General features: G+C 64.2%; 59 protein-coding genes (1 of these 59 cut by a window edge). 11 read left to right on the top strand and 48 right to left on the bottom strand.

What is annotated here, in order from left to right; all coding sequences use genetic code 11:
* Both FXV83_RS08760 and FXV83_RS08765 read left to right on the top strand, forming a co-directional pair.
* A protein-coding gene (locus FXV83_RS08760; RefSeq protein ID WP_148738786.1) for an FAD-dependent oxidoreductase crosses the window boundary here: on the top strand, positions 1 to 1,627 show its 3' portion. It extends 107 nt beyond the left edge of the window; only the last 1,627 of its 1,734 coding nucleotides appear in the window; its start codon lies off the left edge, out of view; the stop codon is at positions 1,625 to 1,627.
* Positions 1,628 to 1,646: 19 nt separating this feature from the next.
* On the top strand, positions 1,647 to 2,441 hold the full coding sequence (locus tag FXV83_RS08765) for an IclR family transcriptional regulator (protein ID WP_148738787.1): 795 nt from the start codon (positions 1,647 to 1,649) through the stop codon (positions 2,439 to 2,441).
* A 144-nt stretch (positions 2,442 to 2,585) separates the two neighbouring features.
* On the opposite strand, the gene FXV83_RS08770 is transcribed toward FXV83_RS08765, so the two are convergent.
* From FXV83_RS08770 to FXV83_RS08810, 9 genes are all read right to left on the bottom strand, one after another.
* A complete protein-coding gene (locus FXV83_RS08770) occupies positions 2,586 to 3,329 on the bottom strand; it encodes an aspartate/glutamate racemase family protein (protein WP_148738788.1) in 744 nt (247 codons plus the stop codon).
* A gap of 9 nt (positions 3,330 to 3,338) precedes the next feature.
* Positions 3,339 to 4,604, bottom strand: a complete 1,266-nt coding sequence (locus FXV83_RS08775; RefSeq protein WP_148738789.1) for an NAD(P)/FAD-dependent oxidoreductase — start codon at positions 4,602 to 4,604, stop codon at positions 3,339 to 3,341.
* 3 nt (positions 4,605 to 4,607) lie between these two features.
* On the bottom strand, positions 4,608 to 6,269 hold the full coding sequence (locus FXV83_RS08780) for a thiamine pyrophosphate-binding protein (RefSeq protein ID WP_148738790.1): 1,662 nt from the start codon (positions 6,267 to 6,269) through the stop codon (positions 4,608 to 4,610).
* Between the two features lie 354 nt (positions 6,270 to 6,623).
* Positions 6,624 to 7,811 (bottom strand): mannonate dehydratase, encoded by a 1,188-nt coding sequence (gene uxuA, locus FXV83_RS08785; protein WP_187435775.1) that lies wholly within the window; start codon positions 7,809 to 7,811, stop codon positions 6,624 to 6,626.
* Between the two features lie 117 nt (positions 7,812 to 7,928).
* A complete protein-coding gene (locus tag FXV83_RS08790) occupies positions 7,929 to 8,978 on the bottom strand; it encodes an L-idonate 5-dehydrogenase (RefSeq protein ID WP_148738792.1) in 1,050 nt (349 codons plus the stop codon).
* Positions 8,975 to 10,381: a TRAP transporter large permease gene (locus tag FXV83_RS08795; RefSeq protein WP_148738793.1), complete on the bottom strand. Its 1,407-nt coding sequence runs from the start codon at positions 10,379 to 10,381 to the stop codon at positions 8,975 to 8,977. Before FXV83_RS08795 ends, FXV83_RS08790 begins: the two co-directional genes overlap by 4 nt.
* Positions 10,382 to 10,385: 4 nt before the next feature.
* On the bottom strand, positions 10,386 to 10,964 hold the full coding sequence (locus tag FXV83_RS08800) for a TRAP transporter small permease (protein ID WP_148738794.1): 579 nt from the start codon (positions 10,962 to 10,964) through the stop codon (positions 10,386 to 10,388).
* A gap of 251 nt (positions 10,965 to 11,215) precedes the next feature.
* A complete protein-coding gene (locus FXV83_RS08805; protein WP_187435776.1) occupies positions 11,216 to 12,175 on the bottom strand; it encodes a sialic acid TRAP transporter substrate-binding protein SiaP in 960 nt (319 codons plus the stop codon).
* A gap of 90 nt (positions 12,176 to 12,265) precedes the next feature.
* Positions 12,266 to 13,093, bottom strand: coding sequence for a FadR/GntR family transcriptional regulator (locus FXV83_RS08810; RefSeq protein WP_148738796.1), 828 nt, complete (start codon positions 13,091 to 13,093; stop codon positions 12,266 to 12,268).
* 146 nt (positions 13,094 to 13,239) lie between these two features.
* Here FXV83_RS08810 and FXV83_RS08815 point away from each other — a divergent pair, with 146 nt between their 5' ends.
* Entirely contained in the window at positions 13,240 to 14,724 is a 1,485-nt protein-coding gene (locus FXV83_RS08815) for a mannitol dehydrogenase family protein (protein ID WP_187435763.1), read from the top strand.
* Between the two features lie 88 nt (positions 14,725 to 14,812).
* Positions 14,813 to 15,220 (top strand): nuclear transport factor 2 family protein, encoded by a 408-nt coding sequence (locus FXV83_RS08820; RefSeq protein WP_148738798.1) that lies wholly within the window; start codon positions 14,813 to 14,815, stop codon positions 15,218 to 15,220.
* Between the two features lie 67 nt (positions 15,221 to 15,287).
* On the opposite strand, the gene FXV83_RS08825 is transcribed toward FXV83_RS08820, so the two are convergent.
* Positions 15,288 to 16,013 (bottom strand): HAD family hydrolase, encoded by a 726-nt coding sequence (locus tag FXV83_RS08825; protein ID WP_148738799.1) that lies wholly within the window; start codon positions 16,011 to 16,013, stop codon positions 15,288 to 15,290.
* Positions 16,014 to 16,170: 157 nt separating this feature from the next.
* On the opposite strand from FXV83_RS08825, the gene FXV83_RS08830 reads away from it, so the two are divergent.
* Positions 16,171 to 17,013, top strand: a complete 843-nt coding sequence (locus FXV83_RS08830) for an SDR family oxidoreductase (protein ID WP_148738800.1) — start codon at positions 16,171 to 16,173, stop codon at positions 17,011 to 17,013.
* A 498-nt stretch (positions 17,014 to 17,511) separates the two neighbouring features.
* On the top strand, positions 17,512 to 18,090 hold the full coding sequence (locus FXV83_RS08840) for a MarR family winged helix-turn-helix transcriptional regulator (RefSeq protein WP_148738801.1): 579 nt from the start codon (positions 17,512 to 17,514) through the stop codon (positions 18,088 to 18,090).
* A 13-nt stretch (positions 18,091 to 18,103) separates the two neighbouring features.
* Here FXV83_RS08840 and FXV83_RS08845 read toward each other — a convergent pair whose 3' ends face one another.
* The gene (locus FXV83_RS08845) at positions 18,104 to 19,054 is read right to left on the bottom strand and encodes a hypothetical protein (RefSeq protein WP_148738802.1); all 951 of its coding nucleotides are present in this window, start codon (positions 19,052 to 19,054) and stop codon (positions 18,104 to 18,106) included.
* 815 nt (positions 19,055 to 19,869) lie between these two features.
* Here FXV83_RS08845 and FXV83_RS08855 point away from each other — a divergent pair.
* Positions 19,870 to 20,640, top strand: a complete 771-nt coding sequence (locus tag FXV83_RS08855; protein WP_187435764.1) for a response regulator transcription factor — start codon at positions 19,870 to 19,872, stop codon at positions 20,638 to 20,640.
* 125 nt (positions 20,641 to 20,765) lie between these two features.
* Here FXV83_RS08855 and FXV83_RS08860 read toward each other — a convergent pair whose 3' ends face one another.
* From FXV83_RS08860 to motA, 37 genes are all read right to left on the bottom strand, one after another.
* On the bottom strand, positions 20,766 to 21,224 hold the full coding sequence (locus tag FXV83_RS08860) for a hypothetical protein (protein WP_148738804.1): 459 nt from the start codon (positions 21,222 to 21,224) through the stop codon (positions 20,766 to 20,768).
* Positions 21,221 to 21,730, bottom strand: coding sequence for a flagellar biosynthesis protein FlgN (locus tag FXV83_RS08865; RefSeq protein ID WP_148738805.1), 510 nt, complete (start codon positions 21,728 to 21,730; stop codon positions 21,221 to 21,223). Before FXV83_RS08865 ends, FXV83_RS08860 begins: the two co-directional genes overlap by 4 nt.
* Positions 21,731 to 21,744: 14 nt before the next feature.
* A complete protein-coding gene (locus FXV83_RS08870) occupies positions 21,745 to 22,254 on the bottom strand; it encodes a rod-binding protein (RefSeq protein ID WP_187435765.1) in 510 nt (169 codons plus the stop codon).
* Positions 22,251 to 22,670: a hypothetical protein gene (locus FXV83_RS08875; RefSeq protein WP_148738870.1), complete on the bottom strand. Its 420-nt coding sequence runs from the start codon at positions 22,668 to 22,670 to the stop codon at positions 22,251 to 22,253. Before FXV83_RS08875 ends, FXV83_RS08870 begins: the two co-directional genes overlap by 4 nt.
* 6 nt (positions 22,671 to 22,676) lie before the next feature.
* On the bottom strand, positions 22,677 to 23,429 hold the full coding sequence (fliR, locus tag FXV83_RS08880; protein WP_148738806.1) for a flagellar biosynthesis protein FliR: 753 nt from the start codon (positions 23,427 to 23,429) through the stop codon (positions 22,677 to 22,679).
* Complete coding sequence (gene flhA / locus FXV83_RS08885) at positions 23,426 to 25,507, bottom strand: flagellar biosynthesis protein FlhA (protein WP_148738807.1); 2,082 nt, start codon at positions 25,505 to 25,507, stop codon at positions 23,426 to 23,428. The genes fliR and flhA overlap by 4 nt, the downstream gene beginning before the upstream one ends.
* Before the next feature lie 78 nt (positions 25,508 to 25,585).
* Complete coding sequence (fliQ, locus tag FXV83_RS08890) at positions 25,586 to 25,852, bottom strand: flagellar biosynthesis protein FliQ (RefSeq protein WP_148738808.1); 267 nt, start codon at positions 25,850 to 25,852, stop codon at positions 25,586 to 25,588.
* A gap of 2 nt (positions 25,853 to 25,854) precedes the next feature.
* Positions 25,855 to 26,268 carry a flagellar hook assembly protein FlgD gene (flgD, locus tag FXV83_RS08895; protein WP_148738809.1) on the bottom strand — a complete coding sequence of 138 codons (414 nt, stop codon included), beginning with the start codon at positions 26,266 to 26,268 and terminating at the stop codon, positions 25,855 to 25,857.
* Positions 26,269 to 26,282: 14 nt separating this feature from the next.
* Positions 26,283 to 26,693: a flagellar biosynthesis repressor FlbT gene (flbT, locus tag FXV83_RS08900; RefSeq protein WP_148738810.1), complete on the bottom strand. Its 411-nt coding sequence runs from the start codon at positions 26,691 to 26,693 to the stop codon at positions 26,283 to 26,285.
* On the bottom strand, positions 26,693 to 27,037 hold the full coding sequence (flaF, locus tag FXV83_RS08905) for a flagellar biosynthesis regulator FlaF (protein ID WP_187435766.1): 345 nt from the start codon (positions 27,035 to 27,037) through the stop codon (positions 26,693 to 26,695). Before flaF ends, flbT begins: the two co-directional genes overlap by 1 nt.
* 57 nt (positions 27,038 to 27,094) lie before the next feature.
* Complete coding sequence (locus tag FXV83_RS08910) at positions 27,095 to 28,141, bottom strand: flagellar hook-associated family protein (protein ID WP_148738811.1); 1,047 nt, start codon at positions 28,139 to 28,141, stop codon at positions 27,095 to 27,097.
* Between the two features lie 3 nt (positions 28,142 to 28,144).
* Positions 28,145 to 29,620, bottom strand: coding sequence for a flagellar hook-associated protein FlgK (gene flgK / locus FXV83_RS08915; protein ID WP_148738812.1), 1,476 nt, complete (start codon positions 29,618 to 29,620; stop codon positions 28,145 to 28,147).
* 34 nt (positions 29,621 to 29,654) lie between these two features.
* Entirely contained in the window at positions 29,655 to 30,893 is a 1,239-nt protein-coding gene (locus FXV83_RS08920) for a flagellar hook protein FlgE (protein ID WP_148738813.1), read from the bottom strand.
* Between the two features lie 82 nt (positions 30,894 to 30,975).
* Positions 30,976 to 31,557 (bottom strand): transglycosylase SLT domain-containing protein, encoded by a 582-nt coding sequence (locus FXV83_RS08925; protein WP_148738814.1) that lies wholly within the window; start codon positions 31,555 to 31,557, stop codon positions 30,976 to 30,978.
* Positions 31,508 to 32,806 (bottom strand): flagellar hook-length control protein FliK, encoded by a 1,299-nt coding sequence (fliK, locus tag FXV83_RS08930; protein ID WP_148738815.1) that lies wholly within the window; start codon positions 32,804 to 32,806, stop codon positions 31,508 to 31,510. Before fliK ends, FXV83_RS08925 begins: the two co-directional genes overlap by 50 nt.
* Positions 32,803 to 33,993, bottom strand: coding sequence for a chemotaxis protein (locus tag FXV83_RS08935; RefSeq protein ID WP_148738816.1), 1,191 nt, complete (start codon positions 33,991 to 33,993; stop codon positions 32,803 to 32,805). Before FXV83_RS08935 ends, fliK begins: the two co-directional genes overlap by 4 nt.
* A complete protein-coding gene (locus FXV83_RS08940; protein WP_148738817.1) occupies positions 33,990 to 35,351 on the bottom strand; it encodes a MotB family protein in 1,362 nt (453 codons plus the stop codon). The genes FXV83_RS08935 and FXV83_RS08940 overlap by 4 nt, the downstream gene beginning before the upstream one ends.
* A gap of 6 nt (positions 35,352 to 35,357) precedes the next feature.
* Positions 35,358 to 36,050 carry a hypothetical protein gene (locus FXV83_RS08945; protein ID WP_148738818.1) on the bottom strand — a complete coding sequence of 231 codons (693 nt, stop codon included), beginning with the start codon at positions 36,048 to 36,050 and terminating at the stop codon, positions 35,358 to 35,360.
* On the bottom strand, positions 36,047 to 37,672 hold the full coding sequence (gene fliF, locus FXV83_RS08950; RefSeq protein WP_187435767.1) for a flagellar basal-body MS-ring/collar protein FliF: 1,626 nt from the start codon (positions 37,670 to 37,672) through the stop codon (positions 36,047 to 36,049). The genes FXV83_RS08945 and fliF overlap by 4 nt, the downstream gene beginning before the upstream one ends.
* A 302-nt stretch (positions 37,673 to 37,974) precedes the next feature.
* Positions 37,975 to 38,886, bottom strand: coding sequence for a flagellin N-terminal helical domain-containing protein (locus FXV83_RS08955; protein WP_148738820.1), 912 nt, complete (start codon positions 38,884 to 38,886; stop codon positions 37,975 to 37,977).
* A 528-nt stretch (positions 38,887 to 39,414) separates the two neighbouring features.
* Positions 39,415 to 40,323: a flagellin N-terminal helical domain-containing protein gene (locus FXV83_RS08960; protein ID WP_148738821.1), complete on the bottom strand. Its 909-nt coding sequence runs from the start codon at positions 40,321 to 40,323 to the stop codon at positions 39,415 to 39,417.
* Between the two features lie 244 nt (positions 40,324 to 40,567).
* Positions 40,568 to 41,308, bottom strand: a complete 741-nt coding sequence (gene fliP, locus FXV83_RS08965; protein ID WP_148738822.1) for a flagellar type III secretion system pore protein FliP — start codon at positions 41,306 to 41,308, stop codon at positions 40,568 to 40,570.
* On the bottom strand, positions 41,305 to 41,748 hold the full coding sequence (locus FXV83_RS08970; protein ID WP_148738823.1) for a flagellar basal body-associated FliL family protein: 444 nt from the start codon (positions 41,746 to 41,748) through the stop codon (positions 41,305 to 41,307). The genes fliP and FXV83_RS08970 overlap by 4 nt, the downstream gene beginning before the upstream one ends.
* A 42-nt stretch (positions 41,749 to 41,790) precedes the next feature.
* A complete protein-coding gene (flgH, locus tag FXV83_RS08975; RefSeq protein WP_148738824.1) occupies positions 41,791 to 42,486 on the bottom strand; it encodes a flagellar basal body L-ring protein FlgH in 696 nt (231 codons plus the stop codon).
* Complete coding sequence (locus tag FXV83_RS08980) at positions 42,487 to 43,254, bottom strand: MotE family protein (RefSeq protein ID WP_148738825.1); 768 nt, start codon at positions 43,252 to 43,254, stop codon at positions 42,487 to 42,489.
* A gap of 67 nt (positions 43,255 to 43,321) precedes the next feature.
* Complete coding sequence (gene flgI, locus FXV83_RS08985) at positions 43,322 to 44,452, bottom strand: flagellar basal body P-ring protein FlgI (RefSeq protein ID WP_148738826.1); 1,131 nt, start codon at positions 44,450 to 44,452, stop codon at positions 43,322 to 43,324.
* Entirely contained in the window at positions 44,449 to 44,925 is a 477-nt protein-coding gene (flgA, locus tag FXV83_RS08990; RefSeq protein WP_187435768.1) for a flagellar basal body P-ring formation chaperone FlgA, read from the bottom strand. Before flgA ends, flgI begins: the two co-directional genes overlap by 4 nt.
* A 13-nt stretch (positions 44,926 to 44,938) precedes the next feature.
* Entirely contained in the window at positions 44,939 to 45,727 is a 789-nt protein-coding gene (gene flgG / locus FXV83_RS08995) for a flagellar basal-body rod protein FlgG (protein ID WP_148738828.1), read from the bottom strand.
* A gap of 17 nt (positions 45,728 to 45,744) precedes the next feature.
* Complete coding sequence (fliE, locus tag FXV83_RS09000) at positions 45,745 to 46,074, bottom strand: flagellar hook-basal body complex protein FliE (RefSeq protein WP_148738829.1); 330 nt, start codon at positions 46,072 to 46,074, stop codon at positions 45,745 to 45,747.
* Between the two features lie 2 nt (positions 46,075 to 46,076).
* Positions 46,077 to 46,493, bottom strand: coding sequence for a flagellar basal body rod protein FlgC (flgC, locus tag FXV83_RS09005; protein ID WP_148738830.1), 417 nt, complete (start codon positions 46,491 to 46,493; stop codon positions 46,077 to 46,079).
* 11 nt (positions 46,494 to 46,504) lie between these two features.
* Complete coding sequence (flgB, locus tag FXV83_RS09010) at positions 46,505 to 46,906, bottom strand: flagellar basal body rod protein FlgB (protein ID WP_148738831.1); 402 nt, start codon at positions 46,904 to 46,906, stop codon at positions 46,505 to 46,507.
* A 64-nt stretch (positions 46,907 to 46,970) separates the two neighbouring features.
* Positions 46,971 to 48,056, bottom strand: a complete 1,086-nt coding sequence (gene flhB, locus FXV83_RS09015; protein WP_148738832.1) for a flagellar biosynthesis protein FlhB — start codon at positions 48,054 to 48,056, stop codon at positions 46,971 to 46,973.
* Positions 48,057 to 48,069: 13 nt separating this feature from the next.
* Entirely contained in the window at positions 48,070 to 49,110 is a 1,041-nt protein-coding gene (locus FXV83_RS09020) for a flagellar motor switch protein FliG (protein ID WP_148738833.1), read from the bottom strand.
* A gap of 2 nt (positions 49,111 to 49,112) precedes the next feature.
* Positions 49,113 to 49,487, bottom strand: coding sequence for a flagellar motor switch protein FliN (gene fliN, locus FXV83_RS09025; RefSeq protein WP_148738834.1), 375 nt, complete (start codon positions 49,485 to 49,487; stop codon positions 49,113 to 49,115).
* Between the two features lie 114 nt (positions 49,488 to 49,601).
* Positions 49,602 to 49,916 (bottom strand): hypothetical protein, encoded by a 315-nt coding sequence (locus FXV83_RS09030; RefSeq protein ID WP_148738835.1) that lies wholly within the window; start codon positions 49,914 to 49,916, stop codon positions 49,602 to 49,604.
* On the bottom strand, positions 49,897 to 50,838 hold the full coding sequence (locus FXV83_RS09035) for a flagellar motor switch protein FliM (protein WP_148738836.1): 942 nt from the start codon (positions 50,836 to 50,838) through the stop codon (positions 49,897 to 49,899). Before FXV83_RS09035 ends, FXV83_RS09030 begins: the two co-directional genes overlap by 20 nt.
* The gene (motA, locus tag FXV83_RS09040; RefSeq protein ID WP_148738837.1) at positions 50,835 to 51,731 is read right to left on the bottom strand and encodes a flagellar motor stator protein MotA; all 897 of its coding nucleotides are present in this window, start codon (positions 51,729 to 51,731) and stop codon (positions 50,835 to 50,837) included. The genes FXV83_RS09035 and motA overlap by 4 nt, the downstream gene beginning before the upstream one ends.
* Positions 51,732 to 51,873: 142 nt before the next feature.
* On the opposite strand from motA, the gene FXV83_RS09045 reads away from it, so the two are divergent.
* From FXV83_RS09045 to FXV83_RS09060, 4 genes are read left to right on the top strand one after another with little or no spacing between them, the layout of a single operon-like run.
* The gene (locus FXV83_RS09045) at positions 51,874 to 52,662 is read left to right on the top strand and encodes a DUF1217 domain-containing protein (protein WP_187435769.1); all 789 of its coding nucleotides are present in this window, start codon (positions 51,874 to 51,876) and stop codon (positions 52,660 to 52,662) included.
* A 3-nt stretch (positions 52,663 to 52,665) separates the two neighbouring features.
* Positions 52,666 to 53,394, top strand: coding sequence for a flagellar basal-body rod protein FlgF (gene flgF / locus FXV83_RS09050; protein ID WP_148738839.1), 729 nt, complete (start codon positions 52,666 to 52,668; stop codon positions 53,392 to 53,394).
* A gap of 36 nt (positions 53,395 to 53,430) precedes the next feature.
* The gene (fliI, locus tag FXV83_RS09055; RefSeq protein ID WP_148738840.1) at positions 53,431 to 54,756 is read left to right on the top strand and encodes a flagellar protein export ATPase FliI; all 1,326 of its coding nucleotides are present in this window, start codon (positions 53,431 to 53,433) and stop codon (positions 54,754 to 54,756) included.
* Positions 54,757 to 54,770: 14 nt separating this feature from the next.
* A complete protein-coding gene (locus FXV83_RS09060; protein ID WP_148738841.1) occupies positions 54,771 to 55,100 on the top strand; it encodes a hypothetical protein in 330 nt (109 codons plus the stop codon).
* Positions 55,101 to 55,296: the final 196 nt, after the last annotated feature.

Consider the following 55,296-nt stretch of genomic DNA (forward strand, 5'->3'; position numbering starts at 1 on the left):
CCTCGACGTGCTGATCGTCGAGAAGGAGCCGCGCTTCGGCGGCACCACCGCGCGTTCCGGCGGCTGGCTCTGGATCCCCGGCACCGCGCTGGCGCGGGCCTACGGCATCGAGGAGACGCCGGAGCAGGCCCGTACCTATTTGCGGCATGAGGCCGGCAACAATTTCGATGCCGCGCGCGTCGATGCGTTCTTGAGCGCCGGTCCCGAGGCGGTCGATTTTTTCACCACCAAGACGGCGCTGCGCTTCGATATGCCGCTGGTGTTTCCGGACTATCACGCCGAAGCGCCCGGCGGCGCCCAGGGCGGCCGCTCCATGGTGACGCGCCCGTTCGATGGCCGCGAGCTCGGCGACCTCATCAAGACGCTCGGCATGCCGTTGCCCGAGCTCACCGTATTCGGCATGATGTTAGGCTCCGGCAAGGAGATCATCCATTTCATGCGCGTGACTAAGTCGGTGACTTCGGCGGCCTATGTCGCGAAACGACTGTCGCGCCATCTGATGGATGTGCTGCGCTATGGCCGCGGCATGACGCTGACCAATGGCAATGCGCTGGCGGGCCGCCTCGCCAAATCAGCGCAGGATTTGAAGATTCCGATGTGGCTGTCCTCGCCGGTGCGCGTGCTGACGGTCGAGAGCGGCGCCGTGACCGGCGCGATCGTCACCCGCGAAGGGCGCGACGTCCGCGTCCGCGCGCGGCACGGCGTCGTGCTGGCCTGCGGCGGTTTCCCGCATGACGTGGCACGGCGCCAGAAGATGTTTCCGCATGCGCCGACCGGCTGCGAGCACTACTCGCCCGGACCAACCGGCAACACTGGCGACGGCCTGCGCCTCGCGGAAAGCGCCGGCGGCCACGTCGAGGACCGCCTGCCGAATGCGGCGGCCTGGGTACCGGTGTCGCTGACCACGCGCAAGGACGGATCAAAGGGCGTGATGCCGCATTTCATCGACCGCGCCAAACCCGGCGTGATCGCGGTGATGCGCGACGGCAGGCGCTTCGCCAACGAAGGCAATTCCTACCACGATTTCGTCCAGGCCATGGTCAAGGCCGCCAAGCCCGGCGAGGAGATCGCCGCCTTCCTCGTCTGCGACCACAAGACACTGCGGAAATATGGCCTCGGCTGCGTGCCGCCCTTCCCGATGCCGCTCGGCCATCACTTACGCACCGGCTATCTCATGCGCGGCGATACGCTGGAGGCGCTTGCGGCAAAGGCCGGCATCGATGCCAGGACGTTCGTCGAAACTGTGGCGCAATTCAACGCCACGGCACCGCAGGGCTATGATGCCGCTTTCGGCAAAGGCTCAAAGGCCTATAACCGCTATCAGGGCGATGCGCTGCACGGCCCGAACCCTTGCGTCGCGCCGCTGGAGAGCGGCCCGTTCTACGCCATCAAGATGGTGGTCGGCGATCTCGGCACCTATGCCGGCATCGTCACCGACGAGAACGCGCGCGCGCTCGACGCCGAAGGCCGGGTGATTCCCGGCCTCTATGCCGCCGGCAACGACATGGCGAGCATCATGGGCGGCAATTATCCCGGCGCCGGCATCACGCTTGGGCCGGCGCTGACCTTCGGCTACATTGCCGGCCGTCATCTCGCCGACAGCGCCGCCAAGCGCGACGCGGCGTAACGCGGACCCCAGGAGGCGCATGAAGAGAGAAAGCCGCGGCATCCAGTCGATCGAGGTCGGCGGAGAACTGCTCCGCGCGCTCGCGAGATGCGGCGAGCCGATGATGCTGCGCGATCTCGCGCGCGAGGCTGGCATGGGCCCCGCCAAGGCGCATCCCTATCTCGCCAGCTTCTCGCGCATCGGGCTGATCGAGCAGGACGAGATCACCGGCCGCTACGAAATCGGGGCGCTGGCGCTGGAGCTCGGCCTGATCAGCCTGCGCCGCCTCTCCGGCGTGCGCATCGCGGGACCGAAGATCGCGGCGCTCGCAAGCCAGATCGGGCACGCAGTCTCCCTCGCGGTCTGGGGCACCCATGGACCGACCGTCGTGCAGCTCGAAGAGCCGGTCCAGCCCGTCCACATCGTGATGCGCGCCGGCTCGGTCATGGCGCTGCTGGAGACTGCGACCGGCCGCGCCTTTGCCGCCTTCCTGCCTGAGAAGACCATCAACGCCGCACTGGAAAGCGGCCTCGACCGCCACGGCGTCGGTTACAACCCGAAGCGGCCGATCAAGGGCGCGAAGCTCGCCGACATGCTCGCCGAGGTGCGCAAGCACGGTCTCGCCCGCGCGCTCGGTGATCCCCTGCCCGGCGTCAACGCGTTCTCCGCGCCGGTGTTTGACCACTCCGGCCATGTCGCCCTTGTCATCACCGCGATGGGACCGGAAGGCACGTTCGATGCGCGCTGGGACAGCCCGATCGCCCACGCCCTGCGCGATTGCGCCGGCGGCATCTCGAAGCGGCTCGGCCACGGGATGACGGTTGCAGCGGAGTGAGAATGCCAACCCCGGCGTCCGTCGTCCAAGAATCGCTTCGCTCAGGCCTTGCCGATACCGCGCGCCGCACCGGTGATGGCGGCGACTTTGCCGGATAGTTTCATGTCTGCCTCCAGTTGCTCAAATCGCTTCGAATTGTTGCGATCAGCCAAACACGCGCGGGCGCAGTCCGGCGTGAAACCAGGTGATCATGGAATAGATGTCGTACACGGGCAGCCCGACTTCGGCCTGCAACGCAGCCGCATAAGGCGGCATGTTGGTGCATTCGAGCACGATGGCGCCGACGTCCGGATGCCTGGCGACAAGCTCCTTGCCCGCCTCGACCACGTCGCGCTCGGCCTGCGCGATGTCCATATCGTCCTTCTCCGCCTTGATCAGGACGCGGAAAAACTCCTTGCCGTTCTCGGTGCCGACCAGCGGCGTGTCGAGCGGCACGCCGGCAGCTTCGAGATGGGCCGGCGTCAGGGTCGAGCCCGACACCGTGACGAGGCCGACGCGCTTGCCCGGCGGCAAGGTCGCCTGCACCCAGGGCACCTGCATCAGCGACGAGGTCGCAACCGGAACGCCGACGGCGGCCGCGATTTCCTTCTGGAACAGCGAGAGGAAGCCGCAATTGGTGGTGATCGCCTCGGCCCCTAGCCGCACCAGATCCTTAGCGGCATCGATGAAATCCGGCATCAGGCCGTCCGCGCCCTTCAGCACGACCTTCTCCGGCGTTGCCCCGCTCACCACGCGGTAGAGCACAGGAAACGGCCAGGTCGTGCCGTTGCCCATGTCGCCGGGAATGCGGGGAAAGCGCGCTTCAAGCATCAAGATGCCGAGCGGCGCCCCATAAATAGCCTTGCCGCCACGGGCGATACGGGAAGATGAATTGGCTGAAGTGGTCATGCTGCGGCCTCAGAGGAAACGGTCGGGTGCGAACGGCGCCAGCGGAATCTCCGGCGCCTTGCCGCTCAGAAGCTGCGCAACGAGGCGGCCGGTGCGGGCCGAGCCGACCAGGCCGATATGGCCATGGCCGAAGGCATAGACGATGTCGCGCGAGGCCCGCGCATAACCGATGCAAGGGCGCCCATCCGGCATGCTCGGCCGATGACCGAACCAGGTCTTGATGCGCGAGGCCGGAACATCCCTTGGCAGCTTCGGGAACATGCTGAAGAGATGATCGCGCAAAATCTCGGCACGCTTCCAGTTCGGCTCGGCCTCGAGGCCGGCGATCTCGACCGTGCCGGCGGCGCGCAGGCCCTTGTCGGTCCAGTTCACCACCATCTTGGCATCGGACGCCATTATCGAACTGCGCGGACCGGACTCCGGATTCTCGATCATGACGTGGTAGCCGCGCTCGGTCTCGAGCGGCAGCGGATCGCCGACGGAGGCCGTGAGCTGCTTCGATCGGGCGCCGGCCGCGACCACTGCGGCGTCGCAAGGAATCTCGCCGGTTTCAGTGAGAACAGCCACAAGCTTGTCGCCGGAGAGCTTGAAACCAGTTGCCCTGGCGCGGACGAGCTTCACGCCGCTCGCAAGCGCATGATTGGCGAGGGCCGCAACGTAAGCGCCGGGATCGCGGCAGCGCCCGGCTTCCTCCACCACCACGCCAAAGGTGTAACGCGGATGCAAATCCGGCTCGCGCTGACGCATTTCGTTGGCATCAAGCTCGAGCCACTTGACGCCGACGCGCTTGCGCAGGCGCCAGCCGAGGTCGCCGTCGAAATTGCCCCGCGACGGGAACACGTGCATCACGCCGTTGCGCTCGATCAGCTCGGGGACTCCGGCCTCCTCCGCGAGCTTCCTGTGCAGGAGCGGCGCGTCCTTCAAGAGGTCGCGTAGCGCAAACGCGGTCTTCTCGACACGCGCCTCGGTCCAGCCCGAGAGCAGATATTTGATCAGCCAGGGTAGCGCCTTCGGCAAATACGACCAGCGGATCGCGAGCGGGCCGAGCGGATCAATCAGATAGAACGGCACCTTCTTCCAGACGCCCGGCTCGGCCGGCGGGATTACAGAATGCGAGGAGAGCCAGCCAGCATTGCCATAGCTCGCCGCCTGTTCGCCGCCGGGCTCGCCCGGATCGATCAGCGTGACGCGATGGCCCTCGCGCAATGCCTCGATGGCGCTGATCACGCCGACCGCGCCGGCACCGATGATGGCGACGTGGCGGCTTTGCGACATCGCTTAAGCCTTCACCGCGGGCACGAAGTCCTTGCTGACCGACATCGCGCGCGGATCGATGATGCAGTGCAGGATCGACGGCTTGCCCGAGGCCAGCGCGCGCTCGAACGCCGGCGCAAATTCTTCGGTGCGCTCGACGCGCTCGCCATGGCCGCCGAAGGCTTTTGCGTACATCGCAAAATCCGGGTTCTTGAGCTGGGTGCCGACGACGCGGCCGGGATAGTCGCGCTCCTGGTGCATGCGGATGGTGCCGTATTGCGAATTGTCGACCACGATGACGACGAGCGGCGCGTCATACTGCACGGCGGTCGCGAACTCCTGGCCGTTCATCAGGAAGCAGCCATCGCCGGCAAAGGCGACGACGGTCCGATCCGGATATTGCCGTTTGGCGAGCACCGCAGCCGGCACGCCATAGCCCATCGAGCCCGAGGTCGGGGCGAGCTGGGCGGCAAAGCTGTGGAAGCGGTGATGGCGATGGATCCAGCCGGCATAATTGCCGGCGCCGTTGCAGACGATCGCATCCTTGGGCAGACGGTCGCGCAGCCAGGTCATGACCTGGCCATACTGGAACGCGCCCGGCAGCTCGCGCGCTCTCTCCGTCCAGGCCAGATAATTGGCATGCGCTTTGGCCGCCTCGCCCTTCCAGGCCGGCGCGGCCGAAGGCCTCAGCGCCTCGACAGCGGCGGCGAACGCGGCCGGCGTTGCCTGGATCGCCAGCGCCGGCTGATAGACGCGGCCGAGCTCTTCGGAGCCGGGGTGCACGTGGATCAGCTGCTGTTGCGGGGTGGGAATGTTCAGGAGCGTATATGACGACGAGGGCATTTCCGACATGCGGCCGCCGATGAGAAGAACGACATCGGCGCCCTCGATGCGCGCCTTCAGCCCCGGGCTCGGCCCGATGCCGAGATCGCCGGCATAATGCGAGTGATCGGCATCGATCAGCGAGGCCCGCCGGAACGAGGTCGCGACCGGCAGGTCGAAGCGCTCGGCGAAACGCGCGATGCTCCTGGTCGCTTCATCCGTCCAGCGCGAGCCGCCAAGAATGACCAGCGGCGCCTTCGCGCTCGCTAGCATCGCACCGACGCGTTCGATGTCGGCGGGCGCCGGCCAGCTCACCGCCGGCTCGATCCGCATGGCATCGGCAACGGCTGCGGTTTCCGTCAGCATGTTCTCCGGCAGCGAGATCACCACGGGGCCCGGACGGCCCTGCATCGCGACGCGGAAAGCGCGCGCGACCAGCTCCGGAATGCGGTCGGGGCGATCGATCTCGACCGCCCATTTCGCCATGGTGCCGAACACCGCCTTGTAGTCGAGCTCCTGGAACGCCTCGCGCTCGCGCATGCCGGTATCGACCTGGCCGACGAACAGGATCATCGGCGTCGAATCCTGCATGGCAATGTGGACGCCGTGGCTGGCGTTGGTGGCGCCGGGGCCGCGGGTGACGAAGCAGATTCCGGGCCTGCCCGTGAGCTTGCCGTAGGCCTCCGCCATCATCGCGGCGCCGCCCTCGGCCCGGCAGATCATGACGTCGATCGGGCTGTCGTGCAGCGCGTCGAGCGCGGCGAGATAGCTCTCGCCCGGCACGCAGGTGACGCGCTCGACGCCCTGGGCAACCAGCTGGTCGATCAGGATCTGGCCCCCGGTGCGGGTGTTGCGAATGGTCATGATGGCTCCCTGCAGGCTTTGGCGATGCGCATCACCGCCTCGCGCAACTTTTATCCTGAGGTGGCGTAGAATAGACCGTCAGGCGGTGCAAGGCTGAAACGGCCTACGGGCATGACAGCAGAGGCGGCTCTGCATTCTCGCCGCGCATCTTACCGAGGCTTGGCGCTTTGCTGTTTTGCCCGAGGGAGCACCATGGTCACCACGTACTCGCTGTCATCGCCCGGCTCCGACCGGGCGATCCAGTATTCGAGGTGGTTGTGATTTGAACCGAGACGCCACGGCGTACTGGATGCCCCGGTCAAGCCGGGGCATGACAGCGGTGTGTGGCCATCCCCTTGCGAGACAAGTAGCGGGCTATCGATGCTCGATCGCGCGGATGGCGCCGCGCAGCTCGGCGAGGCCGCGCAGGCGGCCGATCGCGGTGTAGCCGGGATTGGTGCGCTTGGTGGCAGCGAGATCGTCGAGCATGCGGTGGCCGTGATCGGGCCGGAACACGATCTGGCGGTCCGGCGAGCGCCGCGCGTTCTCCTTCAGCAGCGCTTTGAGCACCGCGACCATGTCGACGTCGCCGTCGAGATGGTCGGATTCGTAGAACGACAAGCCATCCGCCTCGCGCTTGGTCGCGCGCAAATGCGCGAACGCAATGCGCGGGCCGAAGCGTTCGGCCATCTCGGGCAGATTGTTGCCGGCGCGGACGCCGAGCGAGCCCGTGCACAGGCAGATGCCGTTGGCCTTCGACGGCACGGCATCGAACAGCGCCTGATAGTCGTCGGCAGTCGAGGCGATGCGCGGCAGGCCGAACAACGGGCGCGGCGGATCGTCCGGGTGCAGCGTCAGCGAGACGCCAAGCTGCTCGGCCACCGGCGCGACGCGCTCAAGGAACTCGGTGAGATGCCGGCGCAGGATGTCTGGCGTGATGTCGCGATACTGTTCGAGCCGGTCGCGGAATTGCGGGATGGTCATCGGCTCGGTGGTCGAGCCCGGCAGCGCGCTGGCGATGACCATGACGAGATAGTCGATGTCGGCCTGGCTCATCTTCTCAAAGAGTTTTTTCGCACGCGCCTGTTGCTCCGGCGAATACTCCTGAGCTGCGGCAGGGCGCTTGAGGATGTGCAGCTCGAACGCGGCAAAGCGGTCCTGGTCGAAGCGCATGGCGCGGGCGCCGCTCGGCAGCTCCCATTCGAGATCGGTGCGGCACCAGTCGACTACGGGCATGAAATTGTAGCAGATGATCTTGATGCCCGCCGCGGCCACCGCTTCGAGGCTCGCGATCCAGGTTTCGATCGAACGCGTGGCCTTGCCGCCGAGCCGCTTGACGTCGTCCGGAATCGGGATCGACTCCACCACCGACCAGGTCAAGGGCGAACGGCCGGGCTGACCGCGCTCGATGAAATTCTTGCGCTCCTCGACCGCCTGGCGCGTCCAGGCCTCGCCGATCGGTACCTGATGCAGCGCCGAGACGATGTCCGTCGCCCCGGCCTGCCTGACATCGTCGAGCGATACGGGATCATCGGGCCCGTACCAGCGCCATCCCTGCAACATCATCAAGAATCTCCAAGAGCGTTTTCGAGCGAAGTGGATACCGGTTCGCGAAAAGAAAACGCGTCAAAACAAGAATCTAGAGTCCCGTTCCGATTTCATCGGAACGGGACTCTAGGATCAGTTTGCAGTCAGCACGACCTTGACGCTCTGCGAGCGGTCGAGTGCCAGTCGCAGCGCGTCCGGCGCCATCGACAGCGGCCGCTCGGCGGTGACCAGCGACAACACATTGACGCTGCCGTCGGCGATCAGTTCCACCGCCGTCATGAACTCGAAGCCGAAACGGAACGAGCCGCGCAGGTCGATCTCCCTGGCCATGACGGCATTGGCCGGCACCGGAATCTGCCCGCCCGGCAGATTGCCGATCTGCACCACCGTGCCGCCGCGCCTGACGATACCGATGGCACTGGCAAGGCCCGCGGCAGTGCCCGAAACCTCGAATGCGACATCGTAGGGACGCGAAGCAGCTTGGGCTTTCAAGCCCTCCTCCCCGCCCGAAACATTCTCGAAGTGATCGGCGCCGAGCCGGCTCGCAAACGCGAGCGGCGCCGGTGCGATGTCGGCCACCGTGATGTCGGCGATGCCGGCGCGGCGTGCGGCGAGCATGGTCAACAGCCCGATCGGGCCGGCACCGAAGATGATGCCGCGCTTGCCCTCGATCTTGCCGGCGCGCGCGACCGCATGCAGGCAGACCGCGAGCGGCTCGGCGAGCGCCGCGGCCTGATAGGAGACGTGATCGGGAATCTTCACGCATTGCGCGGGGATCGCATCGAAATAGTTGGCAAAGCCGCCCTGCATGTGCGGCGTCTTCGAGGCCGAGCCCATGAAGTAGATGTTCTCGCAGAGGTTCGGCCGGCCCTCGCGGCAGGCGACGCAATGGCCGCACCAGCGCGACGGGTTGACGGCAACGCGATCACCGATCTTCAGGTTCGAGGCGGATCCAGAGATCTCCACGACCTCGCCGGAGATCTCGTGGCCGAGCACCAGCGGCGACTTCACGACGAAATCGCCGGTCCGGGCGTGACGGAAGTAGTGCATGTCCGAGCCGCAGATGCCGCCGGCGCCGAAGCGGACGCGCACCATGCCGGATGCGAGCTGGTCGAGCGGATGCTCGACCATGCGCAGATCTTCGGGGCCGAACAGGGTTGCAGCGAGAGCTGTGGATGTCATTTGGAGAGTCCCATGTATTTAGGCAGCCAGAGGGTCAGTTCGGGGATGTAGGTGATCGCGATCAGCGCGAGCATCAACGGCACCAGCCAGGGCAGGATCGCCACCGTGGTGCGCTCGACCGACAGCTTTGCCACGCGCGCCAGCACGAACAGCACCATTCCGAGCGGCGGGTGCAGCAGCCCGATCATCAGGTTCAGCGTCATGATCAGGCCGAAATGGACCGGATCGATGCCGAGCTTGAGCACGATCGGCAGCAGGATCGGCACCAGGATGGTGATCGCCGCCGTGGTGTCGATGAAGCAGCCGACGAACAGGATCAGGATATTGGCGAGCGCCAGAAACACCCATTTGTTGTGGGTGATGCTGAGCATCCAGTCCGAAAGCAACTGCGCGGCCTGCGACACCGTGAGGAGCCAGGCGAAGATCGAAGCGGCGGTGACGATGAACAGCACAGAGGCCGTGGTCTCGATGGTGTCGAAGGTCGCCTTGGCCACGGTCTTCAGCGTCATGGTGCGATAGCGCACGAGGCCAAGGAACAGCGACCAGATCACGGCGGCGACGGCGGCCTCCGTCGGCGTGAACCAGCCGAGCGTCATGCCGCCGATCAGGATCACCGGCGCCATCAGCGCCATCACCGCGGAGAAATCGAAGTACCAGTCGATCGCGAGCAGCGCGCCGAGGCCGATCACAACCGCCATGTTGGTCGACATACCGGCCAGCGTCATCAGCCAGATCGCGAGCGGGAAGCTCAGCACCACGACGATCTCGAGCCCGGCCGAGCCGAGCTGCGGCCAGGAGAACGGCGTGTCGCTGCCCCATTTGTTCTTGTGCGCGAAATAGGTAACGGTTGCCATCATCAGCAGGGTCAGGACGACACCGGGAATGACGCCGCCCAGGAACAGCGCGCCGATCGAGACGTTCGCCATCATGCCGTAGATCACGAAGGGCAGCGACGGCGGGATGATGGGCCCGAGCGTTGCCGAGGCCGCGGTGACTCCGACCGAGAACTCGGTGGAGTAGCCGTGATCCTTCATCGCCTTGATCTCGATGGTGCCAAGGCCGGCGGCGTCCGCGATCGCGGTGCCGGACATGCCGGAGAAGATCACCGAGCCGATGATGTTGACGTGACCGAGACCGCCGCGCATCCAGCCGACCAGCGCGACGGCAAATTTGTAGATGCGGCCGGTGACGCCAGCGATGTTCATGAGATTGCCGGCCAGGATGAAGAACGGCACGGCGAGCAGCGGAAAACTCTCGACGCCGGCGATCATGCGCTGCGCGAGCGTGACATCGGGCGTCACGCCGCTGACCAGGATGTAGAGCAGCGACGACGCAGCCATGGCGATTGCCACGGGCACGCCGAGCAGCATCAGGATGAGAAAGCCCCCAAGCAACAACAGCATGAAATTACCCTTCCGATCCGTCGTAGGCACCGGGACGTTCGAGGATCGAGTAGCCCTGCCGCCAGTTTTGCAGCGCCACCTGCACCGAGCGGGCGAACATCAGCACGAAGCCGAGCAGCACGGCGTAATAGACGTAGTTCTTGGCAAAATTGATCGTGGTCATCGACTCGTCGCCGATGATCTGGATGTAGACCCAGACCAGCTTGGTGGCGTAGCCGAAGAAGGCGATCCGGATCAGGTCGATCACGGTCGACAACGCCCGCGCCACCAGATGGGGCAGATAGCGATAGATCAGGTCGACCTGGATATGCCGCGACAGCCGCACGCACATCGACGAGCCGATGAAGACCACCCCGATCAGGCAGTAGGTCGCGATCTCCTCGGTCCAGGCGTAGCTGTCATTGAGTACGTAGCGGGTGAAGAACTGGAGGAAAACGGCGGACGCCATCACCCAGAAGATCGCGAGCGCCAGCCAGTCCTCGAAAGCGTAGATGCCGAGGTCCACCTTCGGCGTCGCCTCCTCCTCGAAGGTATGGGCGATCTCGTCCGCGGTAATCTGCCGGTGCAATTCGGCGGTCGACATGTGGTTACTCCTCGAATGGACTGGCCGTCATTCCGGGGCTCGCAAAGCGAGACCCGGAATGTCGAGCTAGTTTTACTGCGTCAAAGCCACTCTTCTCCTCATCCTGAGGAGCGCGGAACGCGCGTCTCGAAGGATGGCCCCGGGCGAGAGCCGGGCCTTCATGGTTCGCCCGGCGATGCGAAGCATCGTCCGGAGACGCGCTTCGCGCTCCTCACCATGAGGGTCTTATTACGCGGCAAGACCAGCGACTGCTATTTCACGTCCTGGATGCGCTCCCAGTCGGCCTTGCGATAACCGAAGGTCTCGAACGCGACGTTCTTCAGCACGGTGTCGCGGAACTCGTTCTTGTCGACCTCGGTCACGGTCAGTCCCTTGTCCTTGAAGAAGGCGACCAGCTTGGCCTCGTTCTGCTTGATTTCCCCGGTGGCCTTGGCGGCAGCCTCCTGCGCCACGTCCGTGAATATCTTCTTGTCCTCGTCGCTCAGCTTCTTCCAGAGCGCACCGGCGACCACCGTGTTGAGGTGATCGACGATATGGCCGGTCAGCACGATGTGCTTCTGCACCTCGTAGAACTTCTTGGCTTCGATCGTAGTCAGCGGGTTCTCCTGCGCCTCGACGGTGCCGTTCTGGAGCGCGAGGTAGACTTCGGCAAACGCGATCGGCGCGGTGTTGGCGCCGCAGGCACGCGGCATCGCCAGGTAGGCCGGCACGTCGGGCACCCGCATCTTGAGGCCCTTCATGTCGGCGCAACTCTTGATCGGCTTGTTCGAGGAGGTCTGGCGCACGCCGTAATAGGTCACCGCGATGATGTGGTGGCCGCTCTTGTCCTCGTAGCCCTTGGCGAGCTCCTTGAAGATGTCGCTTTTGGTATAGGCGAGCAGATGATCGGCGTTGCGGAACGTATAGGGATAGTAGGTCACGCCGATCGGCGGAAAGCTCTTGGCCGCAAAGCTCGAGCCGGAGATGATGATGTCGACCGAGCCGAGCGAGAGGCCCTGGTTGATGTCGGCCTCCTTGCCGAGCTGGGACGCCGGATAGACATCGATCGCATAGCGCCCGTTGGTGCGCTTGCCGATCTCCTGCGCGGCCCAGACCGAGGCGGTATGGAACGGCTCCGAGGTCTCATAGACATGCGCCCATTTGAGCTTGGTCTGAGCCATGCCGACATTGGTCGTCGCACACATCGCCACGGCCGAGACCGCGAGCACCATCGTCATTTTCTTCAACACTGACTTTTCCTCCATCTTTTAAGTCTGCTTCTTGTTCGCCCGACACCCAATGGGAATACGGACCGTCCAATGTCATCGCCGCCGTGCAGTCCCGCTCTTTCCGGTTTCCTTGGCTTGCTTCTTCGGCGCTCGTTTTGTTCTTGCCGGCTTCGCGGTGTGTCGGCCAGCCCGGCCGGGCCCGGTGGCCGATCCGGCCGCGATCTCGGCGCCAAAGTTCTGGGCAAAGCGTTCCTGGGAGCGCGCCAGATGATTGCGCATTGCATCGCGCGCGGCTTCGGGATCGTGCGCCGCAATGGCATCGCGCACCGCGCGATGCTCATCGAGGGCCGCGTGCCAGGTGCGCGGGTTCTCGAAATAATGCGCGAGCTGCGCGAAGTAGGGATTGAGGCGCTGGTCGAAGAGATCGCCGACCACGCGCACCAGAACGGCATTGCCGAGGCTCCCGGCGATCGCGACGTGAAAGGCGCGGTCGTGGATCATCGAGGCTTCGCCGGGATGCGCGACATTCTCCATCGCAACCAGAGAGGCATCGATGCGCGCGATGTCGTCCTTCCTCGCGACGCGCGCGGCTTGCTCGGCAATCGCGCTTTCGAGGAACTCCCGGGCCCGCAATAGTTCGAACGGGCCTTCGATGACCGCGGCCGCCGGCACGGGCACCGCGGCGCCCGCAGGTTCGATCACGTAGATGCCGGAACCGACACGGATACGGAGGCGGCCTTCGACTTCGAGCGCGATCAGCGCTTCGCGCACCGTCGGCCGCGAGACCTTGAGCTGTTCGGCGAGCTCGCGCTCGGTCGGCAAGCGGCTGCCGACCGCGTATTCACCGCTGTCGATCAGGCTTCGCAATTGATCGGCGATTTGGCGATAGAGCCGTCTCGCCTCCACAGCTTCCAGCGGCACGCTGGCCTCCCCGAAAGGGTCTCGCCGGGAAGCTTCGCGGCCCGGCGGCCCGCCAATTTTGGAAAATTGGTCTTACCAATTGACCGGAGCATTGACCGAGGACGGGCGGCATGTCAAGCAGCGGCAAAGCAAGGGGAGAGACGACCATGCGCCTTAATTCAATGCGCCTTGGCCGCGCCAATCTCGACCGGCTGCCGCCGGCCATCCGCCGCCCGGCCTATGACCGTTCGCGCGTCACGCCCGGCATCGTCCATCTCGGCCTCGGCGCCTTCCATCGCGCCCATCAGGCCGTCGTCATCGACGATTGTCTTGCCGCCGGCGCCGCCGGCTGGGGCGTCGTCGGCGCCAGCCTGCGCAGTCCGGATACGCGCGACGCGCTCGCGCCGCAGGACCATCTCTACACGCTCGCGGTTCGCGCCGCCGAAGGCACCGAGCACCGCGTGATCGGCGCGCTGCTTGGCAGCCTCGTTGCGCGCGAGAACCCGGCGCGGCTGGTCGACACGATGGCCGATCCGGCCATCCGCATCGTCTCCCTCACCGTCACCGAGAAAGGCTATTGCCACACGCCGCAGGCCGGCGATCTCGACGAGCGGCATCCGGACGTCGTGCACGATCTGAACAATTTCGACGCGCCGCGCTCGGCGCCCGGATTCATCGTTTCCGCCCTTGCACGCCGGCGGGCGCAAGGCGTTGCGCCCTTCACCGTGCTGTGCTGCGACAACCTCGCCGCCAATGGCCACACGGTGCAGCGGATCGTGACGCAGTTCGCGGCGCTGCGGTCGAAGGAGCTCGGCAAGTGGATCGCAGATATGGCCGCCTTTCCCTCGACCATGGTCGACCGCATCGTGCCGGAGACAACCGATGCCGATCGGAACACGGTTTCCGCTGCGCTCGGCTTGCGCGACGCATGGCCGGTCATGACCGAGCCGTTCACGCAATGGGTGGTCGAGGACCGCTTCGCTGCGGGCAGACCTGATTTCGCCGCCGCCCGCGTCGAGCTCGTCACCGACGTCAAGCCGTTCGAATTGATGAAGCTGCGACTGCTCAACGCCAGTCATTCGGCGCTCGCCTATCTCGGCTATCTCGCCGGCTACGAGACTATCGCCGACACTATGACCGATCCGCACTTCGCGCGGCTTGCTGCCCAAATGATGGAAGAGGCCGCGGTGACCCTGACGATGCCATCAGGCACTGATCTTGGTGCCTACCGCGTCTCGCTACTCAAGCGCTTTGCCAATCCGGCGCTGCATCACCGGACCTGGCAGATCGCGATGGACGGCTCGCAAAAGCTGCCGCAGCGCTTGCTTGGCGCGATGCAGGACCGCCTCGCCAGGAACCTGCCGATCGAGACCCATGCGCTCGCAGTGGCCGGCTGGATGCGCTACGTCACCGCGATCGACGAGCAGGGTCGCGCGATCGACGTGCGCGATCCGCTAGCCGGCGAATTCGCGGCACTGGCGCGCGAGGCCGGTCCCGTCGCCGAGCGGCTTGCGCCTGCACTGCTCGGCGTCGAAAAATTGTTCGGGCCGCTCGGAGCCGAGCCACGACTGCGCACGGCGGTCACCACGGCGCTCGGCCGTCTCTATGCGGACGGCGCACGGCGGGCGGTCGAGACGCACGTTTCGCACTGACGGCAGCCCCAATCTCGATGCTGCACTGCGGCTAAAATCAACGGAAGTCGCGCTTGATTTTTCCGCGTCCTTGCCTCACCCGGGAGGCATGACGAAGGACAACAAGGTCATTGCCGCCAACGCGGCCTTTTACGCTGCCTTTTCGACAGGCGACTTTGCCGGCATGGAACGGATGTGGGCGGACGACGACGCCATTTCCTGCATCCATCCCGGTTGGCCGGCCATTGTCGGGCGGGCCACCGTGATCGGGAGCTGGCGCGACATCCTGCAAAGCCCGGAGCGGCCGCAGATCGTCTGCGCCGAGCCGCAGGCTATCGTCGATGGCGACAGCGCGCGCGTGCTCTGCATCGAGATCGTCGACGGCACAGCGCTTGCCGCCGCCAACCATTTCAAGCGCGTCGGCGACGACTGGCGCCTGGTGCACCATCAGTCGAGCCCGATCGCCCAGATTGTCGAGCAGGCTGAGGAAGATAGCCCGTCTCGCCGCGTCCACTGACGCGGCACGTCACGCCGGCGTGATCTACTGTGCATGGGGTTGTTTTTCACTTTTTTGTTCTGTGGTCTCATCCGAGGCCCGCAAGTTCCGACAGATCCTCCAGCACGAACCGCGCATCGGTGAAATCATCGTCCCGGAAGAACATGCTGTGGGTGATCACGACCGGGATGTTGGCACGCGAGGCCGCGAGCAGGCCATTGGCGGAGTCTTCGATCGCGACGCAGTTGGCGGCTTCCAGCTTCAGCCGCCCCAGGATTTCGAGATAGACGTCCGGCGCAGGCTTCTTGTGCCGAACATCGTCGCCGGCGACGATGGCCTCGAAGTCCGCGGCCCAGCGCTTCCCCAGCGCCCGCGACAGCAGGGCATCGATATTGCCGCGCGAGGTGGTCGTCGCGATCGCGAGCCGCTGGCCGCGCGACCTCGCCGCCGCCAGCAGTTCCGCCACGCCCGGCCGCAACGGGCAACAGCCGGTCTCGACCAGTTCGGCGTAATGCGCGGTCTTGATGCGGTGAAGCTCTGCGATATCCACGTCCGATAATGGCGGAGCGGCCCGCCGCCTCGCGTGGTAGGCGCGGATGCGTTCCTTGCCGCCCGTTATCCTCAGCAGATCCTTGTAGACGGCACGATCCCAGTGCCAGGCGAGGCCGTGGCGCAGGAAGGCTTCATTGAAGGCCTGCCGGTGCAGTTCCTCGGTTTCGGCCAGCGTTCCGTCGACATCGAAGATCAGCGCGCTGGCACGCCGGATCAGCTCCGCGGCGTCGCATAGCGCTGCGGCGGGTGCTTCTGCCTGCATGACCGACGCCTCCCTCCAGACGCTCCAGTGACAAGCGAGCATTGCTCGCGGTGGCGGACGCGTAAAATTGCAATATCTTTTGCCGGACCCAAAAATCTCTTATGAGCAGGGATGCGCGCTGTGGCGCGAGAGGAATTCCGACCAGCACGGCAGACGCATGCGGCTCTTCATCCTCGGCCTGGGCTATAGCGCAGGGCATTTCGTCCGCAGATTCGGCGGCAGCTTCGCGCACGTCGCCGGCACGGTGCGCGATCCCGCGAAGCGGCAAGGCCTGGCCGGCATCGAGGCGCATCCGTTTTCCATGAGCGGTCCGGATCGCGAGACGGTCGAGCGGATGCGCGAGGCCGACGTCCTTCTCGTGTCGATCCCGCCCAGTAGCGCGGGCGACCCGGCGATCGCGGCGTTCGCGGACGTGCTGGCATCGGCCCGATGCCGGAAGATCATCTACCTGTCTACACTGGGCGTGTATGGCGACCACGGCGGCGCATGGGTCGACGAGAGTACGCCCCCGCGGGCCACCCTCGAGCGGACGCGCATGCGGCTTGCGGCGGAGCAGGCCTGGATGGAGACGGGGCGCGCCGGTGTCGCGATCCTGCGGCTTGCGGGCATCTACGGTCCTGGCCGCAACGCGCTGGCGACGCTGCGGGCTGGAACGGCCCGGCGCATCATTAAGCCGGGACAGGTCTTCAACCGCATCCATGTCGAGGACATCGCAAGCGCGATCATGGCTGCGATACGTCATGAGGGCGGCGGCACGTGGAATGTTTGCGACGACGAGCCCGCGCCGCCGCAGGACGTGATTGCCTATGCGGCGAAGCTGATGGGCATTGCGCCCCCGGCTGAAGAGGCATTCGAGACGGCCGAGATGTCGGCAATGGCCCGCAGCTTCTACGCTGGCAACGCGCGTGTCTCAAACGCGAAATTGAAGCGCGAACTTGGCGTGACGTTGGCCTACCCGACCTATCGGCAGGGCCTTGATGCGCTGTGGCGCGCTGAATGAATTAGAGGGGTGGTCGGTCAGGCCGCCCCTCTCGAAACGCAGCGTCAGCTCAGAACGCCATATTTCTTGAGCCAGGCCTGCGCCCGTTTCCAGGCACCTTCCGCAGCATCCTTGCGGTAGCTGCCGCGCGCCGGATTTAACCGCGTAGCTGCGCTGCGTCGCAACATCCGTTAACCGAAAAAGGCGGTTCTTCCCCACCTGCCGACGCCGTTCGGAGCTGCAGACACCCCGTCAGCGCGCGCATTTCCAAACCTTCCGCCGCACCAAAGGGGCGTCGCAATGACCGCAACGACACATCATGTTGCACGGGCATCGCATATCAGCGGAATCTCGTGCGCGAACCTCGGTCATTTGAGTGAAATTTTCAGAAGAGTTGAGCCGCGCGATTTACTCGAACTTTCTTTGTGACGCTCTAGTTCCACGTCCGAAAGTTCCATCTTCCCAGATTGCGCTACCAAAAGCTCAATTGAATAAAGCTTTATCCGACGTGGAATTGAAATGAATTTGGCTCGCGAATCGATTGAATTATTGGAGCAGGTTGCGCGGATCCTGTGGTTCGAAGGTACCAAGCACGGCTTGCGCGATCGCGAATGGATGGCGCTCCGCTTCCTGTCCCGCGCCAACCGGTTTTCCAGGACGCCGTCGGCGCTGGCGAGCTACGTCGGCACCACGCGCGGCACCGCCTCGTTCATCATCGGTGAACTCGAACGGCTGGGATATCTGGAGCGGACTCGGTCGGCCAAGGACAAGCGTTCGGTGATGCTGAGTGTCACGCAGCAGGGTAAGAAGTTCTTGGTGCGTGACCCCGTCAACGTTCTCGTCGAGGCGATCGGCGTCCTCGACAATGACGCCAAGGTCCGCTTCCGCGACGGGCTCCGGCACGTGCTGGACCAATCGGACGCGGCCGAACAGCGGCATCATACCGACGTTTGCAAGCGCTGCATCTTCCTCCGCGAGGACCGCACCACCACCGACAGCAAGACGGCGGCCGAATACACCTGCCGCCTGTTTCGCGCTCCGATCGCGGAGGCCGAGGTCCAGCTGCTGTGCACCAGCTTCGCGCATCACCGCCAATAGAGAAGTGCGCGGACTACGGCGTTGCCTTGCGTGGCGAATAGACTACGCCGCCGCTGGTCTCCACGACGAGGCGGCCGTTCTCGTTTCTGATCTCCTCGATGCGGCCAAGGCCTGACACCTGTTGTCCCAGCACCGCCTCGATCACACCGTTCGGACTTTGCAGGATGGCAATCCCCTCATAGGCCTGACGGACCGACCAGCCCTTGACCGCCTTGCGCGGTACCGACGTGCGCTCGGATGGAGACACCGAGCCCGTGATCTCGGGCGCTGCGACCGAGGCCATCATCGGCATGGTCTGCGACGACGGCTGAGGCTGCGAGGCGACAGGCGCCGGAGCCTGGATCTGCGCCTGGGCGAGCCTGTCGAGCTTCACCGTCGAGGACGAACTCACGCGCTCGATACGATCCAGGTTCTCGGCAAAGCGGCCGAAACGATCGCTGGTCGCCTTGCTCGAGAAATCGACCGCGGTACGCAGGCCGTCCAGGTTTTCGGACACGCCCGACACCTGCTTGCGCAGCTGCGCGACCGTCTCGCGCAGGTTCCTGATCTCCGTATTGGCGGAGGCGCTGGTCTGGCTCGGCTGCGTGGTGAGATAGGCGATCACGCCGGTGCAGGCACAGACCACAAGCACCGCGGCGACCGCCAATGTTGCGAGCGGCACGACCCATGTCGGACGCGGCGGCGGCGGCTTGGCTACGAGCACGGCCGGGCGGATGACAGCCGGCGCAGGCTTCGGTATTGCCATCTTGTCGAGGCGCGCCTTGGCGCGAATGCGCTTGAGCCCCTCAAGGGCTTCCTTGGCGAGAGTTTCGTCGCTCGACGACGCCGACGCAGGTCTCGCGCTTGTAGCGGGCTTTGTCGCACGCATCGCATTGTCCTTTGCGGCGCCCGCCTGCGGAGCCGGCTTCGTCGCCGCAGGCACATCCGCGGTCTCGTGGGGACGAGCTTTGCCATCGGACAACATGTGAAAAATGCTCCGTTCGGTTCGATCTGTCGAACGACGCTAGTTGTCGAAGCTTGCCTGAAACGTGCGCGTCGAAAAGTTCTCGTCACGCGCAACGCGACGTCGAATGAGTCAGACGCGTCATGCATGCGGCGAGAGTGCGACTCGAAAGACACACACTCGCCAAGATTTCGCCAAGCTGGAGTCGCCCCGCCATACATGAGTCGAATTGTCGCACAGCATGGCGCGCTCGCGAGGGTCAATCGGAAGTTGAAAACCCCTCAATGCACCTGACTCGCGCCACCACCCAAAATGACTGCAATTCTACGGGTGTACGGAACCATATAACCGTTACGGTGCAAAACTAGTTCGAATTTTGAATCAACTGATGCGATCGAACATATCAAGAAACAACTCGAAACAAACCAACAGCATCAAGCACACGTAGCAACCGCTTTCTTCCGCGTGCTTGATCGGAAATCGGCAATTGTTACGGTCCTACACAAGTGATTCTCGCCAGATGGCGAGGAGATCGACACAGTTCAGTGGTGTTCGGACGCGATGAGCAACTTGGCGCAACTGTTCTAGGTCGCTGTCACAATCCGCCCCGCGAGGTGATCCGTAGACACCTGCCGGGCCTCACGTCGTAGCGTTCAGTATCGAGTCGAAGTAACGGGCCTGCACATGCAGGCACTGGATGCGTAGGGCTGCCCGCGGATATGAAACCATAATAACGGTTCGCGGGAAGGAAATATCGTCAAACAGCATAGTTGCCGAGCCGGGCATCACACTAACCCATCCGGCCGCAACAAGTGCGAAACAGGGGCGAAAGACTGATGTATATAATCGTTGATGATCGCGAGAGCGTCGCGAACAGCTACGTCGGAGGGCTCGATCGCGAAGGTGTATCGTCGATCGGCTTTTCCTCCGGAGAGTTCTGGGACTGGCTGCAATCCGCCAATGAATCGGATCTGGCAGCGGTCGACGCCTTCCTCCTCGGGGATTGCGATACCCGCGGAAGCCTGCCGCGGGCGATGCGCAAGCGCTCCTCGGCTCCCATCATCGCCATGAGCGGCCAGAAAATGCTCAAGAACACGCTTGAGCTTTTCGAATCGGGCGTGGACGACGTGGTTTACGTGCCGATCCATCTTCGCGAGATCCTGGCCCGAACGGCTGCGATCGCACGACGCAGGGTCGGCGACCTGCCAAGGCCCTGCGAAACCAGAATCCAAGTCTTCTTCAACGGACGCGACCCCGAGATCGGCGGCCGCGCCCTCACCTTGCCCCGCCGCGAACTGCGCATTCTCGAATACATGGTCGGCAACCACGGAAAGTGGATCACCAAGACGCAGATCTTCAACGCGGTCTACGGCATCTTCGAGGCGACCTTCGACGAGAGCGTGATCGAGAGCCATGTGAGCAAGCTGCGCAAGAAGCTTCGTGACCGCCTCGGCTTCGACGCCATCGTGGCGCGGCGCTACGTCGGCTACCGCCTCAACATCCCCGCCGGCGAGGCCATCGACGAGTCGATGCAGGATCTCGGCGAGGTCGGCATCCTCCTGAACAGGGCACATGCCGCCCCGGCGGCGTACCCGGCAGGAAACTGACGCGACACGACATCGATACCAAACGACACCGGCCTCTGCGGACATATCCCGCAGAGGCCGGTGCATTTTCAGCGGCGGACAGACGGCAGAGCGCCCGGCCGGCTTCGCGGCGCAGGTCGGTTGCGCTACGGCTTCTGCTGGAATTCGTCCTTCGAGACGTAGTTGAAGTCCTCGACCAGGACGTCCTGGACGACGTCGGCCTGCATCCGCTGGTTGACGTGCTGCTTGATGGCGGTCGTGAGGACGGAGAGGTCATAGCGGGCGAGCTTCCTGAAATCGAGGCGCTCGTCCGCATAGATCCTACGGAAGGCTTCATCCACGACGAACGGCTCGGGCGGAACGGTGAGCTGGTGCATGGTCCGCGCCTCCACCGTGTAGACGAAGCGCGCGACGATGTAGCCCTGCACGTTTCCGTTCTCGACCATGGGCACGCTCAGCGCCCGCGTCTTCTGGTATTGCAGCCCGTCGAGATATTCGTCCTTCGCCGGCAGCAGGCTGCCGTTTTCCTTCCAATAGGCCACGGCATAGCTCGTGCCCGCGGTGAGGATGCATACCCACAGTCCGGCCAGCACCAGTCTGATCATCTTCCGTCCTGCACTGCGCGACCGCTATAGGTGCCGTCCGACTCGGCTTCCTTGACCGCCCTGACGATGATGCTCGCGACCTCGCGCACGGCGTCGTAGTGCATTTCGAGGATGGCGCGGTTCCGCTCGAGCTTCTGGCGCAGGCGCTGGATTTCCGCGGTGATCTCCGCCTCGGCGCCGAGATGCATCCGCGCCCGCATCAGGCGGACGAATTCCAGCATGCTCCGGCTCTTCCGCGCGCTGAAGTCGTCGAAATCGATCTTCTTCCCGGTCGCGAGCGCGACCGTCTCCTCTTCAATGATACTTTCAAGCCGGCGGATCGACGCCAGCAGGCCCCACACCTCGTCCGATCTCGCCGCATCGGTGCCGTCGGGCGCCACCTCACCGCCGGCATCTGGCAGGTGCACCGGCAACATCACCGCGCCCTGCGTGGCTTCCACCGTCGCCTCGGTGCCGACCTCGGGCTGCTCCATCACCAGCGCCGCCGCGCCTTCATTTGCCTGCATAGGAAATTCACTCCTCAACTTTCGTCACCCATCCCAGATCCGCCCTTGCCCGGAACGTCCAGAACGGCCGGATGCGCAGCGGCGAGCTGCCTGGCAATGCCGATCCCCTTGCCCTTCGCAAGCTGGTTGCCGAGCTGCTCCGCAAGCATCGACTTCCAGACGCTGCCGGCGGTTCCCTTGCCGAAGACTTCCTCCGACTCCTTCGGCAACATCGTCTCGACAAAGGTCTGGAGAATGAACGCCTCGAATTTGCGGTAGACCTCGCCCGAGGCCGGCGCCTTGATCACCTGCACCGGCGCCGCGGCGTTCGGCAGCGACGGCTGCGCGTCCGCCGTATTTGCCGTGGACGGATCGCCAGCTGGCGTCGTGGCCGCGGCCTTGCCGACCTCGGCATCCATCGTGGCGGCAAAATCGGCCTCCGGGGATTTCAATGCATCGAGCTTCGCCGTCGCCGCGCGCTGCGTCACGGGATCGGCGGCCGCAAGGACGTCGAGAACGAGATCGGGTGTCGCGGTCACGATCATGTCTTGTTCCGGTTGGCTGGCCGTGGCGTCCAGTCGCGCACGGCGGGGCTTGTGCCCGTCATCTCTTCGAGCGAGCGCTTCTCCGCCTCGCGAAGCTTGTCCGCGAGCGCCGCTTTCGCGACCTGCTCGAGCTGTTTCACACGGCGGTTCTCCGCGCGGACCTGGTCGAGCTGCTGAGCGGCCCGGGCCTGCAGGGCGCGTGCGCCGACGCTCGTCCTGGTAAGGCGTCGCGCGATCGATTCGCTCGACGAGCCCGCCGGCAGCTCGCCTTCGTTCAGAGCTCCGACCAGCCAAGCCTGTTCGTCGTGCAAGCTTCTCTCCTCCTGGCGCAACTGCGCCAGCTGCCATTCGGACATCCGAAGCTGAAGCTTCACGAGCGAGACGATCCGGCCGAGCTTGTCCGCGCGTGACGTCATGGCCGGTCATTCCGCCAGCCACGACGACACGCCGAGCATGAATTGCTTCAGCAGCTCGTCGCTGGTGAGGTAGAGCAGCAGGAATCCGCCGAACAGGACAAAGGGCACCGAGATGAAATAGACGGGAATTGCCGGCGTCAGCTTGTTGATGAGGCCGACCGCCAGGTTGACGATGACCGAGTAGACGATGAATGGGCTGGTAATCCGCAGCGTCAGCACGAACGCCTCCGAGAGGCGGCCGACGAGCTGATCGAGTGCCATGCTTCCGCCGATCCTGTCGCCGGGATGCCAGACATCGTAGGAGTTCATCAGCCCGCGCAGGACCTGCCAATGCTGGTCGGTCATGAAGAACAGTGTGGTGACGGCCGCCATGATCAACGGCACCAGGGCCGGTGCCGGGTCGGTGTCACCCACCGGCGTCCCCGGGATGTTGCTGAGGCCGATCGCACTCGCCATCACGGTTGCCATGGTCTGGAGCGCTAGAAAGAACACGCGCCCACCGAGCCCGATGACGCTGCCGACAAGGAGCTCCGAACAGATCAGCAGCGCGAGCGTCAGCGGTGCTGCGTTCTCCGTGAGTGGTTTCAGGACGGCGATCAAGATCGGCGTGAGCGCAAACGTCGTAACCAGCGCGACGAACAGGCGAACCTGGGCCGGAACGTTGACGCTGGAATAGCCGGGCACGAGCATCAGGCAGGCACCGATGCGGCAGAACACGATGAACGTCACGAGCACGCTGTCGGTGAGGCCGCTGATCACGATATAGCTCCAAGCGGCCTGATCTCGGCGCTGCGCGCAACCTCGACGTGCGACAGGATCGGCAGGGTTGGAAACACCCGTTCGAGGATCATGCGAACGTAGGGACGCGCTTCGGGCGTGACCGCCAACACCACGCTGGTGCCGTTCTCGGTGAACTTCCGGACTGCGGCGCTGGCTTCGGTCGCAAACTGCTCGATCAGCCGCGGATCGGCGTCGAATTCGACGACGTCCCCCTTGGCGTCGCGCTTCAGGCTCTGGTGGAACGCCAGATCCCAGCGGTTGCCGAGGCGGACGACGTTGAGCACGCCATTGTCTGAGAGGTCGCCGCAGATCTGCGCGGCGAGACGCATGCGCACATGCTCGGCGACCTGCTCGGACCGCCGCACATGGGGCGCGATCTCGGCGATCGCTTCGAGGATCAGATGCAGGTTCCGGATCGATACGCGCTCGGCCAGGAGGATCTTCAGGATCGCCAGCAGGCCGGAATAGGAGATCTGCGACGGACAGATGTCGTCGACCAGGCGCTTGTATTCGGAATCGAGCCGGTCGAGCAAGGCACGCATGTCCTTGTAGGACAGCAGCTGGGCAAGGTTGGCTCGAAGCACCTCGCTGAGATGCGTGAGCAGAACCGACAGATTGTCGACGGGCTTGCAGCCCTGCCGCTTGACCTCGTCGGTGAAAGCTTCCGTCACCCAGAGCGCCTTCATGCCAAAGGCGGGCTCGATCACCTCTTCGCCGGGGACATCGGGGTTGCCATCCTTGTCCACGAGCACCATCACCTCGCCGAGCCGCAGCTCGCCATGGGCGACGCGCGTGTCGTGGATCCGGATCTGGTAGCTCTTGGGATCGATCGACAGATTGTCGGTGAGCTTGATCTCGGGAATCACGAAGCCGTATTGCTTGGCGAATTTCTTGCGGATCTTGCCGACGCGGTGCGCAAGCTCGTTGCGCGAACCCAAGAGATGAACCGAAAGGTGGCCTCCGAGCGACAGCTCGATCTCGGCGGTCTTGAGCTGCTCCTTGACGGATTCCTTGGCATCGCTCTGCGCCCGCTCGTCGGCCTTGAGCGCCTCCTGTTTCCGCTCCCGCGCCGCCTGCCGCTTCGGTAGCGAGTAGCCGACGAACGCCATGACCCCTCCGAGCAGCACGAATGGCGCCATCGGCAGCCCTGGCATCAAGGCGAGCACGAACATCATCAGCGCCGCGGCCGACACCGCGCGCGGATAGCCGCCGAGCTGCCGCAGCACAGCCTGCTCCGCCGACCCCCTGGTGCCGCCCTTGGAGACCAGGAGGCCCGCCGACAGCGACACGATCAGCGCAGGCATCTGCGTGACCAGACCGTCGCCGACGGAGAGCTTGGTGTAGACGTCGGCGGCGCGTGCAAGGCTGAGGCCGTGATGGGTGACGCCGATCACGATGCCGCCGAAGATGTTGATCGCGGTGATGATCAGGCCGGCGATGGCATCGCCGCGGACGAACTTCGAGGCACCGTCCATGGCGCCGAAGAACGCACTCTCTTCCTCGAGCTCGCGGCGCCGGCGCTGGGCTTCCTTGTCGTCGATCAGGCCCGCGGACAGGTCTGCGTCGATCGCCATCTGCTTGCCGGGAATGGCGTCCAGGGTGAAGCGGGCGCCGACTTCGGCGATACGCGTTGCACCCTTGGTGATCACGACGAAATTCACCGTGACCAGGATCGCGAAGATGATCAGGCCGATGACGAAGTCGCCGCCCATGACGAACTTGGAGAAGCCGGCAACGACATGGCCCGCGGCAGTTTCCCCCTCCCCGCCGCGCGACAGGATCAGGCGCGTCGTCGCGACGTTGAGCGCCAGGCGCAGGATGGTCGCGATCAGCAGTACGGTCGGGAAAGCGGAGAAATCGAGCGGCCGCTGGATCCACAGCGCAACCATCAGGATCAGCGCCGACAACGCGATCGAGAAGGCAAGGCCGAGATCGATCAGAATCGGCGGGATCGGCAGGAACAGGATCGTGAGCATGGCCACGATGCCGCCGGCGAAAAAGGCGTCGGCCCCGAGTCGTCGCGGGGTCGGCAGGCTAGCAGCTAACGTATCGGCCATGGGTCACCGGCAGAGGGTCCGCACCTAATCTGCCGCGCAAAGCTTACGCGAGGGTGGTGGGCCGGTGGGCTCCTCGGATCAGAAGCCGCGTTCGATATGCGAATAGACCATCTCGGTGAAAGTGGAGAGATGCGCGCCGATGAAGGAGCCGGATACGGCAACGACCAGGAGAATGACGATGATCTTCGGAACGAAGGTCAGCGTCACCTCCTGGATCTGGGTCAGGGCCTGAAGCAGCGCGATGATGGTGCCGACCAGCATTGCCGCGCCGACCGCAGGGCCCGAGGCGACGATGATCGTCCAGATCGCCGCCTGGACGATGTCGAGGGCGTCCCGCTCGTTCATGGCTAGCTGAGCGTGAGGCCGGGTCCGATCGCGACCTTCGTGCCGTTCTCGAGGGTCGCGATCGAGCCGTCGCTGTTGATGGAGACCGACGCGATCTTGCCGGTGAAGCTCGCTCCGGTCGAGTCGGTGAAGCTGACGGTCCGTCCGATCAGCCCGTCCGCCTGCGACAACGCCTGCGAGGACAGCAGCGCATCGAGCTTGGTGTTGGTCTGCATGGCCTGCTCGACCGTCGAGAGCTGGGCGAACTGGCTCATATATTGCGAGGTGTCCATCGGATTGGTCGGATCCTGATTCTTCATCTCGGCCACGAGGAGCTGAAGAAACGTATTGTAGTCGACACTGTTGCTCGACGTGGCCGTGGGAGAGCCGGTCGAAGTGGTCTTGCTGGTGGTCTCGGTCGCGCTGGGAACGTTCATGTGCCTCTCCGCTGTCAGGCAGCCTCGAATGGGGAATCGATCATGGCGCCGGCCAGAATTGCCTGCTCCACTGGAAACAACGCCCTGATCCGCTTGAGCGCCTCGAAATAGCGGGTCGAGCCGACCAGCTCGTCGATCGCGTTAAGCCCGTCCAGCATCTCGCGGTTCTCGCAGAGCGCGAGAAGCGCCGCATGATGCGGCCGATAGAGCGCCATGGGGTCTCGAACGTCGGTTGGATTCATCAGCATGAGCTGGACGACGAAATAGAGCTGCCGCATCGCCGTGGTGGCGTCGGAAGCCTGCATGACCTGCCCTTCGAGCAGAAACATCACGTCGTTGACGAGCTCGATGGAGACCTTGCGGTCCACGCGCAGCACCGCGCCGTTGATGTAGATCCGTTCGCCCGCCCGCAAGGATACCTTCATCAAAGAGCGTCTCGGATCAGGCGATTGATCTCGATGAGCTGCATCACGTCGTTCGATCTCTCCTCGCGGAGGCGGTCGGCTTCCTTGACCACCCACAGGCCGATCGAGATGATGTCGGCGCGCAGCTTGTCGGGAAGCGCGTTCTCGGGATGGGCTAGATCCTCGATGAAGATCGTCCACAGCCGCCGGACGTAGAGCAGGCTCTCGACCAGATCCTCGAGGCTGAAGCGTCCCTTCTGGAGCCGCTCCAGCCGGTCGATGCCGAGGCTGAGCGCGTGCCGCTCGCGCCCGCGCGCCTCCTGGCCGCTGTCTTCGACGACCGCTTCATAGGCTTCAAAAGTCATCAGGACCACTCTGCACAGGAAACTGAGTAACAAGGCACATGTCTCGAGCCCGCCGGCTCAGAGATAGTTGATAAGGCTGATCTTCTGGAGCTGCGACGTCAGCGCGAGCGCGGTCTGGATCTGAGTCTGCAAGGTGTTGACGCGCACCGACGCTTCCGCCGGATCGACCTTCTCCATACCGACGATCTGATTGTTCAGAATGTCCTGCTGCGTCTTGAGCTTGTCGGTTGCAGAATTAATCCGCTGCTGGACCGTGCCGACGCCGCCGCCGAGCACAGCGAGGTCAGTGATGGCGTTACCGACGAGACCGATGGCCTTGTCCACGACGACCTGGAACGTCGTCTGGTTCAGGTTCGCGTTCCCGAGATCCGCCATCATGGTGTATGCCTCGGCGAGCTTGCGGAAGCCGGCCTGGTTGGCGCTAACGGACGTATCGGCGATCTCGGTCGTGGAGATTCGGCTTTGCATGACCTGGTCAGTGGCCGTTGACCAATTGGTGTTCCAGGCCGGGCTCGCGAACTCCGCATCGAAGGTGGTGTCGAGGAAGGTCTGCATTTGGGCCGGGGTAATGCTGCTCACGCTGGCCGAGGATTGCGAGAAGCCGAAGGTCGCAAGGAAATCGGCGTCGACCTGATTCTTGCTGGCCGAGCCCGCGGTGTAAGCCGTGATCGGCGTGTTCTGCGTGTTGATGCCCGAGAAAAGATACGAGCCGTTATAGGAGACGTTCAACGCACCGATCAGATCCTGGAGGTTGGAGGACGCGGGCGGCAGGATGACTCGGCCGCCACCGTCGGTACTGCGCGCCGCGATCAGATCCTTGAGGAAGGACGTTGCGGTCGTGTTGAGCTGGGTGATCCGGTTCTGCGTCACGTCCAGGCGTCCCGAGACGAGGCCGTTGGTATCCACCAGCTGATCGGCGAAGCTCAGGTCCGCCCGCAGGGTGAGATCGCCTCCCGTCGTGGCACCAAGCTCGAGGCCGACATCGGCGAAGCGGCCGGTGGTAGCCTCCTTCGACGCCTTGCTCAGCGCAGCCTGGTTGTTCGTGATCGAGGACCTCAAGGTCGAAGACAGCATCAAGGTCGAGATGTAGTTCGCGCTCATCATGGCTTAATTCCCCACGGCGGCCAGCAGGCTCTGCAACATTTCGTCGACGGTCGAGATGATCTTCGACGACGCCGAATAGGTGCGCTCGACCTGAAGCATCAAGGACATCTCGTCGTCCATGTTGACGCCGCTGACGTTCGACAGCGCGGCGGTGCTGCGGTCGAGCAGCGTTTTCTGGTAGGTGACGTTGGAGTCCGCGGCCTTACGCTGGTTTTCGATCCAGCTCGTCGACGACGACGCGAAGTCGATCAAGCTGCCGCTCGGCTTGCCTTGCGTGGTTGCATCGAACGGCTGTGACGCATCCATGCCACCGATGAGCTGCTGCAGCCGGACCGAGTAGCCGGCGTTGCCGGCGGTGTTGTATTGATATGCGACGTTGCCGCTGATCGCGCCGTCGCGCAGCAGATCGGGATTGCCGCCCTGCGCCGGATCGACCGACGCCGCAACACTGATCAGGCCGGCAAGGCCGACTGAGACGGTGGCGCTCGCCGGTATCGCCGGCGCGCCGGGATAGGTGAAGAGGCCGGGCACGTCGGGCAGCGACGCGCCGGACTGATCACTCTCCTTGAAAGTCTCGATCAGGCCGCGCGCGATTTCGTCGAGCTGGCTCTGATAGGTGACGGTGTCCTGGTCACGCAGCTGAGCGAGGCCCGCGAGCTTGCCCGACTTCAGCGGCATCACTGAATTGGCGCCGGTTACCGGCACGCCGTCGATATAGACCGCGTTGCCCGTGGTGCCAGCCGTATAGGCGTTGGTCGGCGCGAAACTTACCGTCCGCGCCGTTTTGTCGAACAGCACCACACCGCTGTCGGCATAAAGCGCCGCGTCGCCGTTGGGACGGATCGACATCGTGACGCCGAGCTCCTGCGAGAGCTGGGAGACGATGCTGTCGCGCTGGTCGAGGTAGTCGGTGATGTCGTCGCCGGAGATCGTGCCCTTCATGATCGCGGTGTTCACGGTCTGGAATTGGGAGAGCAACTGATTGATGTTCTGAACCGACGTTTTCATGTCGGCATCGGCGCCCTCACGGACCGACTGCACGGTCTGGGTCGCCTGGTTAAGCGCGGTCGCCATGTCCTTGGCGGACGTGACCGCCGCCTGCGCCAGCGTGGTATTGTCCGGGGCGTTGGCATATTGCTGGAGCGCCTGCTTCAGCGCATTGAGCTGTGCCGTCGGCGACTGGTCGAGCTCCGGATCGTCCACCGTGGCCGATGCGATCTTCTGGAGACCGTCAAAGATCGCGCTCTGCTTGGCCGACGATGAGGTCGCGATCAGGACGTTGTTGTAGAGACCCGAGCTGGCGGCACGCTGGATCGCTGCGACGTAGACACCGGCATTGGGCAGGTTGTCCAGCACGGCAATCTTGCGCGAATAGCCGGCGGCGCTGGCGCCGGCGATGTTGCGCGAGATGGTCGAGGACTGGATGCCCGACGCCATGAGCGAGGCGCGGGCGGAGTCGAGAGCGGCGGTAAGGGACATGGCTTGCTCTTGCCCGGGATGAACGCTTGGGGATTCAGCGCTTCAGGTTGACGACGACGTCGAGCAGATCGGCGCCGGTCTGGAACGATTTCGAGTTCGCGGTGAAGCCGCGCTGCGCCTCGATCATGCCAGTGAGTTCGTCCGCGAGATCGACATTGGAGTCCTCCAGCGCACCCGACTGAACGGTGCCGCGCCCGCCAGCGGCGGCATTGCCGGCCTGGGCGTTTCCGGAGTTCATGCTGATGGAATAGACGTTACCCGCTTCGGGGGTGAGATTATCGGGGCTCGGAACGTCGGCGAGCATGATCGTGTAGAGGGGCGTTTGCGTCCCATTCTTGAGGACCGCGGTCAGCACACCCTGGGAATCGACGTCGATCTTCTCAATCGCGGCGGGAACACTGCCATTGACGGTTGCCTTGTAGTCGAAGCTGGAGGCGACCTGCGTCATGGCCGACATGTCGATCGTGAAGGGCGAGCCGCCGGGAACAGTCACGGTGAGCGACGTTGTCGCGCCGGTTAACGCACCCTTTCCGGCCGCCGTCGTGTCGAAGGTGAACGTGCCAAGACCGCCCGCAAGCGGGGCACCTGCCGCTGAATCATAAACTTGGATCTGCCAGGTATCCGTACCGGCGACAGATCCGGTCTTTGCCATATAGACATCGAGCTTCTTGGCATTGCCGATATTGTCGTACGCCACGATCGAACTCTTCGACGAATATGACGTCGGGCCGGGAGGCAGAGCCGCCGGCGGGATAATGGCTGCGCTGGGATCCAGATTTCCGGTCACGGTCGCCAGGGTGGATGCCACAGGCACCTGCGATACCTGGGAAATGTTCACGACTTGAAGTCCAGTCAGATTATTCTGCGAGAAGTTGGTTACGAGACCCGGCTTGCCCAGGAGGTAGAAGCCGGCGGCATTGACCAGATTGCCCTGGCTGTCCGGCACGAACGAGCCAGCTCGTGTCAGGAACTGCTGCGTGTTGTTGGCGTTCGACACCACGAAGAAGCCGTTGCCCTGGACGGCGAGGTCCGTGGTCGATGTGGTGAACTGCGTATGTCCTGCATCGCTGATGGCGTAGCGGACGGTTGTCTCGACGGCACCGGAATCGTAATTGCCGGAGCCACTCTTCAGGATCAGCGAGGAGAATTCGGTCGAAGCCCGTTTATAGCCCGTGGTATTGACGTTGGCGATGTTGTCCGAGACCGTTGACAGCTTGTTGGACTGCGCGGACATCCCGGAAACGCCGGTGCGCATAACACCATACAGGCTCATGAATAGGACTCCTTCGGTAGGTTGCAATTACAATGGTGGTTCTTGCTTGCGCGAGGCTGATGGTAAGGAACAATGCACAACTTCATGTCGTCTGCGCCTGGCAGAACGAGCGCGCCTTGTCGGTCCACGCGCCGAAGCCGCTTGAGACAAGATGCGCGACGATGTGGCAGACATAGCGCTTCTGCGCCGGCTGGTTGTTGGGGCCCGCGTTGTAGCGGGCGACAGCCATGGTCCAGCTACCCTCGCGCTGCTTCAACTCCTTCAGGAAGCGCGCCGCGTAATCGACATTCCTGGCCGGATCGAACATTGCCTGCACCGAAGCGAACTTGTCGCCATGGTAGTAGTGGTTGATCTGCATGCAGCCGAGGTCGATGAGCTTGATGCCCTTGCTTCGCATCGCTTCGAAATTCGTGATCGCGTCCCCCATGTCCTTGGCGAACACCGTCTGTCCCTCGGCGCCGAGCGCGTAAGGATAGAGCGCACCGCGACGCCCGGTTTCGGTCAGGCCAACCGCATAGAGAATGCCGAGTGGAATTCCGTGCTGCCGCGAGGCGCGCGCCATCTCGCGCTCGCAGGGGCGTGCGCCGTCGGTGGCGGCCTGCGCGGCGCCGGCGTTACAGATAAACAGGGCCGCGACGAAGATGCGGCGCCACGTCCTGGTCATGACGCGTCTCCTGATTGGGTTGGCGCTCTTGCCGCGCTTGCTTGGCTCCGCCGTCCGATTGCCCGGGCGACGTGCTCGCGCCGTCGAACGTCCCTTGCGACTGCGGCGATTGCTGTTGCTGGCCAGAGAGCTGCGGCTGCGACTGGCCGGAGCCAGACTGGAATCCGTCCAGCGAGCCGTGCTGGACAGGTGCGACCTCGGCGACATAGCCTGCCGACTGCATGAGCTCGCGGATCGAATCGCGCTGCTGGTCCAGCATCTGGCTCGTGTCCTTGCGCTCGGCCGCGAGATGGACGGAGACCTCCGTGCCGACGAGACGAAGCCGAACGGTAACGTTGCCGAGCGCCGGCGGCTCGAGATTGATCGTAAGAATCCTCAGCGGCTGATCGGGTGCGTTGGCCTGGGGCGCCGCGAGATCCGGCGCAGCGGATGCCGCCGGTGCAGGCGAACCCTTCAGCTCCGACACCACCGCATTCGCGACCTGTTGGGTCGCGCTGAACTGCGCGGGCGGCAGATGCGTCTCCTGCTGAACCACCGTGACCTTGGTCGCTTCGGGCAACGCGTCCCGTGCCGACACCTTCGCGGCGCGCTCTACGTTGGCTGTGACGGCTTCGAATCCGGGTGCGATGGGCATCGCCCTCGGCGAAGCATCGCTGCCCTCCTGCGCGGCCGCCGGTTGCGCAGCCGCGACTAGCGGACGCGAGCCGGATGGAACGGGGGGAACGACATCGCCCGCCGCGCCCTTCGTCATGCTCACGCTCTGAACGTCGCGCTTCGCCAAGGACTGTCGCTCATCCCGCGCAGAGGTGTCTTTCTTGTCGCCCGCTGGCGGTTGTATCTGCGGCTTCATGGCCGGCATGGCGGCGAGGTCCTGCCCGACGATCATGGGACTGCTCGATCGGCTCTGGATGTCGGCCTTCACGACCTGGTCGACCGGACTCTGGGCTTCCAACGATTTGGACTCCTCGACTGCCTCAGTGCGCTCGCGCACCGCATCGTCCTTCTTGCCCTTCTCGGTCGGATGCGCGAGATGCGTGCGCAGCGCTCCGGCTTTCACGGTCGCGTCGCCGCCTTCATCGTTCAGCGCCCGCTTCGCAAGGTTCGAGACGGTGTGGAGCAGATCGTTAAACGCCGCGTCTCCGGAGGATTTCCCCCCGGCATTCTTGCCGGCGCGCGACGTCCCGCGCATGCCGAGGCTTTCGGCGAGACCAGAGAAAAGCTGCGCGGAGGTTCCGTTGAGCTTGGTCATGGTCGTCGGTCCTTGGTGAGCAGTTCCAGTTCGCCGAGTTGCTTGCGGCCGCGCGCAAGCGTCGAGGTCGACGACGCGAGATCGAGGCGCGCTGGCGTAGGCGGAGGCTTATCGGCCGTGGCACCGGCCGACGCGCCCGCGATCGGCTTGCGGACATCGAGCGCGAGCTGGATCGTTGCATTCAGAAACGGAGCGTCGCGCTCAGGTAGCTTTGACCGGTCAAGCGCCTTTAACTCGGCGAGTCCGCCGTCATATTCGTCGGTGAGTGCGCGCGAGACGCCGCGGAATAAATGCGCACGCTCGCGATCCGCCGTGGCATCGGCGCTGAGCGTCAGCGCCCGCTCCCCTGCGAGCCGGGTCACGGCCAGTCGCCCGCGGAGCATCGCGGCGCGGGCAATGACGAGATAGAGCTTGAGGCGGCTGGCGCGATCGATCTGCTCCAGCAGGGTGCCGATCCGCGCGAAGCGACGGTCGTCGAGGGCGAGGCTCGATTGCGTCAGGCCCGAGGAGAAGCGCTGCCAGAAATCGCCGGCATAGATGGAGTTGCGGTAATGGCGGATATAGGCCAGCGTCAGGAACTCGAATTTGTCGAAGTCCTCGGCCTGCCCGACCAGCAGGATCTCGCGCCGTAGCGCCGCCTCCTCTACAAGCGTCCCCGGCAGGAGCAGGCGGGCGTCGTCCAGACGCTCGATCGCGAGCGATGCCTCGGAGCGCGCGAACAGCGCGCCCTGGACCAGCGCGACCTGCCCGCCCAGGCCCGATGGAATGGTGCGCGGCTTGACGTCCTTCAGCAGTTCGCGGGCTTCGTCCTGGCGACCCTCGACATAGGCCAGTGCGCCATTGAGCAGCCGCTCGTCGACGTTCAGCTTGTCGCGCGGCAGCTTGCGGACGATCTGCGGCGCGCCGCCGCTGAGCAGATAGATGACGACAGCCTGGCCGTTCTGCGGATTGCTCCAGACGCTCGCATCGGCTGCGAGAAACTTTTCGCCGATCTGCCTGATCAGCGCGATGTGGCTGCCATGAGCAGCCGTGTCGCCATTGGCGATTCCGTCCTGCACTGCCTGCAATGCACGGACGAGCTCATAGGGTTCGACCGATGCCGACGCAGGCTCGGCAATTGCGCGTGCCGCGGTGAGCGGCAGCACCATCAGCAGCAGTAGCACGGCGCTAAGCAGCGGCCCGATCAAGAACGCTTCTCCCGGATCAGGATCTCGATCCGGCGGTTCTGCGCGGCGGCGGGATCGTTCGGGAGTTTCGGCCGGCGGTCGGCGTAGCCTTCGACATGCTCGATCCGCTGCGCATCGACGCCGGAGCGGACCAGCATGTAATAGGCCATCTGGGCACGAGCGGTCGACAGCCGCCAATTGTCGTACGTTTCCGACCGGTACGGCCGATTGTCGGTGTGGCCGCGGACGATGATTGGGCCCTGGCGCTTGGTCAGCAGCGGCCCGATCTTGTCGATCACACGGATCAGCTCGGGGCGCGGCTCGGCTGAGCCGACCGCGAACATTCCGAAGCTCGCATCATCGGTCAGGCTGATCAGAAGACCGTCCTCGACCTGACGAACCTCGGCCACCGGTCCCGCGCCGGCCTTGATGTCCGACAGCGCGTCGGCGATCGCGGCCTGAAGCTGCTTGACGGTCGGCTGCTGAACCTGGGCGGCTTCGCGCGGATCGGCGTCCCTCGCGGCATCGGCGGGTCGCGGCGGCGCCGTGGCGTTGGCAGGCGCGTTGGCTTGTGTGTTGACTTGTGTGTTGGCTTGGGCGCCCGGCTGAGCGTTCGCCTGGGCGCTGGCTTCGCGCGAAGACTGCGACGGCGTGGGTCCGGGCGGCAGCAGTGGTGAGAGGCTTGCGGACGACGCGTCTGGGTTCGGAGCGACGCTTCCGCCGGCATCGTCCGACTTTGCACGGCGCGCCTGCGGCTCGCCCTGGCCCGTACCGGCCGGGTTGTCGCGCGCGGAAGCATTCGGCTTCGGCTCGTTCTCGATGATGCGATCGGCATCCTTGGAAGCTTGCGGAGCAAGCTTCCAATAGCCCGGGTCGAACGGATCGCGATAGGCGTCGCCACCCTTGAGACCGTCTTCTTCCGCGGACGTCAGGGCGCCGGCGCGCCGCTGGCCTGAGGCCTGGTTCGCACTATTGGCGATCTCGGCAAGCGTGGCGTAGGGATCGCGAAACAGGACCTTCTCTTCGTAGAACGGCGGCTTCTCCGCCGTCGGCGAGTCGCCGCGGCGCTCCTCGCTCGGCCCGCCCGGCTGACGCTTTCCGTCCTGGCCTTCGAATGAAGACGGCTCCTTCTTGCTCAGGTCCTTGAGGCCCTTGGGAGCGGGCGCGTTTTCTGAGAGCTTGATCGGATTGAAATAGCTCGCCACCACCTGCTTCTGGTCCTGGTTGAGCGCATTGATCAGCCACATGACAAGGAAGAACGCCATCATCGCGGTCATGAAGTCCGCATAGGCGATCTTCCAAACGCCACCGTGCGCCTTCTCGTCGTCGAAGGCGCTGCGCCGGCGGATGATCACGAGCTCTTGCTTGACCTCATTCATGGCGAACTACCGGCGCGCCTCCTTCAGGTGTTCGGCCCAAATCGAGATCTGCGTCTCGATCACGGTCTGGTCGGCGACGACGCGAACCTCGAAAGTGTCAGCGGCCTCGTATTCGATGCCCGTTCGCCGGGCCGTATCGAGCTGCGCCCGCACGAGATCGAGCAACTCGCCTGGGCCGGTGATCTTGAATACCGGCACCGGCGAACAACCAGTCAGCGCAGCAATCTGTTCGACCAGAGACCCGATCGCCTTGTCACGCACGGCATCGGCGAGGAACGGCAGCAGGATCCGCGCAACGGAGCTTGCGATATTGGTTTCGATCTCGCGGCAGGCGGACTCGAAGCCGTTGACGACCGCGACCGCCTGCTGGTCGGACCATTTGGCCCGCTCTTCGCCGAGCCGGATGGCGCTACGAACGCGCTCTTCGGCGAGCTTGGCGTCGCCTTCCGCAAGACCGGCGGCATAGCCGCGGCGATGGGCATCGTCGAGAAGATTGGCGGACGGGGTTTCAGCCTTGGACGCCGGAGGCGGCGACTGAGGCTGCGGCTGCGGTTGAGCCTGGGGCTGAGGCTGAGGCTCGCGCCGGACCTCCTTCGGTCTTGCCGCCGGCTCCTGGGCCTTCGGCGACGGAACCGGCTGCGACTTGACCCGACCGTTCGCGTCGAACTGCGTCAGGAGTTTTCCGATTGCCGCGTTCATGCCGCTTCCTCCCGTCGCATCCAGTCTTTAAGGATCGCGGCCGCCTGAGCCTGATCGAGGCGGACGATCTGCTCCAGCCGCTTCTGCGGGGTTCGCTGCATCTTGCCTTCGAGGTCTTCGACGAGGTTGAGCTCAGCCAGATCGCTTTCCGGCAGTGCGAGGGCTGCGGCGGCCTCGAGCTCGGCAGCCTCCGCGGCTTCGGTCTGCTCCTGCTGCGCGCGGTGGGTCAGGATGCCGTTGACCGCGGGTCGCAGGCCAAACCAGACCAGCATCGAGGCGACGGCCAGGATCGTCACCGCGTTGATGACGCTGCCGAGCTGCTTGTTGATCATCTCGACGAAGCTGATCGGAGGCACCGGCGCCAGCTCGCGTGAGCCCTCGATGAAGTCGACGGCCGTCACCTGGATCTGATCGCCACGCTGCTTGTCCAGTCCGCCGGCGGTTGCCGCAAGCTGGCTGATCTCGGCGAGCTTGCTGTCGACGATGGCCTGGTTGCTCTTGTCGCCGAGATCGGCGACAAGCCGCGTGCGGTTGACCAGCACGGCGATGAAGAGCTTCTTCACCGAATAGCCGTCACTCACCGTCGTCGTGGTCTTGGATGAGACCTCGAAATTGGTGACGTCCTCTCGGCGCTGCTTGTCTTCGCTGGAGTTCTTGGTACCGCCGGCATTCACCTGCTGGTCCGGAAGGTTTTGCTGCACCGTCGTCGGCTGCGAGCGATCCGCGTTCTGTGACGTCTCCTTCTCGCGGACGTTCCGAACCGATCGCTCGGCGCGGTTCTCAGGATCGTAGACAGTCTCGTTGGTCTGGCGCTTGTCGGTCGAGAGTTGCGGAGCGACGCTCACCTCGAAATTGTCCAGGCCCAGATACGGCGTCAGCGCCTTGCGGATGTTCTCCTGCACCATGCCGCCGACCGTCTTCTGCAGGCTCGCCATCTTGGTCGGCGCGGCGCTGGCCTCGTCCTCTTCGGCCAGCAGCATCGAGCCGTCGGCATCCAGCACCGTCACCTTGTCGCGGGTCATGCCGGGGATGGCGGCCGCGACGAGATGGCGGATCGACTGCGCCGTGCGTGCTTCGATCGCACCGTCGGTGCGCAGCACGACCGACGCCGACGGCGGCAGCTGCGTGGCGCGGAACGAGCCGCGCACAGGCATGACGATGTGCACCCGCGCCGCCTTGACCCCCTTCATCAGCTGGACGGTGCGGGCTATTTCGCCTTCCAGCGCCCGCAGCTTGGTGACCTCCTGCATGAACGAGGTCAGGCCGAGCGAGCCGATCTTGTCGAACAGCTCGTAGCCGGAATTGGCGCTGGTCGGCAGCCCCTTCTCGGCGAGCAGCATCCGCGCCTGCATGGTCTGGCTGGGGCGCACCGAAACGGCGTCGCCGGCCGCGCTGACGTCGAAGGTGATGTTCTGCTCGCGCAGCGCGGCGCCGATGCGTGTCACGTCCTCACGGCTGAGGCCGGTATAGAGCGATTCGAATTCCGGCCGGCTCAGATAATAGGCGCCTCCGACGACGGTGACGAGAACGGCAAAGCCGATCAGTCCCAGGGCCATCAGGCGTCGCGGCCCAAGTTCCAGCAGATTGTTGAGCAGCTGCTGTAGCTGCGCGCGGCTGAGCATAAGACCTCGTACCAATGCGAACGTAGATGACACTCCGCTGCGAACCTTGTCTGGAGGTTGCGTGAGGATACGAACGTGTCGGTTCGCCTTCGAGGCGTTGCAATTTTACAAGAAGCTTGGGCAGCGCAATCGGTTCAATGTCAACATGCAGGCGACCGGGCGCATGGCACGCGATCGGCTGCGGCGTGTTGCATGAAGGCTGGCGTCAGAAGTCGCTTGCGGGCACGCTTCGTGCCACTACATCCGCCAGTCACGGCGGGGACCGTGCTCCCTGGGGAGCACGGTCATTTCGGACTCGCCGCTTAGTTACGGAACAGCGACAGGATGCTCTGGCTGTTCTGGTTGGCGATCGAGAGCGCCTGAACGCCGAGCTGCTGCTGGGTCTGGAGCGCCTGCAGGCGGGTCGATTCCGCATTCATGTCGGCGTCGACGAGCTGGCCGACACCACGATCCACCGAGTCCATCAGGGTCTTGACGAAATCCGTGTTGGTCGAGATGCGGTTCTTGACCGCGCCGAGATCGGCGGCGGCCGAGGCCACCGAGTTGATCGCGGCCGTGACCTGCGCGATGAAGCCATCGATCGTGGTCTGGTCAGCGGCCGAATCGGTCAGCAGCGAGATGTCGATCGTGTCGACCGACGCAGTGCCGCTTACCGTGTCCAGAATGCCGGTCTGGGTGCTGGTATAGAGCGAATAGTTGGCGATCGTCAGAGTGATGGATCCGATGGTGGGCGTGCCGCCGACGCGAGAGAACGACGACACCAGGTTGAAGGTCGCCGGCGTGGTCGCGGTCGCGCTCAGCCAGTTCACTCCGTTGAAGGTCGCCGCATTTGCGGTGCCCTTCATTTGCTGCTGGATCTGGGTGATGTCCGCCTGGATCTTGGTGCGGTCGATACCGGCAGTCTTGGCTTCGACCAGCAGCGCCTGGAGCTTGGTCAGGCCGCCGGTTTTGTCGCCGACAACCGCGGTCAGAGCGGTATATTCGGTGTCGACGGTCGCAGCCGACAGACCGAGCGAGTCGGAGACAGCGGAGAGCGCGGCGTTGTCGGCGCGCATCGAGGTCGCGATCGACCAGTAGGCGGCGTTGTCCGAGGCAGTCGAGACACGCTGGCCGGTCGATATCCGGTTTTCCGTCGTCTGCAAGCTGGCGCTGACGTTCCGGAGGGTCTGCAGCGCGGTCATTGCTGCGGAGTTGGTGAGGAGGCTAGAACCCATTTTGATGTCCCTTTGAAGATTGAATTGAGTTTGGGACATACCGGGCTTGCACCGGTACGACAGGGCGGCGTCATGCCTTTGGGCACGCGAAAATTCGCTTGGAGGGCCCAACCTGTCGTAGCGGCGATGATAGAGGTCGAAGCTTGTGCGAGGCTTGTGGCTCTGTGCCCCGGTTGCAACGCAGGGCAATCGCATATGGATTTCACGCGGATTGTCCGCGGGCTTGCTCGGCCTCTCCCGCTTGCGGGAGAGGCCGACGCGCTCGCAGAGCGCGGCGGGTGAGGGCTCTCGCCACGCAGGGATGTCCTCCGCAATCCTCAACAATCCCGACGCGGAGACACCCCCACCCCAGCCCTCCCCCGCAAGCGGGAGAGGGAGCTCACTGCCGATGTCGCCGCATCGTGCACCCATATGCGATTGCCCTGGGATGCAATGGGGCGGCCGAAACTACGGCGTGCTGGCGGCGTCACGCCAAATAAAAGGGCCGCGCTTTGCGAGAAGCGCGGCCCTCCCCGGATTGTTTGAGGCTTAGCGGAACAGCGACAGGATGCTCTGGCTGCTGTTATTGGCGATCGAGAGCGCCTGAACGCCGAGCTGCTGCTGGACCTGGAGGGCCGCCAGGCGGGTGGACTCCTGGTTCATGTCGGCGTCGACGAGCTGGCCGATACCGCGATCAACCGAGTCCATCAGCGACTTGACGAAGTCCGTGTTGGTCGAGATGCGGGTCTTGACGGCGCCGAGGTCAGCGGCGGCCGAGGCCACCGAGTTGATCGCGCCGGTAACCTGCGCGATGAAGCCGTCGAGCGTGGTCTGGTCAGCCGCCGAGTCGGTCAGCGCGGAGATGCTGATCGTATCGACCGACGCAGTGCCGCTCACCGTGTCCAGAATGCCGGTCTGCGTGCTCGAGTAGAGCGTGTAGTTGGCGGTCGTCACGGTGATGGAACCGGTCGTGGGCGTGCCGCCGACACGAGAGTACGACGACACGAGGCTGAAGGTCGTCGGTGTGGTTCCGGTCGTCGTGCTCAGCCAGTTGATTCCATTGAAGGTCGCGGCATTGGCCGTGCTCTTCATCTGCTGCTGGATCTGGGTGATGTCTGCCTGGATCTTGGTGCGGTCGATACCGGCGGTCTTGGCTTCGACCAGCAGCGACTGCAGCTTGGTCAGGCCGGAGGTGCTGTCGCCGATAGCCGAGGTCAGAGCGGTGTACTGTGTGTCGACCGTCGCAGCCGACAGACCGAGCGAGTCGGAGACCGCGGAGAGCGCGGCGTTGTCGGCGCGCATCGAGGTCGCGATCGACCAGTAGGCGGCGTTGTCCGAAGCGGTAGCCACACGCTGGCCGGTCGAGATCCGGTTCTGCGTGGTGGAGAGTTGCGAGCTGACAGACCGCAGGGTCTGGAGCGCGGTCATGGCGGTCGAGTTCGTGAGAAGGCTTGACATTGCGAATGTCCCTTTATGTACGCGTTACATTTTCACATGGGGACATACCGGGTTTTCGCCGGTACGGAGGGGCGGCATCATGCCTTTGGACTGATGTGGGTGGGGTCCAACCCGCCGTGCCGCATTGCTAACACGCCGAATCTTGCGCCCAGATTAAGATCGGCTTGAATTCCGCAGCAATATCATATGGTTAATATTAGTTTTTGCTAACCATAACCAGCCGACCGGCCGACCATTGCGGCGCTCAGGAGAACGACCTCACCAGTCCGGAGGCCAGCAGATTCCAGCCGTCGATCAGCACGAAGAACAGCATCTTGAACGGCAGCGCGAGGATCGTCGGCGGCATCATCATCATGCCCATCGACATCGTCAGCGTCGCCACGATCATGTCGATCACCAGGAATGGCAGGATGATGAGGAAACCGATCTCGAACGAGCGCCGGAGTTCGGAGATCATGAAGGCCGGAATGATGACGCGCATATCGATGCGCTTGTCGTCGAGCTTCTTGCGGAAACTCTCCGCGGCGAGCGCCTCGAAGGTCTGGAGATCCTTGTCGCGGACATGGGCCAGCATGAACTCGCGGAACGGATCGGTGATCTTCAGATAGGCCTCTTCCTCCGAAATCTCGTTCTTCATCAGCGGCTGGACGCCGGTTTCCCAGGCGCGATCGAAGGTCGGCGCCATGACGTAGAAGGTCATGAATAGAGCGAGGCTGATCAGCACCAGATTGGCCGGCGTGGTCTGCAGACCGAGACCGGCGCGCAGGAACGACAGCGCGACGGCAAATCGCGTGAAGCTCGTCACCATGATGAGCAGCCCCGGCGCCACCGACAGCACCGTGATCAGCGCCATCAGCTGGATGATCCGGCCGCTGGTCGAGCCGTTTCCCGGCGGCAACAGCGAGTTGAGGTCCGGCATCTGGGCGAGCGCCACCTCGGGCAGGACGACCAGAATTAACGCGAGCAGCAGGACTCTCACTCTCACTGGATCACCAATGTCTCAATAATCAATTCGCGCACCTTGCCTGAAGATCGTACATTGGCGCGTTCGGACAGATCGTCGCGCAGATGCTGAAGCCCGCGCGATCCCTCGAACTGCGCAACGGAGGCCGACCGCAGATAGACGACGATGTCTTCGCTGATATGGGCGGCGAGAATGCCGGCATCCTCGTCGCTCATGCTGTCGGTCACCATGGAGGCTTCGACGCGCGCCCAGTTGTTGGCCGGGGCGGCGAGATTGGTCACGATTGGAGACAGCTTCCTGAGCCGCGCGCTGCCGGCATAGCTCGAGGCAACAGGCGGCGGCGTGGGAGTCTTCTTCGCGTCGGCGACGCGCTCGGCGGCCGCAAACAAATGCAGGCCGGCTAACGCGCCCGCACCGATTGCGACCAGTGTCAGGACCACGATGGCGGCGATCAGGCGCATGGCGCCCCCTCGCCCCGCGACGCGGCCTTGGATTCTCGAGCCTCAGAACGGCGCAACGGCGTCATAGATCCGATGTCCCCATCCAGGCTGCTGCACGTCCGACAGATTGCCGCGACCGCCATAAGCGACGCGCGCCTCGGCGATCTTCTCGTACGAGATCGTGTTGGTTCGCGAAATATCGCGCGGACGCACGATGCCGCCGACGTTGAGCACGCGCAGCTCCGTATTGACGCCGAACTCCTGCGAACCGCTGATCATCATATTGCCGTTCGGCAAGACGTCGGTGACGATCGCGGCGATCGACAGCTTGATGTCCTCGGTGCGATCGATCTGGCCGTTTCCTTTGATCTGGGTGTTGGTGCTGAGGTTGGCGTTGGTCTGGCCCTTGTCCTGCCATCCGGCGACATCCATCAGCCAGTCGAGCCCGAACTTGATCTGCGAATCGCGCGACCGGCCGGTCTTGTTGTCGAGCTTGGCCTTGTCCTGCATCGAGATGATCACCGTCACGACGTCACCAACGCGGCGGGCGCGGGGATCGCGGTAGAGGTCGGTGCCGTCGTCCCAGGTGGAGCGATAGCTGACGGGCGTGCGCATGCGGGGCGTCACCGGAATCGGGTCGGCCTGCGTCCTCAGGCCGCTGCCAACGGGCGACAATTTCGGACCGGTCAGGAGCTCGGCCGGATCATGCGAGCAACCGGCCAGCAACATGAGCAACAGGATGAGGATCGGCTTCTTCATCTACCTGGTCTTTCCGTCATCCACACGACGCATTCCGCCAAGCAGATCGGCGAGGTGCGCCGCGCGTGCCGTATCCATCTCGTTGAAGATTGCGCTCGAACTCCTCGGGCTGAGCTTGGCGAGCACGGCCGCGGCGGTCTCGTCCGCCATCCCGGCGATCTGGGTGGCCGCAGCATCCGGCTTCATGCGCGAATAGATCTCGACGACGCTCGCTTCGGCCTTCTTGAGGAAGTCGTCGCGCAGCGCCATCCACTTCTCGTATTCGGCGCGCTTGGCCTCGACCTCGGCGATCCGCTCGCGGAGCTGGTTCTCGGCCTTCTCCAGCTCCTTGAGCTGCCAGGCCAGCCTTGCATCGACGGCAGGGTCGGCCACGTTGCTGCAGAACAGGGCGACCTCATTGTCCGCGGGCACGGCGGCCTGCGCCGGTGCAGGCTTCGGCGGCGCCGTGACGCTGGCGGGCTTGGCCGGGCGTGCGGGCGCGGCTGCCGGCACCGGCGTGGCTGTCTCGGGAACTGGCACTGCACCGGTGATTGCGGGTCCTGAGTCTTCGGCCGCCCAGGCCGTCGCCCGCACCGCCGCAGCGTCGCTCGGGAACGACGTGACGTTGCGGGGCTTCTGAGGTCCGCCCGCCCGCGCGCGCGCGAAGGAGAGAAGGTTGAGCGGCTTCGAAGGCGTTGGCTCGTCCAGCGCTAGTGCCGGCGATACGCTCGCAAGCGCGGACAGCGCGACCAGGAGGAGGAGTTTGGCTTTGTGATCCAGCTTCAGCATCGGGCCGCGTGCGATTCTCGGTCAAGTCCTGAGCATTGAGCGACCAAGCTTGCACGACGCTTGTGCATCATTGCACGATGACATCGGCCTGGAGCGCACCGGCCGTCTTGATCGCCTGGAGGATGGCGATGATGCCGGACGGCTTCAGGCCGATCTGGTTCAGCCCGCGCACCAGGCGCTGGAGATCGACGCCACTGAGGATCGCCACCTGCGATCCGGCCTCGTTGGCCTCGACCACGGTCTGGGGAACGACCACGGTCTGGCCCCGCGAGAACGGCGCCGGCTGCGACACCACCGGTAGCTCGGTGACTCGAACCGTCAGGTTGCCGTGCGTCACGGCCACGGTCGAGATTCGCACGTCACGTCCAATCACCACCGTGCCGGTGCGCTCGTTGATCACCACCCGCGCCGGCGTGTCGGGCTCGACGGTGAGTTCGCCGATTTCGGCAAGGAAGCGGACGGGACCGATATGGCGCGGCTTGGACAGCACGATGGTCCGGAAGTCGCGCTCGAAAGCGATCTGTGCGCGGTAGCGACCGCCGGCGTAGCGGTTGATGGCATCGAGGATTCGCGTCGCGGTGACGAAATCGGGATTCTTGAGCTCCAGTACCAGGAATTCCATTTCATGGAGACTTCCCTGCACCTCGCGCTCGACCAGCGCGCCGTTCGGGATGCGCCCCGCGGTCGGCGTGCCCTGGCTGACGTTCTGGGCCTGACCTCCGACGCTGTAGCCGGCGACCGTGACAGCGCCCTGGGCCACCGCATAGACCGCGCCGTCGGCCGCGCGAAGCGAGGTCATCACCAGCGTGCCGCCGAGCAGCGAGGTCGCATCGCCGAGCGACGACACCGTCACGTCCATGCGCTCGCCCGGCCCGATCGACGGCTGCAGGTCCGCGGTCACCATCACGGCGGCGACGTTGCGGGTGCGCAAGGTCGTCGGGCGCGGAGGATTATTTGTGCTCGTCGTCTCGTTCCTGACGTTGATACCCATGTTCTCGAGCATCGATTGCAGGGACTGCTCGGTGAACGGAGCGTTGCGAAGCGTGTCGCCGGTGCCGTTCAGGCCGATGACGAGGCCGTAACCCACGATCTGGTTCTCGCGCAATCCCTTGATGTCTGCGATGTCCTTGATGCGGACGGCAGCCTGTGCGCCAGCCGCGGAGACGACGACCATCAGCGCAAGCAGAAATCTGATCATGACCCGTCCACGACCTTGACGGTGCCGTCCGGCTGGACGATGCCTCTGATGATCACGCCGGTATCGGTGTTTCGTATCGGGATGAGAGCGCCGGGCGCGCCCGACTGCATCGCCGAGCCATAGGTCACGATCGACAGGCCGCTGTCTTCGACCACGACCTTGACCATGGCGCCGCGGGCAACGGTCCAGGGATCCTCCACCGAATTGGTCGGGATCGGCTGGCCTGGCAGCAACGCGCGCCGCGCCATGCGTCCGACGAGGACCTGGCGTCCTTCGATGAACATGGCCACGCCGAGCACGTTCGGCGCAAAAGCGCGCTCGGTGATCATGTCGTCCCTGATCAGCTCGCCGGCGCGAATCGACACCGCCGGCACGGGAAGCCGCCGCTCCTCTGCCGCGGCCAAGCGCGCGGAGACGAGAACCAGCAGCGCGGAGGCCAACCCACGCGCGATCAGGCCCACCCTGTTCAACATCGACACACCGGAACTAGCGAAGGCCCTTCGATACGGTCGACGCCATCTCATCCGAAGCCTGGATGACCTTGGCATTCATCTCATAGGCGCGCTGCGCCGAAATCAATTCGGTGATTTCCTTGACGGGATCGACGTTCGAAGCCTCGAGGTACTTCTGGTTGATCTTACCATAGCCGGCATCGCCCGGCAGACCGACGACGGGCGTACCGGACGCCGTGGTCTCGCGATAGAGATTGCTGCCCAGCGGCTCGAGGCCCGCTTCATTGGCGAAGTTGGCAAGGTTGAGCTGGCCGATCTGCCGCGGGGTCACCTCGGTATCGAGCTTGGCAAACACCTGTCCCGTCTGGTTGACCGTGACCTCGACCGTTCCCTGCGGCACCGTGATCGAAGGATCGAGCAGGTAGCCGTCAGTCGTGACGAGCTGACTGTTGGCATTGGTGTTGAACGAGCCCGCGCGGGTATATTGCACCTCGTTGTTCGGGCCCAGCACCTGAAACCAGCCCCGGCCGTTGATCGCCATGTCGTAGGGGTTGCCAGTCTGCGTGAGCGCGCCCTGGATGTGCAGCTTGCGAATGGCCGCAGACTTGACACCGAGGCCGAGATTGGCGCCTTCCGGGATCGGCGACGAACCCGAGACGTTCGAGACGCCCTGCATGCGGTCCATCTGGTAGAACAGATCGGTGAATTCCGCCCGCGCCCGCTTATACGAGGTCGAGTTGATGTTGGCGATGTTGTTGGCGATGACTTCGATGTTGGTCTGCTGGGCATTCATGCCCGTGGCCGCAATGGCAAGCGATTTCACAATGTGACTCCTTCAGATCAAATCGACATACGAACGACTTCTTGATAGGCCTGCACGACCTTGTCGCGGACCGCGACCGCCGTCTGCAAGGCCTGCTCGGCCGACATCAGCGCCTCGACGACGCGCCGCGTCGATTCCTTGCCCTGCATTGCCGAGATCGATGCCGATTCGCCCGCCTTCAGCGTACCGATCGCGTCCGAGGTCACCTGCTTCAGCACGGAGTCGAAGCCGACGCCGTCGCCCGACTGGATTGCGGGCGTCGCTGCCGGCGCGATGGCCTGCGTCTCGGTCGCGCGGGCTACCGCCTGGCCCGCCGAGATCGCCGTGGATGAAATCGCCTCTAGCATTATCAGCTCCTCAGAAGATCGATGGTCATGCCCAGCATCGACCTTACCTGCTTCACCACCTGGAGATTGGCCTCATAGGATCGGTTGACTTCCCGCATGTCCGCCATCTCGACCATCATGTTGACGTTGGGAAGCTTGACGTAGCCGGCCTTGTCGGCGGCTGGATGTCCCGGATCGTACTCCACGCGGTACGGCGTGGTATCGACTCCGATTTCCTTGACCTTCGCGAGCTGCGCACCCGCGGCGCGATCCAACGCAGCATCGAACGTGATCGTCTTGCGCTGATAGGGTTCGGCGCCGGCGGTGCGCCCCGTCGAGCTCGCGTTCGCGAGGTTCTCGGAGACGACGCGCATGCGCGTCGACTGTGCTTCGAGTCCGGAGCTTGCGACGGTCAACGAGGACTGCAGGGCGTCCAGCATGTCAGTTTACCTCAGGCCTTTGCACTGGACAGGACCATGCGGTGAAACGACCGCACGATCGCCGAATTCATCGAATAGTCGCGATTGACGTCGCTGCCCTTTATCATCTCCTGCTCGAGGCTGACCGAGTTTCCGGAGTGAACCACTTCCCAACTGTCCTTCTTCGCCGTCGCCCGCGTATCGGTCTCGGCCGCGGAGAGCTGCATGTGCGAAGGCGATGTGGTCGCAAGCCTGACCGGCATTCCGTCGAGAATCTTGTTGAAGGGTTCGACGTCGCGCGCTTTGAAGCCCGGCGTGTTGGCGTTGGCGACGTTAGTGGCGATAGTCGACTGGCGAAGCTCGAGCCAGCGCGCTTGCGACGATGCGAGTTCAAAGAGATAAAGCGGTCCCACGACAGTCCCATTCTGGTCCATTCGGGAGAAGCCTAGAACTACAAGCTTTCCTCAGGCTGATGCGCGGGACGCCGTCCTCGGAAATCTACTGAACCTTCTCGGGCCGCGGCGATTGCTTCGACTGAAGGAAGTAAATGATCTCGGCGACGGGCCGGAAGAACTCGGCCGGAATCACCTGGTCGACCTGAACCGCCTCGTAGAGCGCACGCGCCAGCGCCTTGTTCTCAATCACCGGGATTCTGTTCTCTTCGGCGACCTCGCGGATCTTGAGCGCAAGCGCGTCCATGCCCTTGGCCAATACGAGCGGTGCCGGGTTCTCCTCACGGTGATATCGCAACGCGATCGCAAAATGCGTCGGATTCGCGATCACCAGCGTCGCACGCGATGCGGACGCGATCATTCGCTGGCGCGAGCGGTCGCGCGCCAGCGAGCGCAGGCGCGCCTTGATCAGCGGATCGCCCTCCGCCTGCTTGTGCTCGTCCTTGATCTCCTGCCGCGTCATGCGCAGCTCGCGCCGCCAGTGGAAGCGCGACCAGGCGAGATCGATCGCGACCAGGACGATGGTCGCTATGCAGATCGCCGAGACGATCCGCATCGCGATGCTGAGAATCATCTCCGGCAGCGCGACGGGATCGGTGTACATGGCCTCGAACGCCCGGGCTTCCGACGCACGCAGCACGACCCCGACGACGACGCTCACCGCGGCGAGCTTGAACAGCGACTTGGCGAACTCCACGAGTCCCTGCGTTCCGAACAGCCGGCTCCAGCCCTGCACCGGCGAAATTCGCGAAAGGTCCGGCTGGATACGCTCGAGCACCAGGCGCGGCGCGTTCTGGAGCAGCGAGGCGGCCAGTCCGAACACGGCCATGATGACGACCAGCGGCACCAGGAAACGCAGCGCCTGCAGGCCCACCACGGTGAGCAGGTTCTGCGCGTCCGCCCCCGTGCTCAGCGGAAAGCCCTCGGGATCGTCGAGAAAGCTCGTCAGGGTCGGCGTCAGTTGCTGCACGCCCTGACTGATCAGGAACGCCTGTATGACCATCAGCGCCGCCATCGACGCGAAGATGGAAGCCTCCCGAGAGACCGGGATTTTGCCCTGTTCGAGCGCATCGCGGACTTTCTTCTCGGTCGGCTCTTCTGTTTTGCTCTCCTGATCGGATGATTCTGCCATGCCCTGTCAGCGGTCAGCGGAAGACCAGCTCATCCTCCTGCTCGGGGTTGAGCTCGATTTCACCCTTCTCTGCCAGGTCGAGCGCGAGGTCGGTGATCACCCGCCGCGCCTCGAGCACGTCGCGCTGGTTCGACGGCTCGCCGATGGCCAGTTCGTGCTCGACGACGCGCCGGACGCGCGAGGCGACCGAGGACAGGATCAGCTCCCGGAAGTGCTTGTCGGTGCCCTTCAGGGCGATGACGATGCGATCGGTTGGCACCTGGTCGAAAATCATGGTGCGCGCCTTCGGGGTCAGATGGATGACGTCGTCGAAGGTGAACAACAGCTCCTTCAGCACTTCGGCCGACTTCGGCCGCTTCTCCGACAGGCTCTTCAGCATGTCCTCGATGTGGCCACGCTCCATCTTATTGATGATATCGGCCACGCGGGCGTAGGTGTCCGCGCCGAGATTGCGGGCAAAGTTCAGCGTCAGGTCCTCGTGCAGCGTCTTTTCCAGGACCTTCATGGCGTCGTCGACGATCGGCTTCAGGCTGAGCACGCGCCGCATCAGCTCGTTGCGCAGGCTCGAGGGAAGCTGGCTCATGACCTTGGCGGCGCACGCCGGCTTGACCTTGGACAGGATGAGCGCCGCGGTCTGCGGATGCTCCTTGGAGAGATAGCTCGCGAGCGAGTTTTCCGACACCGACGAGACGCGCTCCCAGACCGACCGGCTCGAATTGCCGAGCAGATCCGACATGATCGCCGAGACCTGGTCGGCCGGAAGCACGTCGCCGAGCACCGCTTCCAGGCCGCCGAGGGTGCCGAGAATGTTGGCGCCCATCGAGAACTGCTGGGCGAACTCCTCGACGATACCCTCCAGCTCCTGCGCCGTGATCGGCCGCAGCTCCGCCGCGGCCTTGGTGACGATGCGGATCTCCTGCGGCTCGAATTGCTGGAGCACGCTCGCGGCCGCCTGCCGGCCCATGGCCAGCAGGAGCGCCGCGACCTTTTCCGTTCCACCGAGCGTGGCAACGCCTCGCTGCTTGATGGGCGCGATGCCGACCTGTGCCGCCATGGTCAGGTTTCACCCTGCCCCAACGGCCCGACAATCTCGGTCAGCGAGACGCCGAAACGGGAATTGTCCTCTTCGACAACGACGACCTCGCCGCGTGCGACGACGCGGCCGTTGACCACCACGTCGACGGGCTCACCGACCCTGTGGTCGAGCGGTACCACGGCGCCGCGTCCAAGTTTCATCAGGTTTGCCACCGGGATGGTCGCCGAGCCCAGCACCACCTGCATGGTGACGGGGATGCGCAGGATCGCATCGACATTGGCGAACTTGCCGGTCTCCTCCGCCGTACGGGCGGCGATCTCCGCCAACCGCTCCAGCGGAGACGTCTCGGTGTCTGCCGATGCAGATGCAGACTCATAGTCGAACGATTGCGCCATTTGGTATCGCCTCTTGGTATTTCCAGTCCCGGAGCGCCGCCCCTGGATCATTCCCCCGCCTGCGGGCCGCCGTCAGATGACGTTTTGATCGTAAATGTCCCGCAAGTCCCAACTTCAATGCGTGTTCGCCTCGGTGCCGCTCGTGGTCGTCGCGGGCGCAAGCCCGCGCCGCGCATCCAGCGCCGCAATCGCTTCGTGCGCCTGATCGATCTTCGCGCTCAACACGTTGGCGAGCCGCCCGAGATTTGCGGTGGAATCGTGCGCCGCGGTGATGACCGTATCGAAGGCGCCCGCCGTCTCGTGGACGATGGTCGAAAATTCGCCCTGGTAGCTGCGCAGCCGCGCCAGCTCGCGGTGCATCCGCGTCACCCGCATGCTGGTGAAGGCGAGCGCAATCAGCAGCACGGCATCAACGAGATAGGATATCATCGACGAACTCCCGTTTCTGATCGACGGGATCAGCCACCTGCATGGCGTAATAGCCATCAAGCTGGCCGATCTGACACCAGAACAGCACCTGGTTGTTGCTCTCGAGCCGAGCCAGCGTGCGCGGCGTGGCTTCGAGTTCGAGGACCTGCCCGACCTGGAACTTCACGACGTCGCCGAGGGAGATCATCTTTTCGTCGAGCACGGCGCTGAGCGTAACTTCGGTGCGATGGACCTCGCTCTCCATCTGCTCGCGCCAGCGCGGATCGGACGCCCGGCCGTCGCTGACGACCACGGTCGCGAGCTTCTGACGCAATGGATTGAGCGCAGAGTGCGGGATGATGAGGAACATCTGGCCGCCGCGGTAGAGCGCCTGCAACATGATGTTGGCGCAGATCGACATGTTGCCGCTGCGACCGATCGCCAGCGAAGCCATCGCCGTCTCGACCCGCTCGACGCGGAAGGTGACGTTGGAGGTACCGGCGAAGGAGGATTGCAGTGCCTTGGCGAACCGCTCGAACAGCGCCTGGACCAGGCGGATTTCGATGTTCGAGAAGGACCGCTCGACGTCGAGCGGCGGTTCGGCGCCGTCGGAACCGAACATCGCCTCGACCATCGTGAACACGAAATCGCGGTCAAGCATGATCAGGATTCTGGAATCCCACTGCTCGGCATAGAGTACCGCCGCAACGGCATTGGCCTCGTAGTCCTTGATGATGTCGCCAACGCGTCCGTTCGTGATGCCGTTGACGGAGAAATAGCAGGGTGTTCCGGCTATCGGCTGGAGGCTGTCCGTGCACGATGCCGCCATGCGATCGAAGATCACATTGAGCATCGGCATACGCTCGATCGATATGCCGGCAGCATCCAGCAGGTAGTTCGGCAGCCGCTTCTGCTGATCGACGTCGAGGTCTTCCGTCATCATGCGCGTGCAGCCTTCGGTTCGGCATCGGTCGCGACGGCCTTGGGACCGGCGATCGTCTCGTTCTCGACGACGTCGATCGACGGCCGCTCGGTACTGGCGATCATCTTGCGACCGTGCTCGACGGCGATTTGCGGCATGGCACCGTTCATGAACGCAAGCAGCGTCTGCTTGACGATGATGTAGGGCCGGCAGCGCTTCTCGCGCGTCAACTTGATCTTCAGCGCGAAGGGCGAAATGATGCCATAGGACAGGAAGATGCCGGCGAAGGTGCCGACGAGCGCCGCGCCGATGAAGCCGCCCAGGAGCTTCGGCGACTGGTCGAGCGCGCCCATGGCCTTGATGACGCCGAGCACCGCGGCGACGATGCCGAGCGCCGGCAGCGCCTCGGATACCACCACCAGCGCATGGTAGGGCGACAGCTTGCTCTTCACGATGGTATGGATTTCCTCGTCCATCAGCGCCTCGATCTCGTGCGTGCGCGCATTCCCCATGATGATGAGGCGGACATAGTCGCAGATGAACTGGAGTAGCGAGGCATCTCCGAGCACGCTCGGGAACGCCTTGAAGATCTCGGAGGACGCGGGATCGTCGATATGCGCCTCGACCTCGTTGCGGCCCTTGCCCCGCAGCTCTCGCATCAGGGCATGGAGAGCGCCGAGCAGATCGAGATAGTAGCGCTCACCGGGCACCGCGCCGGTGACGGCCTGCGCACACGCAAGCCCGGTATCCACGACCACCTTCCATGGATTGGCCATGATGAAGGTGCCGGCCGCGGTGCCCATGATGATCACGAACTCCCACGGCTGCATCAGCACGCCCAGATGCCCGCCCATGGCGGCAAATCCGCCGAGCAGCGCCGCTACCGTGATGACGATCCCCACGAAACTGCCCAACACGCCGCTCCATCACCGATCCCATCGGGAATAACTAGCCGGCGACGCTTGCGCGAAGCTGGCTTCCCCCTCGCCAGCCCCGCGCAAGCAACTGGCGGCAGCTTGAGACGACGTCGCAATGGCGGCCAGAGGGGCGCGTGTCATGCTATCCACGATCGCGGACTACACCAGACTGACCAAGGACATGGGCAAGTCGCTGACGCAGGTCGCGAAGCAGCCGGATGTCAGCCGCGAGACCGATTATTTTTTCAGCCATATCGGCAACGTGAAGACCATCGACGATTTCCTGAAGGACTATCGCCTCTACTCCTATGCGATGAAGGCCTATGGCCTCAGCGACATGGTCTACGCCAAGGCGTTCATGCGCAAGGTGCTGACCGAGGGGATCGCGAACAAGGACACCTTCGCCAACAAGCTGACCGACACCCGCTACCGGGAATTCGCCGCCGCCTTCAACTTTGCTGCCCTCGGCAGCAAGGCGACCCAGACCGCCGCGGCCACGACCGGCACGGCAACCCAATATGTCACGCAGACGATGGAGCAGAAGGCCGGCGACCAGAACGAGGGCCTGCGGCTGGCGCTCTACTTCACGCGCAAGGCCTCCACGATCAAGAATTCCTACCAGATTCTCGCGGACAAGGCGCTGACGCAGGTGGTCCAGACAGCGCTCGGCCTGTCGTCGACCATCAGCTCGGCCGACATCGACGCCCAGGCCAAGATGATCACCAGCAAGATCAAGCTTACTGATTTCCAGGACCCGACCAAGGTCAACAAATTCGTGCAACGCTTTGCCGCGATGTGGGATGCGGTGCAGGCCCAGAGCGACAACTCGACCAACCCCGCGTTGGTCTTGATCGGCGGCGCGTCGACGACGACCAGCATGGATACCGACATGCTCTCGAAACTTCAGTCCATCAGGTTCGGAAAGTAAGTCATGCAATCGGCTCTCTATGTGGGATTGTCGGCACAGGTCGCTCTTGAAAAGCGCCTCCAGACGATCGCCAACAACGTCGCCAACGTCAACACGGCGGCGTTTCGCACCGACGTGGTGAAATTCGAGACCGTGCTATCGCGCGCTGGTGCGAACCCCGTCGCGTTCTCCTCGCCCGGCGACAACATCATTTCGCGCGAACTCGGCAATATCACCGAGAGCGGCAACCCGCTCGACGTCGCCGTGGTCGGACAGGGCTGGCTCGCCTTCGCCGGACCGAACGGTACGGTCTATACCCGTGACGGCCGGCTCCAGATCGCTCCCAACGGCGATCTTCAGACCGTGACCGGTTTCCCCATCGTCGATTCCGGCGGCGCGCAGATCACGCTCGACCCGAACGGCGGACCGGTCTCGATCTCGCGGAGCGGTGCGATTACCCAGGACAACAACGAGATCGGCACCATCGGCCTGTTCAACATTCCCGCCGATGCCAATCTCGAGCGCTACGGCAATTCCGGTGTCACGCCCGACCGGCCTGCGACCGCCATCTCGGATTTCGCCCGAGACGGCTTCAAGCAAGGCTATGTCGAGGGCTCCGGCGCCAATCCGATGATGGAATTGACGAAGCTGATGTCGGCCTCGCGCGCCTTCGACGGCACGAATTCGCTGGTCGAGGGCACGGAGAGCGCGCTCCAGAACGCAATCCGGACGCTGGGCGATCCCGGCAGGTAGACTGCGCCTCGTGCGCAATGAGAGTGGACGGTTTCCTTGAACGCTCTTCGGCAACTTGAATGGGCGCTGCTGGAGCTTCAGCAGAGCACTCCCCTTGCAAGCGTCAGCGGAGCGATCTCGGAGATCGCCCCGACGCATTTCCGTGTTTCCGGCCTGTCGCGCTTCGTCAGGCTCGGCGAGCTCATCGGCGTCAATTCGGGCGGCAAGCCCCAGATCGGCGAGGTGGTGCGGATCGACAGCGAAGGCATCATCGCCAAACCGTTCGACCGCCAGTTCGCGGGCGGCCTCGGCTTGGTCGCCTACCGGATGCCGCCCTTGTCCTTCGCGCCCGATCCGAGCTGGAAGGGACGCGTCATCAACGCGCTCGGCGCGCCGCTCGACGGACAGGGTCCCCTCACCCCGGGATCGCGGACTGTCTCCGCTGAGGCGGAGGCGCCTTCGGCCATGAAGCGCGCCCGTGTTCACAAGCCGCTGTGCACCGGCGTGCGCGTCATCGATCTGTTCGCGCCGATCTGCGCCGGCCAGCGCGTCGGCATCTTTGCCGGCTCTGGCGTCGGCAAGTCGACGCTGCTCGCGATGCTCGCCCGCAGCGAAGGTTTCGACACCGTCGTCCTGGCCCTGGTCGGCGAACGCGGCCGCGAGGTGCGCGAATTCATCGAGGACGTGCTCGGCACCAACCGCAACCGAGCCGTCGCCATCGTGTCGACGGGAGATGAAAGCCCGATGATGCGGCGTTTGGCGCCGAAGACCGCGATGGCGGTCGCCGAATATTTTCGTGATCGGGGCGAATCGGTCCTGCTCGTGGTCGATTCGATCACCCGTTTCGCCCACGCCGCCCGCGAGGTCGCCCTCGCCGCCGGCGAACCGGCGGTCGCGCGCGGTTATGCGCCGACGGTCTTCACCGACTTGCCGCGCCTCCTCGAGCGGGCTGGCCCCGGCGAGGAGGGAACCGGCACGATCACCGGCATTTTCTCCGTGTTGGTCGACGGCGACGATCACAACGAGCCGATTGCCGATACTATCCGCGGCACGCTCGATGGGCACATCGTGCTCAGCCGGCACATCGCCGACCAGGCGCGCTATCCGGCCGTGGACGTGCTGGCCTCAGTCTCTCGCCTCGCCCATAACGTTTGGGACCCAGAGGAGCGCGAGCTGGTGAGCAAGCTGCGCACCATGATCGCCAAATACGAGGACACCCGCGACCTTCGGCTGATGGGCGGATATCAGTCGGGACGTGATTCGGGTCTCGACCAGGCGGTCGACATGGTGCCGCGGATCTACAACGCGATGCGGCAGGACGCCTCGGCGCCGCCAAGCGCCGATCCGTTTCGCGAACTCAGGGACATGCTCAAGGGCGACTAATCAGGGAAGACGGCGTGCGCTTCGCGCCCGCGCTCTCCCCTGCTCGCTTTTTTCAACAGTCGATCGCGCATGGCACCCCGCTTCCGGCGCATGCCAATGCATCGCCGCTATCAGCCTGGGTATCAACCATCCGGATGGGCGGCGCGCGGCCGTGGCGAAAACGACCGAACGCATCATTCTGCGATCGTCGGCCGAACAACCGGCGCGTGCATTCCCTCCGAGTTCCCGGCGATTCTTCCGGCCCATCGCACAAGGTTGTGGATGACATGCCCATGTACATCGTCGTCATGCACAAGCTTCGATCAACTGCATCAACGACGAACAACAACATGCTGTGCAATTAAACCGTCGTATAGTTGCGTGCATGCTGCTTGCGGAGCAGCGCATTGTGTTCACTATCATGTGTCCCGAACAGCGAGATTGTCTTGAACGTTACATTCGCCTGCAGCGACATCCGGTCTCGAGGAGTGTCTCTACTTGATTTTGTTGAGAAGCTCATTCATCGTTTCGGTGGAGTATAAGAAACGCGTGGCTTGTGAC

The organism is Bradyrhizobium hipponense, assembly GCF_008123965.1.
In the GTDB taxonomy this organism is placed as follows: Bacteria; Pseudomonadota; Alphaproteobacteria; order Rhizobiales; family Xanthobacteraceae; genus Bradyrhizobium; species Bradyrhizobium hipponense.

What these genes read in the sequence shown, in the direction of transcription:
- FXV83_RS08765 (WP_148738787.1), top strand. Translation starts at nt 1,647, where the DNA reads ATGAAGAGAGAAAGCCGCGGCATCCAGTCGATCGAGGTCGGCGGAGAA.
- FXV83_RS08770 (WP_148738788.1), bottom strand. Translation starts at nt 3,329, where the DNA reads ATGACCACTTCAGCCAATTCATCTTCCCGTATCGCCCGTGGCGGCAAG.
- FXV83_RS08775 (WP_148738789.1), bottom strand. Translation starts at nt 4,604, where the DNA reads ATGTCGCAAAGCCGCCACGTCGCCATCATCGGTGCCGGCGCGGTCGGC.
- FXV83_RS08780 (WP_148738790.1), bottom strand. Translation starts at nt 6,269, where the DNA reads ATGACCATTCGCAACACCCGCACCGGGGGCCAGATCCTGATCGACCAG.
- uxuA (WP_187435775.1), bottom strand. Translation starts at nt 7,811, where the DNA reads ATGTTGCAGGGATGGCGCTGGTACGGGCCCGATGATCCCGTATCGCTC.
- FXV83_RS08790 (WP_148738792.1), bottom strand. Translation starts at nt 8,978, where the DNA reads ATGACATCCACAGCTCTCGCTGCAACCCTGTTCGGCCCCGAAGATCTG.
- FXV83_RS08795 (WP_148738793.1), bottom strand. Translation starts at nt 10,381, where the DNA reads ATGCTGTTGTTGCTTGGGGGCTTTCTCATCCTGATGCTGCTCGGCGTG.
- FXV83_RS08800 (WP_148738794.1), bottom strand. Translation starts at nt 10,964, where the DNA reads ATGTCGACCGCCGAATTGCACCGGCAGATTACCGCGGACGAGATCGCC.
- FXV83_RS08805 (WP_187435776.1), bottom strand. Translation starts at nt 12,175, where the DNA reads ATGGTGCTCGCGGTCTCGGCCGTGGCGATGTGTGCGACGACCAATGTC.
- FXV83_RS08815 (WP_187435763.1), top strand. Translation starts at nt 13,240, where the DNA reads ATGCGCCTTAATTCAATGCGCCTTGGCCGCGCCAATCTCGACCGGCTG.
- FXV83_RS08820 (WP_148738798.1), top strand. Translation starts at nt 14,813, where the DNA reads ATGACGAAGGACAACAAGGTCATTGCCGCCAACGCGGCCTTTTACGCT.
- FXV83_RS08825 (WP_148738799.1), bottom strand. Translation starts at nt 16,013, where the DNA reads ATGCAGGCAGAAGCACCCGCCGCAGCGCTATGCGACGCCGCGGAGCTG.
- FXV83_RS08830 (WP_148738800.1), top strand. Translation starts at nt 16,171, where the DNA reads ATGCGGCTCTTCATCCTCGGCCTGGGCTATAGCGCAGGGCATTTCGTC.
- FXV83_RS08840 (WP_148738801.1), top strand. Translation starts at nt 17,512, where the DNA reads ATGAATTTGGCTCGCGAATCGATTGAATTATTGGAGCAGGTTGCGCGG.
- FXV83_RS08845 (WP_148738802.1), bottom strand. Translation starts at nt 19,054, where the DNA reads ATGTTGTCCGATGGCAAAGCTCGTCCCCACGAGACCGCGGATGTGCCT.
- FXV83_RS08855 (WP_187435764.1), top strand. Translation starts at nt 19,870, where the DNA reads ATGTATATAATCGTTGATGATCGCGAGAGCGTCGCGAACAGCTACGTC.
- FXV83_RS08860 (WP_148738804.1), bottom strand. Translation starts at nt 21,224, where the DNA reads ATGATCAGACTGGTGCTGGCCGGACTGTGGGTATGCATCCTCACCGCG.
- FXV83_RS08865 (WP_148738805.1), bottom strand. Translation starts at nt 21,730, where the DNA reads ATGCAGGCAAATGAAGGCGCGGCGGCGCTGGTGATGGAGCAGCCCGAG.
- FXV83_RS08870 (WP_187435765.1), bottom strand. Translation starts at nt 22,254, where the DNA reads ATGATCGTGACCGCGACACCCGATCTCGTTCTCGACGTCCTTGCGGCC.
- FXV83_RS08875 (WP_148738870.1), bottom strand. Translation starts at nt 22,670, where the DNA reads ATGACGTCACGCGCGGACAAGCTCGGCCGGATCGTCTCGCTCGTGAAG.
- flhA (WP_148738807.1), bottom strand. Translation starts at nt 25,507, where the DNA reads ATGGCCGATACGTTAGCTGCTAGCCTGCCGACCCCGCGACGACTCGGG.
- fliQ (WP_148738808.1), bottom strand. Translation starts at nt 25,852, where the DNA reads ATGAACGAGCGGGACGCCCTCGACATCGTCCAGGCGGCGATCTGGACG.
- flgD (WP_148738809.1), bottom strand. Translation starts at nt 26,268, where the DNA reads ATGAACGTTCCCAGCGCGACCGAGACCACCAGCAAGACCACTTCGACC.
- flbT (WP_148738810.1), bottom strand. Translation starts at nt 26,693, where the DNA reads ATGAAGGTATCCTTGCGGGCGGGCGAACGGATCTACATCAACGGCGCG.
- flaF (WP_187435766.1), bottom strand. Translation starts at nt 27,037, where the DNA reads ATGACTTTTGAAGCCTATGAAGCGGTCGTCGAAGACAGCGGCCAGGAG.
- FXV83_RS08910 (WP_148738811.1), bottom strand. Translation starts at nt 28,141, where the DNA reads ATGATGAGCGCGAACTACATCTCGACCTTGATGCTGTCTTCGACCTTG.
- flgK (WP_148738812.1), bottom strand. Translation starts at nt 29,620, where the DNA reads ATGTCCCTTACCGCCGCTCTCGACTCCGCCCGCGCCTCGCTCATGGCG.
- FXV83_RS08920 (WP_148738813.1), bottom strand. Translation starts at nt 30,893, where the DNA reads ATGAGCCTGTATGGTGTTATGCGCACCGGCGTTTCCGGGATGTCCGCG.
- FXV83_RS08925 (WP_148738814.1), bottom strand. Translation starts at nt 31,557, where the DNA reads ATGACCAGGACGTGGCGCCGCATCTTCGTCGCGGCCCTGTTTATCTGT.
- fliK (WP_148738815.1), bottom strand. Translation starts at nt 32,806, where the DNA reads ATGACCAAGCTCAACGGAACCTCCGCGCAGCTTTTCTCTGGTCTCGCC.
- FXV83_RS08940 (WP_148738817.1), bottom strand. Translation starts at nt 35,351, where the DNA reads ATGAATGAGGTCAAGCAAGAGCTCGTGATCATCCGCCGGCGCAGCGCC.
- FXV83_RS08945 (WP_148738818.1), bottom strand. Translation starts at nt 36,050, where the DNA reads ATGAACGCGGCAATCGGAAAACTCCTGACGCAGTTCGACGCGAACGGT.
- fliF (WP_187435767.1), bottom strand. Translation starts at nt 37,672, where the DNA reads ATGCTCAGCCGCGCGCAGCTACAGCAGCTGCTCAACAATCTGCTGGAA.
- FXV83_RS08955 (WP_148738820.1), bottom strand. Translation starts at nt 38,886, where the DNA reads ATGGGTTCTAGCCTCCTCACCAACTCCGCAGCAATGACCGCGCTGCAG.
- FXV83_RS08960 (WP_148738821.1), bottom strand. Translation starts at nt 40,323, where the DNA reads ATGTCAAGCCTTCTCACGAACTCGACCGCCATGACCGCGCTCCAGACC.
- FXV83_RS08970 (WP_148738823.1), bottom strand. Translation starts at nt 41,748, where the DNA reads ATGCGCCTGATCGCCGCCATCGTGGTCCTGACACTGGTCGCAATCGGT.
- flgH (WP_148738824.1), bottom strand. Translation starts at nt 42,486, where the DNA reads ATGAAGAAGCCGATCCTCATCCTGTTGCTCATGTTGCTGGCCGGTTGC.
- FXV83_RS08980 (WP_148738825.1), bottom strand. Translation starts at nt 43,254, where the DNA reads ATGCTGAAGCTGGATCACAAAGCCAAACTCCTCCTCCTGGTCGCGCTG.
- flgI (WP_148738826.1), bottom strand. Translation starts at nt 44,452, where the DNA reads ATGATCAGATTTCTGCTTGCGCTGATGGTCGTCGTCTCCGCGGCTGGC.
- flgA (WP_187435768.1), bottom strand. Translation starts at nt 44,925, where the DNA reads ATGTTGAACAGGGTGGGCCTGATCGCGCGTGGGTTGGCCTCCGCGCTG.
- fliE (WP_148738829.1), bottom strand. Translation starts at nt 46,074, where the DNA reads ATGCTAGAGGCGATTTCATCCACGGCGATCTCGGCGGGCCAGGCGGTA.
- flgC (WP_148738830.1), bottom strand. Translation starts at nt 46,493, where the DNA reads ATGCTGGACGCCCTGCAGTCCTCGTTGACCGTCGCAAGCTCCGGACTC.
- flgB (WP_148738831.1), bottom strand. Translation starts at nt 46,906, where the DNA reads ATGGACCAGAATGGGACTGTCGTGGGACCGCTTTATCTCTTTGAACTC.
- flhB (WP_148738832.1), bottom strand. Translation starts at nt 48,056, where the DNA reads ATGGCAGAATCATCCGATCAGGAGAGCAAAACAGAAGAGCCGACCGAG.
- FXV83_RS09020 (WP_148738833.1), bottom strand. Translation starts at nt 49,110, where the DNA reads ATGGCGGCACAGGTCGGCATCGCGCCCATCAAGCAGCGAGGCGTTGCC.
- fliN (WP_148738834.1), bottom strand. Translation starts at nt 49,487, where the DNA reads ATGGCGCAATCGTTCGACTATGAGTCTGCATCTGCATCGGCAGACACC.
- FXV83_RS09030 (WP_148738835.1), bottom strand. Translation starts at nt 49,916, where the DNA reads ATGATATCCTATCTCGTTGATGCCGTGCTGCTGATTGCGCTCGCCTTC.
- FXV83_RS09035 (WP_148738836.1), bottom strand. Translation starts at nt 50,838, where the DNA reads ATGATGACGGAAGACCTCGACGTCGATCAGCAGAAGCGGCTGCCGAAC.
- FXV83_RS09045 (WP_187435769.1), top strand. Translation starts at nt 51,874, where the DNA reads ATGCTATCCACGATCGCGGACTACACCAGACTGACCAAGGACATGGGC.
- flgF (WP_148738839.1), top strand. Translation starts at nt 52,666, where the DNA reads ATGCAATCGGCTCTCTATGTGGGATTGTCGGCACAGGTCGCTCTTGAA.